The following is a 57,671-nucleotide window of genomic DNA, read 5'->3' on the forward strand; positions in this document are numbered from 1 at the left end:
GGCGCAGGGCTGGACCAGCACCGGGCCGGGGCCGATCACCGGCCGGCGACCGGTTCCGGTGCCAGGGCTGTGGCCGTCGTGCGGGCGGCTGCGCGGACCAGAGCCGGACCCCGGTAGATGAATCCGGTGTAGAGCTGCACCAGGGCGGCGCCGGCGTCGAACATCCGCGCCGCGTCGTCCGGGTCCAGCACCCCGCCGACCCCGATGATCGGCAGCCGGCCGCCGGTCTCGCGGTGCACGAAGGTGACCACGTCGCGGGCACGCCCGGTCAACGGCCGGCCGGACAGACCACCGGCCTGCGCGCCGCGCTCGGCGTCACCGACGGCGAGCCCCTCGCGGGACAGCGTCGTGTTGGTGGCGATCACCCCGGCCGCACCCCGCGCCAGGCAGACCTCCAGCAGCTCGGCGATCGCCGCCTCGGTCAGGTCCGGTGCGATCTTGACCAGTACCGGCTTCTCCCCCACCAGCGCGCCGAGCAGCGCGTCCAGGTGCGTGCGGTCCTGCAGGGACCGCAGACCCGGGGTGTTCGGCGAGGAGACGTTCACCGCGAAGTAGTCGCCGTGCGCGCGCAACGCCCGGTACGAGGCGAGGTAGTCCTCGACCGCCTCGTCGAGCGGGGTCACCTTGGACTTGCCCAGCGAGATGCCCAGCGGCACCCCGAGCGGGCGCGGCAGCGCCGCCAGCCGGGCGGCCAGCGCGGCGGCCCCGGCGTTGTTGAAGCCCATCCGGTTGACCACCGCCTCGCTGGCCGGCAGCCGGAACAGCCGGGGCCGGGGATTGCCCGGCTGGGCGTGCGCGGTGACCGTGCCGACCTCGACGAAGCCGAACCCGAGCGCCGGCCAGGCCGGCAGCGCCGCGCCGTCCTTGTCCATGCCGGCGGCCAGCCCGACCGGATTGGGGAACCGCACGCCGAACACCGTGCGCGGTGCCCGCACCGCGTAGCGGGCCCGCAGGGCGGCGAGCGCCACCGGACTGCGGGACAGCCCGGACAACCGCCGCAGCGTCCACTCGTGCGCGGCCTCGGCGTCCCCACCGCCGAGCCGGAACAACCAGGGCCGAACCGCCCGCTCGAACAGGGTCACTTCGCAGCCCGCAGGGTGGCGTGCAGGTCCTGCAGGGGGCGGACCTGCATGTCGCCGCGAATGCGCGCCTCGATGCCCATCACCGCCGCGGCGGCGCCGGGGACCGTGGTGATGCAGGGGATGTCCGCGGTGACGGCCGCGCTGCGGATCTCGTAGCCGTCGGAGCGGGCGCTGGCCCCCGAGCCCTGCGGCGTGTTGATCACCAGCGCCACGTCGCCGCCGAGGATCAGCGACACCGCGTCGTCCCCCTCACCGGCCTGGTAGTGCTTGCGGATCTGCTCGCAGGCGATGCCGTGCCGGCGCAGCACCTCGGCGGTGCCGGCGGTCGCCACGATCTCGAAGCCCAGATCGGCCAACCGCTTGATCGGGAAGATCATGCCGCGCTTGTCCCGGTTGGCCACCGAGACGAAGATCTTCCCGGTGGTCGGCAGCGACCCGTACGCGGCCGACTGGCTCTTGGCGAAGGCGTGCCCGAAGTTGGTGTCGATGCCCATCACCTCGCCCGTCGACTTCATCTCCGGGCCGAGCAGCGAGTCGATCCCCTTGCCGGCACGGGTCCGGAAGCGCTTGAACGGCAGCACCGCCTCCTTGACCGCGATCGGCGCGTCGGCGGGCATCGTGCCCCCGTCCCCGGTCGCGGGCAGCAGGCCCTCGGCGCGCAACTGGGCGATGCTCGCGCCGAGCGCGATCCGGGCCGCCGCCTTGGCCAGCGGCACCGCCGTGGCCTTGGAGACGAACGGCACCGTCCGCGACGCCCGCGGGTTGGCCTCCAGGACGTAGAGCACGTCGTCCTTGAGGGCGTACTGCACGTTGAGCAGACCCCGGACGCCGACGCCACGGGCGATGGCCTCGGTGTAGCGGCGGACCTCGGCCAGGTGCGAGCCCGCGAGGGTGATCGGCGGCAGCGCGCAGGACGAGTCGCCGGAGTGGATGCCGGCCTCCTCGATGTGCTCCATCACGCCGCCGATGTAGACCTCGCCGTCGGCGTCGCAGAGCGCGTCCACGTCGATCTCGATGGCGTCGTCCAGGAAGCGGTCCACCAGCACCGGGTGATCCGGCGAGATGTCGGTCGCCCGGCCGATGTAGTCACGCAGCGTCGGGTCGTCGTAGACGATCTCCATGCCCCGCCCGCCCAGCACGTACGACGGCCGGACCAGCACCGGGTAGCCGATCTCGTCGGCGATCGTCTTGGCCTCGTCGTAGGAGGTGGCCATGCCGTGCGCCGGAGCGCGCAGTCCGGCCCGGGCCAGCACCGCGCCGAAGGCGCCCCGCTCCTCGGCGAGGTGGATCGACTCCGGGGAGGTGCCGACGATCGGCACGCCGGCGTTCTTGAGCCGCTGCGCCAACCCCAGCGGGGTCTGCCCGCCGAGCTGCACGACCACCCCGACCACGCCCGGCCCGCCGGCCGCCCGGCCGGACGACTCCTCCGCGTGCCAGACCTCCAGCACGTCCTCGAAGGTCAGCGGCTCGAAGTAGAGCCGGTCGGCGGTGTCGTAGTCGGTGGAGACGGTCTCCGGGTTGCAGTTGACCATGACGGTCTCGTAGCCGGCCGCCCGCAGCGCCTGCACCGCGTGCACGCACGAGTAGTCGAACTCGATGCCCTGCCCGATCCGGTTCGGCCCGGAGCCCAGGATCAACACCTTCGGCCGGTCCGACGGCACGACCTCGGTCTCCAGGTCGTACGACGAGTAGTGGTACGGCGTGGCCGCCTCGAACTCGGCCGCGCAGGTGTCCACCGTCTTGTAGACCGGGCGCACGTCGAGGCGGTGTCGCAGGGTGCGTACCCCGTCCTCGGCGGCCAGTTCCGGACGCAGCGCGGCGAGCTGCCGGTCGGACAGACCGGCCCGCTTGGCCACGCGCAGCAGCTCGGCGTCGAGCACCGGGGCGGCCACGATCTCCGCGCGCAGCTCGATCAGCGCGACGATCTGGTCGAGGAACCAGGGGTCGATCCCACCGGACGCCTCGGCGACCTCGGCGATCGACGCGCCGAGTCGCAGGGCCCGCTCGACGGTGTAGAGCCGGCCGTCGTGCGGGATCCGCAGCGCGGCGAGGGTGTCGGCCAGGGTGACGCCCTGCGGGTCCGGCTGCGTCCAGAAGCCGGCCTCCTTGGTTTCCATCGACCGCATCGCCTTGTTCAGCGCCTCGGTGAAGTTACGCCCGAGGCTCATCGCCTCGCCCACCGACTTCATCGTGGTGGTCAGCTCCGGGTCCGCGCCGGGGAACTTCTCGAACGCGAAGCGCGGGATCTTCACCACCACGTAGTCCAGGGTCGGCTCGAACGCCGCCGGGGTCTTCAACGTGATGTCGTTGGGGATCTCGTCGAGGGTGTAGCCGATGGCCAGCTTCGCGGCGATCTTCGCGATCGGGAAGCCGGTCGCCTTGGAGGCCAGCGCCGAGGAGCGCGACACCCGGGGGTTCATCTCGATCACGACGATCCGGCCGTCGACCGGGTTGACCGCGAACTGGATGTTGCAGCCCCCGGTGTCCACGCCGACCTCGCGCAGCACCGCGATGCCCAGGTCCCGCAGGCGCTGGTACTCCCGGTCGGTGAGCGTCATGGCCGGGGCCACGGTGACGCTGTCGCCGGTGTGCACGCCCATCGGGTCGATGTTCTCGATCGAGCAGACCACCACGACGTTGTCGTGCCGGTCGCGCATCAGCTCGAGCTCGTACTCCTTCCAGCCGAGCACGCTCTCCTCGATGAGCACCTCGTGCACCGGGCTGGCGGACAGGCCGTCGCCGGCGATGCGGGCCAGGTCCTCCGGGGTGTGCGCCATGCCGGAGCCCAGGCCGCCCATGGTGAACGACGGCCGGATCACCACCGGCAGGCCCAGCTCGGCGACGGTGGCCTCGACCTCGTCCATGGTGTGGCAGACCCGGGAGCGCGGCACCAGGCCGGTCGGGTCCTCGACGCCCAGCCGGACGCCGGCCTTCGCCACGATCTCCTTGAACAGCTGCCGGTCCTCGCCGCGGTTGATCGCGTCGATGTTCGCGCCGATCAACTCGACGCCGTACTTCTCCAGGACGCCGGCCTCGTGCAGGGCGACCGCCGTGTTCAGCGCGGTCTGCCCGCCGAGGGTCGGCAGGATCGCGTCCGGACGCTCCTTGGCGATGACCAGCTCGACGAACTCCGGGGTGATCGGCTCGACGTACGTGGCGTCGGCGAACTCCGGGTCGGTCATGATCGTCGCCGGGTTGGAGTTGACCAGGCTGACCCGGATCCCCTCGCTGCGCAGCACCCGGCACGCCTGGGTGCCGGAGTAGTCGAACTCGCAGGCCTGCCCGATGACGATCGGCCCGGAGCCGATCACCAGGATGTGCTTGAGATCAGTGCGCTTGGGCATTACTTTCCGCCTTCGATCAGTTCCGCGAAGCGGTCGAACAGGTAGTCCGCGTCGTGCGGGCCGGCCGCTGCCTCCGGGTGGTACTGGACGGTGAAGGCGGGCACGTCCTTCGCCCGCAGCCCCTCGACCACGTTGTCATTGAGGCAGACGTGCGACACCTGAACACCGCCGAACTCGGTCTCGATCACCTGGTCGGGCACCACCGCGCCGTCGCCCGCACCCGGCACCTGAACGGCGAAGCCGTGGTTGTGGCTGGTCACCTCGACCTTGCCGGTGACCCGGTCGAGCACCGGCTGGTTGATGCCCCGGTGGCCGTAGCCCAGCTTGTACGTGCCGAAGCCGAGCGCACGGCCGAGGATCTGGCTGCCGAAGCAGATGCCGAACAGCGGCACCTCCCGCCGCAGCGCCTCCCGCGCCAACGCCACCGGCGCGTCGGCGGTGGCCGGGTCACCCGGACCGGGCGACAGGAAGATCGCGTCGGCCCCGGTGGCGAGCATCTGGTCGATGGTCGACCCGGCGGGCAGCACGTGGGTGGTCACCCCACGCGTGGCCAGCCGGCGCGGCACGTTGCGCTTGATGCCCAGGTCGAGCGCCGCCACGGTGAACCGGTGCTCGCCGAGGGCCTCGACGACGTACGGCCGGGAAGTGGTCACCTCGGCGGACAGGTCCGCGCCGACCATCTGCGGCGCCTGCCGGACCCGGGCCAGCAGGCTCTGCGGATCGTTGTCCACGCTGGAGATACCGACCCGCATGGCGCCCCGCTCCCGCAGGTGCCGGGTCAGTGCCCGGGTGTCCACCCCGCTGATGCCCACCACACCCTCGGTGGCGAGGCGGTCCTCGAGACCGCCGGTGGCCCGCCAGTTCGAGCCGATCCGGGCCGGGTCGCGCACGACATAGCCGGCCACCCAGATCCGGCCGGACTCGTCGTCCTCGCCGTTGACGCCGGTGTTGCCGATGTGCGGCGCGGTCTGCACCACCACCTGCCGGTGGTAGGACGGGTCGGTCAGCGTCTCCTGATAACCGGTCATGCCGGTGTTGAACACCGCCTCGCCGAAGGTCTCCCCGACACTGCCGTACGCCTCACCGGGGAAGGTGCGCCCGTCCTCGAGGACGAGAATCGCGGGCCTGCGCTTGACCATTACTTGACAGCCTTTCCGTCCAGAACCGTCGGCTCGCCGCGCAGGAAGGTCGCCACGATGCGACCTGGCAGCGTCATGCGGGCGTACGGGGTGTTGCGACTGCGGCTGGCCAGCTCCGCCGGCTCGATGGTGCGGCGGGCGGCCGGGTCGATCAGGGTCAGGTTGGCCGGCACACCGGGCGCCGGGTCGATGCCGTGCCCGGTCAACCCGGCGATCCGGGCGGGAGTCCGTGACATCCGCTCGGCGATCAGGTCCCACTCGGGGCCGAGCACGTCGAGCGCGATGGAGAGGGCCGTCTCCAGGCCGAGCATGCCCGGCCGGGCGTACGCCCACTCGCACTCCTTGTCCTCCACGGCGTGCGGGGCGTGGTCGGTGGCGATCACGTCGAGCACCCCGTCGGCGAGCGCGGCACGCAGCGCGGCGATGTCCGCGGCCGTCCGCAACGGCGGGTTGACCTTGAAGACCGGGTCGTAGGTCTCCGCCCGCTCGTCGGTGAGCAGCAGGTGGTGCGGGGTGACCTCGGCGGTCACGCGTACCCCGCGGGCCTTCGCCTGGCGCAGCACCTCGACGCTGCCGGCGGTGGAGACGTGGCAGACGTGCAGGCGGCTGCCCACGTGCTCGGCGAGCAGCACGTCCCGGGCGATGATCGCCTCCTCGGCGACCGCCGGCCAGCCGATCAGCCCGAGGCGGGTGGAGACCTCGCCCTCGTGCATCTGGGCACCCTCGGTGAGGCGGGGCTCCTCGGCGTGCTGGGCGATGATCCCGTCGAACGCCTTGACGTACTCCAGGGCGCGGCGCATCAGCTTCGGGTCGGCGACGCAGTGCCCGTCGTCGGAGAAGATCCGCACCCGGGCCGCCGAGTCGGCCATCGCGCCCAGTTCCGCCAGCCGCTCGCCGGCCAGCCCGACGGTGACCGCGCCGATCGGCTGCACGTCCACCAGGGCGGCCTCGCGGCCGAGTCGCCAGACCTGCTCGACCACGCCGGCGGTGTCCGCGACCGGCGAGGTGTTCGCCATCGCGCAGACCGCGGTGTAGCCGCCCAACGCCGCCGCGCGCGAGCCGGACTCGACGGTCTCGGCGTCCTCCCGACCGGGCTCGCGCAGGTGGGTGTGCAGGTCGACGAGACCGGGCAGGGCGACCAGGCCGGTGCCGTCGATGGCGGTGGCGTCCGGCGCGGTCAGGCCGGGGCCGACCTCGGCGACGACGCCGTCGCGGATCAGCAGGTCGGTCGGCGCGGCGCCGACGACGCTCACGTTGGTGATCAGGTACGCGGTCACCGGTTGTTCCCTCCGAGCAGCAGGTAAAGAACAGCCATCCGCACGGAGACACCGTTGGTGACCTGTTCGACGATGGTGGATCGGGGTGAGTCGGCCACCTCGGGGGTGATCTCCATCCCCCGGTTCATCGGGCCGGGGTGCATGACGATGGCGTGCTCGGGCAGGCGGCGCATCCGCGGGCCGTCCAGCCCGTAACGGCGGGCGTACTCGCGCGCGGAGGGGAAGTAGGAGTCGTTCATCCGCTCCCGCTGCACCCGCAGCATCATCACCACGTCCACGTTCGGCAGCACCGAGTCGAGGTCGTAGGAGACGTCCGTGCCGGGGGCGAGCGCCGCGGCGATGTCGACCGGGATGAGGGTGGGCGGGCCGACCAGGGTGACCTTGGCGCCGAGGGTGGACAGCAGCAGCACGTTGGAGCGGGCCACCCGGGAGTGCAGCACGTCCCCGACCACCGCGACCGACAGGCCGGCGAGCCGGCCCAGCCGGGACCGCATGGTGTACGCGTCGAGCAGCGCCTGGGTGGGGTGCTCGTGGGTGCCGTCGCCGGCGTTGACCACCGACCCGTCGACCCAGTTGGCCAGGCGGTGCGGCGCGCCGGAGGCGGGGTGCCGGACGACCACCGCGTCGGCGCCCATGGCCTGCAGGGTCAGCGCGGTGTCCTTCAGGCTCTCGCCCTTGGTGACGCTGGACCCCTTCGCGGAAAAGTTGATCACATCGGCGCTGAGGCGCTTGGCCGCCGCCTCGAAGGAGATCCGGGTGCGGGTGGAGTCCTCGTAGAAGAGGTTCACCACCGTCCGGCCGCGCAGCGCGGGCAGTTTCTTGATCTCGCGGCCGGCGACCGTGGCCATCTCGGCGGCGGTGTCCAGGATCTCGGTGGCGGTGTCGGCGTCCAGGTCCCCGCCGGAGAGCAGATGCTTGATCATGGAAGCAGCGCCTGCCTTTCGTTCGCGACTGCGGGGCTCCGCTTCGCTGCACTCCTCGCGCTCACCGTGTCCCCCCGTACAGCTTGACCTCGTCGGCGCCGTCGGTCTCCGCGAGCGTCACCTTCACGCTCTCCGCGAGCGAGGTCGGGATGTTCTTGCCGACGTAGTCGGCGCGGATCGGCAACTCCCGGTGCCCCCGGTCGACCAGAACGGCGAGTTGCACGGACGCCGGGCGGCCCACGTCGTTGAGCGCGTCGAGCGCGGCCCGCACGGTGCGGCCGGAGAAGAGCACGTCGTCGACGAGGATGACCCGCTTGCCGTCGATGCCGCCGGTGGGCACCTGGGTCGGGCCGATCGCGCGGGTGGCGTGCCGGCGGAGGTCGTCGCGGTAGAGCGTGATGTCGAGCACACCGACCGGTACGGCGATGTCCTCGAAGGTGCTGATCCGGGAGGCGAGCCGCCGCGCGAGGGGGGCGCCCCGGGTGGGGATGCCCAGCAGCACCGTGTCGGCGGCACCCTGGGTCTTCTCCAGGATCTGGTGGGCGATGCGGTCGACCACGCGTTGCACGTCGGCGCTGGCGAGGATCACCTTCACCGAGGGTTGTCGCGGTGGTGACGAGCGGGCAGCCGGTGGGTATGCCACGGCGGACCTCCTTCCCCGCCTCACCGGACGGGTCGTTAAAGGATGTCGGGCACCTCCGGCCGGACCGCGCAGCGACCTGACCGGGGCTTCACGCCACGTTACCAGTGGTCACCGGGCCGATGGACGGCGGCCGCTGACCACCGGATCAGGCCGACGAAATGGGGATAACTCCCCCGGTGCTCCCCAACGGTAAGGTCACGACCACTTGACCAGGTGTCACAATCCCCGTACCGTCACGCTCCGTAGCGATCGACGGGAGAACCCCGAGCAGCACTGGGAGTGTCCGAATGCCCTCTGAATACGCCAAGTCTCTGGGCGCCCGCCTGCGCTCCATCCGCCAACAGCAGGGTCTCTCCCTGCAGGGTGTGGAGGAGAAGTCGAACGGGCGGTGGAAGGCCGTGGTGGTCGGCTCGTACGAGCGTGGCGACCGGGCCGTGACGGTGTCCCGTCTGGCCGAGCTGGCCGAGTTCTATCGTGTCCCCGTCTCGGAGCTGCTGCCCGACGGCAGTGGTGTCCGGCACGAGCCCACCAGCAAGATCGTCCTGGACCTGGAGCGGCTCTACGACGAGGCCTCCGAGGACCTGGCCTACGTCGCCCGCTACGCCCGCGCGATCCAGCAGCAGCGCGGTGACTACAACGGGCGGGTGCTCTCCATCCGTGCCGACGACCTGCGGGCGCTCGCGATCGTCTACGACGCCTCGCCGTCGGGTCTGATCGAGCGGCTCACCGAGCACGGTGTGCTGGTGGCCGACCCCCGGGCGTTCTTCGCCTCCTGAGCTGTCGCTTCACCCGAAAGGGCCCGTGCCGTCCGGCACGGGCCCTTTCCGTGGTGCGGGTGCGAGACCTCAGCGGGTGGCGTACTCGGCGATCCGGCCGAGCACCCCGTTGAGGAAGCGCGGCGAGTCGTCGGTCGACATCTGCCGGGCCAGCTCAACGGCCTCGCTGATCGCCACCGCGTCGTCGATCTCGTCGACGTAGAGCAACTCGTAGACGGCGATCCGGGCCAGGTTGCGGTCGACGACCGGCATCCGCTCCAGGGTCCACCCCTCGGCGTAGCTGGCGATCAGCTCGTCGATCCGGTTGAGGTGCTCGGCGACCCCCTCGACCAGGCCCACGGCGTAGCCGAGGTGCTCCGGTCGGGGCTGCTCGATCCGCTGCACATAGCCGGCCAGCACCTCCACCGGAGGCTTGTCCCGCAGATCGGCCTCGTAGAGGACATCCAGCGCCCGCTTACGCGCCTTGCGGCGCGCCGGCATCTGCTGCTTGGAACCCTCGGCCATCAGGCGCGGCCGAGGTAACGGCCGTCGCGGGTGTCGACCTTGATCTTCTCGCCGGTGGTGATGAACAGCGGAACCGGCACGGTGGCGCCGGTCTCCACGGTCGCCGGCTTGGTGCCGCCGGTCGAGCGGTCGCCCTGCAGGCCCGGCTCGGTGTAGGTGACCTCCAGCACGACGCTGGTGGGCAGCTCGATGTAGAGCGGCACACCCTCGTGCTGGGCGACGGTCGCCTCCGCCTCGGGCAGCAGGTAGTTGGCGGCCTCGCCGACGGTGCCACCGGGCACGGTGATCTGGTCGAAGGTCTCCAGATCCATGAAGACGAAGTCCTCGCCGTCGGCGTACAGGTACTGCATCGTGCGCTTGTCCACGGTCGCGGTCTCGACCTTGGTGCCCGCGTTGAAGGTCTTGTCGACCACCTTCCCGGACAGCACGTTCTTCAGCGTGGTGCGCACGAACGCACCACCCTTACCGGGCTTGACGTGCTGGAACTCGACGACGGCCCAGAGCTCGCCGTCCAGGTTGAGTACCAGGCCGTTTTTGAGGTCGTTGGTGGAGGCCATTTCCTGCCTTGATCATCAATTGGCGGACAGACCCTACGAGTCTACTAGCTGCGTCGAATCGGCCCGTCCCCGCTCGGGGCGACCCCTCAGCGGGCGGCCAGGTGGTGCAGGGCGAGACGATAACCGTCAATGCCGAGACCGCAGATCACCCCGGTCGCCACCGCGGAGACCACCGAGTGGTGCCGGAACTCCTCGCGGGCGTGGATGTTGGAGAGGTGCACCTCCACCAGCGGCCCCCGCAGCATGGCGCAGGCGTCGCGCACCGCGTACGAATAGTGCGACCAGGCGGCCGGGTTGAGCACCACGGCGGCCTCCTCGTCGGCGGCGGCGTGCAGCCAGCCGAGCAGTTCGTGCTCGGCGTCGGTCTGCCGGACCGTCACGTCCAGCCCCAACTCCCGGCCGGTGGCCTCGCAGAGCGTCACGAGATCGGCGTAGCTGGTCGAGCCGTACACCGCCGGCTCCCGGGTGCCGAGGCGGCCCAGGTTCGGCCCGTTGAGAACGTAGACCTTCACCGGTCGGCCACCTCGCGGTAGGCGGCCTCGAGCAACGCGTCGTCCGGGCCCTCCAGCATCGCCGGATGGGCCAGCCCGTCCAGCACCACGAACCGCAGCCGGCTGCCCCGAGCCTTCTTGTCCACCCGCATCACGGCCAGCAGCCGCTCCCAGGCGTCGGCCGGGTAGCTCACCGGCAGGCCGAGCGCGGACAGGGTGCGACGGTGCCGGTCGGCGGTCGGCGCGTCCAGCCGGCCGGCGAGCCGGGCCAGCGCCGCGGCGTACACCAGACCGACGGAGACGGCGTGGCCGTGCCGCCAGCGGTAGCCCTCGACCTGCTCGATCGCGTGCGCCAGGGTGTGACCGTAGTTGAGGACCTCGCGCACGCCCGACTCGCGCAGGTCACCGGCGACCACGTCGGCCTTGACCCGGATCGCCCGCTCGATCAGCTCCCGGGCGACCGGCCCGCGCGGGTCGGTGGCGGCCGCCGGGTCGGCCTCGACGAGATCCAGGATCGTCGGGTCGGCGATGAAGCCGCACTTGACCACCTCGGCCAACCCGGCCGCCAGGTCGACCGCGGGCAGGCTGTCCAGCGTGGCCAGGTCGGCCAGCACACCGACCGGCGGGTGGAACGCGCCCACCAGGTTCTTGCCGGCAGCCGTGTTGATGCCGGTCTTGCCGCCCACCGCGGCGTCCACCATGCCCAGCAGCGAGGTGGCCACCGGCACCCACCGCACGCCGCGCAGCCAGCAGGCCGCGACGTAGCCGGCCAGGTCGGTCACCGCGCCGCCGCCCACGCCGACCACCGCGTCGGTACGGGTGAAGCCGGCCGCGCCGAGCCGATCCCAGCAGGCGGCGGCCACGTCGATCTGCTTGCCCGCCTCGGCGTCGGGCACCTCGATCGGCAGCGGCTCGACGCCGGCCGCGCGCAGTCGTTCGCCGAGCGCGTCGGCGAGAGCCTTGAGCGGAGGGGCGTGCAGCACCGCCGCCCGGGTCGCGCCGGGCAGCAGGCCGGGCAGCGCGTCCAACAGGTCGCGTCCGACCAGCACGTCGTACGGCCGTTCGCCGCCGACCGGGATCCGGGTCACCTCGTCCATCGCCGGCAGCCTAGTCGAGCGGACGCCGTGGTGCGGGTGGCTGCCCACCTGCTGGCCGGGCCGCCCACTCCGCCAACCGGCGGGCGTGTTCGGCCACCTCGGCGCGCAGTCCAGTGCCACCCGCTGCCGATGCCGGGCGGCCGCGGCCAGGGCGAGCAGGGTGCCCGACGCGGGGCGCGGCTCCGCCTCAGGTCGCCGCAGGGTGAAGCCGAGGTGCTCCTGCACGGCGGTCAGCCGGTCGGCGAGCGCAGCCGGCAGCACCCGGCGGATCTTCGCGAGCGCGGTCGCCGTGGCCGGTTGCTCGGTGGCCAGGCCGACGCGTTCGGCCACGACCAGGCCGAGCAGCACGGCCACCGCCTCGTCGTCGGTGAGCATCAGCGGCGGCAGCTTGAAGCCGGGGTGCAGGCGGTAGCCACCGTGCCGACCGCGGTCGGCGGTGACCGGGATGCCCAGCTCGACGAGGGTGGCCGCGTACCGGCGTACGGTCCGCTCGTCCACACCGAGCCGGTGGGCGAGGTCGGTGGCGGTGGCCCGGTGCCGACCGCCCTGGTGGCCAGCACCTTCCCGCTCAGTGTGGTGCGGCAGATGATCAGGGAGGAGCATCCGTTCTTCACCGGCCTGGCCGACGGCCACCTGCACGAGCTGCCCACCGGGCACTGGCCGATGCTCAGCGAGCCGAAGGCTCTGACCGATGTCCTCGACCTGATCGCCCGCGGCTGAGGAACACCCCGACTGCGCCGACCGTGCACTTCCGGTTGCCGCGATGCGGTGAACGCCCCCTTACGCCGGGGGCAGCACGTGCACGATCGGCGTGGCGGGCGGCGTCAGCGGGGCAACAGCGCGGCGATCTCGGCGACGATCGCCGCCGGAGGCCGGCCGTCGGTGGTCACCGTCTCGGTGGCCACCTCGGCGTAGAGCGGCCGGCGCTGGTCCAGCAGATGCTTGAGGGTGGCCCGCGGGTTGATCGCCAGCAGCGGCCGGCCGGCGCCGAGCCCGACCCGCTTCACGGCGTCGGGCAACTCGACCGACAGGTGCACCACCCGGTGTCCCACCAGGGCGGCGCGGGTCTCCTCGGCCAGCACGGCACCGCCGCCGAGGGCGAGCACACCGGTGCCGGCGGCGAGCGCCGCGGCCACGGCGGCCCGTTCCAGGGTACGGAAGTGCGCCTCACCCTCGTCGATGAAGATCTCCGGGATGGGCTTGCCGGCCATCCGCTCGATGTCGGCGTCGGTGTCGCGGAACTCCACACCGAGGGTGGACGCGAGCGCCTGCCCGACGGTGGTCTTGCCGCAGCCCGGCGCGCCGACCAGCACGACGACCGGTGCCATCAGCGGATGACCAGGGCGTCGACGTAGCCGGCGAGGTTGCGGCGGATCTCGGCGATCGAGTCGCCACCGAACTTCTCGGTGGCCGCCTCGGCGAGCACCAGCGCCACCATGGCCTCGGCGACGACCGCCGCGGCGGGCACCGCGCAGACGTCCGAGCGTTGGTTGATCGCGCTGGCCGGCTCGCCGGTGGTGACGTCCACGGTGGAGAGGGCCCGGTTCAGCGACGAGATCGGCTTCATCGCGGCGCGGACCCGCAGCGGCTCGCCGGTGGTGATGCCACCTTCGAGGCCGCCGGCCCGGTCGGTGACCCGCCGGACGCCGGTCGCCGACGGAATGATCTCGTCGTGCGCCTCGGAGCCCCGGGAGCGGGCCTGCTGCCACCCGTCACCGATCTCCACACCCTTGATCGCCTGGATGGACATCAGCGCGGCGGCCAGTCGGGCGTCGAGCTTGCGGTCCCACTGCACGTGGCTGCCCAGACCCGGCGGCACCCCGTACGCCAGCACCTCGACCACGCCGCCGAGCGTGTCGGCGGCCTTCTTCGCGGCGTCGACCTCGGCGACCATCAGGGCGCTGGCCTCCGGGTCGAGGCAGCGCAGCGGGTCGGCGTCGATGCGGGCGGCGTCGGACGGGGTCGGGCGCAGCCCGGGCTTCGCGGCCACCGGACCCAGCTCGACGACGTGCGAGACGATCTCGATGCCGAGGGCCTGCCGGATCAGCGCCTTGGCGACCGCGCCGACGGCGACCCGGGCGGCGGTCTCGCGGGCGCTGGCGCGTTCCAGGATCGGCCGGGCGTCGGTGTGGCCGTACTTCTGCATGCCGGCCAGATCGGCGTGGCCCGGCCGGGGGCGGGTCAGCGGGGCGTTGCGGGCCTGCCGGGCCAGCTCGTCGGGGTCGACGGGGTCGGCGGCCATCACCGTCTGCCACTTCGGCCACTCGGAGTTGCCCACCCGGATCGCGACCGGACTGCCCAGGGTGACGCCGTGCCGCAGGCCGCCCAGCACCTCGACCTCGTCCCGTTCGAACGACATCCGGGCGCCACGGCCGTAGCCGAGTCGGCGGCGGGCCAGGTCGTCGGCGATCTCGGTGGTGGTCACCTCGATACCGGCCGGCACCCCCTCCAGGAGCGCGACGAGGGCGGGACCGTGCGATTCACCTGCAGTCAACCAGCGCAACACAGCGGTCAGTCTGTCACGGCGGGTGGCCGTCCCACCGCGCCGCCCGGCACGTCCCGCCCTACGGACGCGACAAGCATTCTCAGCAATGTCGATCCGCTCTTGTTTCCATCGAGCCATACCCATAAGTTGTCTGACAACAAGTAATGACGACCACACGGGGAGTTCTGGTTGTCCTACGCTGCCTGCCGCCTGTGAGCACGCCCCTCACCGGCCTCTGCGACCTTTTCTGATCCCCGCTCCACCGTGCCGCCAGGTCCATCGACCTGGTGGCGAACCGCTGTGCCCATTTTTCCAAGGCTCGTCTCGGCTCATTGTTCGGCGCGCAATCGGCCCGCCGAATGACCATAGGGAGAGTATGTGAGATCTACCGCGGTACGTATGGGGGTGGCGTTGGCGGTTACCGCCGCGTCAGTGCTGGTGGCAGTGCCGGCGCGGGCGGTCCCGACCGCCGTGACGTCGGCTGGAACGGCAGCCGGGCCGGTGGTGTCGCCGCGCTCCGGCTCGAATGTGTGGCTGTTCACCGCGGGGGCCGCTGCGGCCTTCGCCGCCGCGGGGGCGGCACCGTCGGTGCCGAAGGGCACCGGCCCGGTCCGCAACGGCACCTTTCTCGACTTCTCCCTGACCGACCGGCTCCAGGCCAAGGTCAACGTCGGCTCCGGCAACCTGGTGCTGACCAGCACGGAGCTGACCCTGCCGGGCATCGCCGAGAACGTCACGCTGGGCGCGTCGTTCAACAGCCTCCTACTCGGCAGCGGCATCGCCAACGGTGCCCACGGCCCGGGTTGGCGGACCAGATCCGGCATCGACGTGCGACTCTTCCCCGCCGACGACGGTTCGGTGACCTACGCGGCGGCCGACGGTGTGGCCGGCACGTTCACCGCCTCGGGTTCCGCCTACACCTCCCCGGCTGAGTTCAAGGCCAAGCTGGCCCAGAACGGCACCGGGTGGATCCTCACCGAGAACGACAGCGGCAAGGAGCTGTTCTTCACCTCCGACGGTCTGCTGGACAAGACCGAGGACCGCAACGGCAATGTCGTGGACGTCGCCTACAGCAGCGGCAAGATGACCACCGTGACGTCCAACCGGGGCGTCGGGTCGGTGCGGTCGGCCGCGGTCACCTACACCGGTGACCGGCTGACCCGCTACCGGCACACCGGCAGCGACGGCAACTGGCGGGACGTGTCCTACGAGTACGACTCCGCCAACCGGCTGAAGACCATCCAGAGCGCCACCTGGCGCAAGGTGCAGTTCGAGTACAACTCGGCCGGCGACCTGACGAAGATCGTGATGGAGGACAACACCTTCGCCACCGTCACCTACGACGGCCAGCACCGGGTCACGTCGTTCACGCAGGTGACGGACAACGCCACCATGCAGGGCGCGACGACCCGCCTGGCGTACACCAGCTCGACGCTGACCGACGTCGCGGACCCGCGCCAGGATCTCTCCCAGCCGGTCACCTCGGTGCCGCACACCACCTACACGGTGAACTCCGAGAAGCGGATCACCAAGGTCACCGACCCGGCGGGCAACAGCCGCAGCAAGACGTACACGCCGTTCAGCGACGTCGCCACCAGCGTCTCGGCCGAGGGCGGCACCACCACGAACACGTACGGCGCGAACAGCGGCCAGTCCCAGACGAAGGCGGAGTCACCGACCGGCGCCAGCGGCTCGGCCGCCTACGCCAACACTCCGACGTCGACCAACCCGACCGCGACCTTCCAGCCGTCGTCGTCGATCAACGCGCAGGGCAACAGCTCGACGTACACCTACAACGGTGCCGGCAACCAGACGTCCAGCAAGGACGCCCTGGCCGCCGAGGCGAAGGTCGACTACAACAGCGACGGCACGGTCAAGTCGTCCACCGACCCGGGCAACGGCACCAACGCCACCACCTACTCGTACGACTCGAACAAGCAGCTCACCACGTTGACCCCGCCGACCGGCAACAGCCTGACGGCGAAGACCTTCACCTACGACACCTACGGCCGGCTGCGCACCGAGGTCGTCGGCGGCTGCACCACCACCTACGAGTACAGCCTCGACGACCGCTTGATGAAGACCAGCTACTCCGGCTGCACGGCCACCACCGCTGTCGTCAACGAGTACGGCGGCTCCGGCAACCTGCTCATCCGCACCGACGCCACCGGCACCACCACCTACGAGTACGACCAGCTCAACCGGCTGCACAAGCGCAACCCGCCGACCGGCCCGCAACAGATCTACCGGCACGACGTGGCAGGCAACCTGGACGAGCTGGTCGACGGCCGGGGCACCACGAAGTACTACTACAACACCCGCAACTGGCTCGTCCGCATGGACACCGCCGGGGGCACCCGCTACAACTTCAACTACGACAAGGACGGCAACCGCATCAACACGTGGTTCGCCGCCAACGCCACCAACAGCACCTGGGCGCTGAAGACCACCACCACGTACGACAAGTCCGACCGGCCGCTGCGCATCACCGCCACCCGCAACTCGGCGAGCCCGGCGACCGTCTTCGACGTGACCTACTGCCACGCGAAGTACGTCTCCGGCCAGGCGTGCTCCACCGCCAAGGCCGACGACACCGGGCTGCGTCAGTGGCAGAAGAACGAGAGCAACGGTCAGATCACCCAGTACACCTACGACAAGGGTGACCGGCTCACCAAGGCCGCCAACCACAACGGCAAGACCTACGACTACACCTACACGACCAACGGTAACCGGGACACGGTCAAGGTCGACGGCACCACGACGCAGACCCTGGCCTACAACAGCGCCAACCAGGTCACCACCACGAACAACACCTACGACAGCCGCGGCAACCAGACGAAGACCAGCGCCCCGGCCGTCAGCGGCATCGGCTACAACGCCGCCAAGCAGATGACCACGGCCACCACCAGCGGCACCACCACCTACGGCTACGCCGGCACCGATCAGGTGGAGCTGGCTCAGGCGGGCGGCATCAGCCTCAACTACGGCCGCGATGACCAGCTCGGCATGCCCTGGCTGCAGTCGTGGAAGAACGGCGCCAACGCCAATGTCTACGTGGAGCGTGACGGGCTCGGCACCCCGCTCGGCGTACGCATCGGCACCACCGATCACGCGTACGTCCTGGACGGGCTCGGCTCGGTCGTCGCGCTGGTGAAGGCGGACGGTTCCGCCTCGGCTAGCTACACCTACGACCCGTACGGCAACGCCCTCACCGCGTCCGAGACGGGCCTGGGGCAGACCAACATCATCCGATACGCCGGCGGCACCTACGACCCGGCGACGACGTTCACGAAGTTCGGGCAGCGCTGGTACAACCCGGACCAGGGCCGCTTCACCCAACAGGACAACCTGAGCTTCATCGGCGACCCGAAGCACGGCAACAGGTATGCGTACGCGAGTTGCAGTCCTACGAACTACGTTGACCCAACTGGGCAAGCCTCCTGGTGTGCGTGGGCGGGGCTCGCAATTGGAGTTGCTGGTGTGGCCGTAGGAGTGGCAGCAACAGCTGTGACGGGAGGAGCAGCCGCTCCTGCGCTGGTTGCGGCTGGCATCTTCCTCGGCGAGGCCGGCGTCGCATTAGGTATTGGTGACATGTCCGGTAATTGTTAGCAAGAGCAGAGGGGCTGCTGAATGGGTGACCCGGCCGACCGACTGGGTCACCCCTGCTCAACTCAGCTCGGGTCGACTCGGAGGGGCTGCGTGACTAGGAGAAATACGTCTAGGCTGATCATCGCCATATCCGGCGCACTGGTGGTGATCGGGGGGGTGATTGGGGTTCTGGGCAGCGGCCTTGCCCAGAAGGGCGGGATCGCGGCCCTGACGGCAGGAGGGGCGGGTGTCGTGATCGGCCTCATAGCCAACTCATTCAACGCCAATGATGAGTGATTCACCTCAGAGATACGGCGGCGCCTCTTCCGTCAAGACAGAATAGTTGCCCAGTCCTGCACTGGCCGGCATCGACTAGGAGGTGTGCCGGGCTCCCGCGGCACGCCTCCTACCTGTCCGCTCGGTCGTTTCGGATCGCGATGATCGACTTGGTCAGGCCCGCCAGGCGCTCGTTGCGGATGGTGGCGTCCGGAAACAGGTACTTGAGTTCGGCGCGACCGATCAGTTCGGTCGTGAGCACCTGCCTCATCGCCGCCTCGTACGACTTGCCGGGGTTGTAGGCGAGCGGCCACTTACGCGCCATCACCACCCGCGCCGACACCGGCAGGAACTGCATCCCGGGCGCCACCCAGTGCGGTTCGATCGGGAAGTACCGGTACGGCGTCTGCACCCAGTACGCACGCCCCAGCTCACGGACCGCGTCGGCCATCCGCTGGCGGCGCTCGTGCCCACCGACGTGTTCGAGGACGCTGTTGCTGAAGACGAGGTCGTACCTGCGGCTCAGGATGCTCTTGGGCAGCTCGCAGGCATCGGCGTGGTCGGCCTCGGCCCACTCGGGTAGGTCCGTGGGCAGCGGCTCCAAGTTGACCACGTGCACGTGGGCGGGCCGGACGGGGACGCGCGCCCAGCTTTCCACCCGACCGCCCAGGTCGAGAACGGTCATGTCGGCCAGGTCCGGGAAGGCGTCCGACAGCCAGGCCGCGCGCCGCGCACGCCGTTTCGCGCCGAGCGAGGTCGGCGAGTCGACGAGACGGAACCTGAGCGAGTGAAGTCCCATGAATGGTTGTCCTTTGGTCTGCTGATGCCTCGTTGAGGGTGCGGGGTGTCGTCCGGACCTGGTCAGATGCCCCGGCCGCGTTTGTGCAGGGTGCGCAGCACCGCGTCGGCCCGGACCACCCGTCCGGCCACGGCGAGGGCGAGGTAGGCACGCGGCTCGCGGGGGTTGCGCCGCAGCGTCCGCCGTGCCCAGCGCAGCGCACCCCGCCGGTCACCGGAGGCGGCCCGCGCGAACGCGATCTGCCCGGTCACCCGGGCCTCGCCGGCCGGCTGACCGGCGAACTCCGGGTAGCGCTCCAACAGCCACTGCAACGCCTCGGAGATGGTGTCCCACCGTTGCGCGAAGTACGACCGCTTGTGCCACCGCACCAGCACCGACGGGGTACGCAGGTTGAGCAGCGGGGCGCTGCGCGCGGCCCGCAGCAGGAACTCGTAGTCCTCGGCGTAGCTGCCGGGGATCTCCTCGTCGACCAGCCCGAAGCCGTCGCGCAGAGCGGTGGCGCGGATCAGGAACGTGGACGGATGCAGCTCGGTCATCCGGTCCCGCAGCAGGTCGTCGAGGGTGATCCGGTCCCGGTCCAGCACCCGGTCGACGGTGGTGCCGTCGTAACTGACCCGGATGCCGCAGCAGACGAACTCGGCCTTCTCGTCGGCGGCGAGCGCGGCCACCTGGGGGACCAGTTTGCCGGGCAGCCACTCGTCGTCGTCGTCACAGAAGGCGATCACTTCGCCGCCGGCGGCCAGGGTGCCGCTGTTGCGGGCACCGGCGAGCCCCGGCGTGCGCGCGTTACGGGTGACCCGGACCGTGCGGTCCGGGTCGGTCGACTCGGCGAGAGACTCGTCGGGCGTCGACTGGTCGTGGACCACCACCACCTCGATCGGGCCGGGGTAATCCTGCGCGAGGATCGCGCGCACGGCCGCGCGCAGCAGCTCCGGGCGGTCCCGGGTGGGCACCACGACGCTGACGCTCGGCTGCCGGGTCATCGGGGCTCCCCCGCAGCACGACGGCGACGGGCCCAGGACCGCCACCGCGGCGGGCGGCGCGCCGCTCGGGCCACCAGGTCCTCGACGATCGCACCGACCCTCGCCACCGCCGCCCGCTGCGCCCGATCCGCCTCCGGGTCGGCCGCCACCGCGTACCGGGAAGGGTCTTTCAGGCCGGCGTCCAGCGCGTCGTACAGCGCCGCCCGGGTCTCGCAGAGCGCCACCACGCCGGCCACGCCGAGCCGGCGGGCGAAGCGCTGCTGATGGTCGTCCACGTGCTCGCCGCACGCCGGGTCGCGAGGCACGACGACCGGCAGGTGGCCATGCCGTCGGGCCTCCAGGATGGTCGCCGGGCCGCCGTGACAGACCACCAGGTCGGCGTCGGACATCGCCTCCTGCAAGGCGGCGTGGCCGAGGAAGGGGACCGCGCCGGGCACCGCCGGCGCCCGGGTGTGTCCGTGTTGGAGGGTCAACTCCACCATGGCGGCGGTCTCCGCGTGCCACCGCGCCAGCCAGTCGACGAGCCGGTCGAAGGGATGCTTGTCGGTGCCGACCGCCACCAGCACCCGCACCTGGCTGGTCGGCGCGACGTCACGTCGTCGAGGTATCCGGGAGCGTTCGGTGTCGGTGGTCGCCTCCCCGGTCACAACAGCGTCCCGACGACCGTGGCCTCCGGGTACTGCCGCCGCTGTTCGTCCCACTGCACGAGCATCGCGGACAGGAACGGACGGCACAGCCGGGCGGTCAGCGTCGGAGTGTCGATCCGGTCGTACACCTCGATGTAGACGGTCGGGATCCGCCGCAGCCGGGCCAGCACCACGAACGGCACCGCCACCCCGGCACCCGTGGTGACCACCGCCTCGACCCGCCGCTCACGCAGCACCCGCCAGGCGATGACCGCGTTGCGCAGCAGGTTCGGCACGTTACGGGTGGTCGGATGGTGTGCCGGCACCAGATCCTCACCGGCGAGCAGCGACACCGCCTCCGGCGTGTCGAACGTGACCCAGCAGCGCCGTCGACTCTCGTACCAGGGCCGTAGGGCCAGTAGTTGGGCCAGGTGCCCGCCGCTGGATCCGACCAGCAGCAGCACCGGCGGATCGTCGGCCTCGATCTTCCTGTCCACGCGACTCCCCACAAGTCCGCTTGGAATTTCGGTCCACGCCACGCATGAGCAGATCACACGTTTCCCGGCCGTTGTATCGCGCGACCGGTTGATCGCCTGCCCACGCGCGAGGTGGTTCGGACCCGCCGGCCGCCCGAGCTCCATCGACGCTCATCACGACCTGCGTTTTCTTCATCACTCTGCGGCACCGCCCCCAGTGCCGCTCCCGGTAATTTCCCCGGATCAACCGCAATGTCGTTTTTCGATGACCTCCAACAGCGCGGGATGCAGCGCGGTGTTCCAGCCCGCGCCCGCGTCTGCCAGCCGCCAGGTGCGCAGCCACATCTCCACCAGGTAGCCGTCGGCCACCAACCGGCGCTGGGCCGGGCCCAGGCCAAGCCGGTCACCGTGCCGGTCAAGGTGGGCATCGACGGCACCGGCGGCCACCGCCGCCGGTTCGCCGCGCAGTACCAGAGCCCGCTGGAACGCGTCGTGCGCCAGGTCGAAGCCGACCGGCACGTCCGGGCCACTGTGCTCCCAGTCCCAGGCGAACAGCCGACCGCCGTACTCGCCGAGGTTCCACGGCACCCAGTCACCGTGCCAGTGGCCGAACTCCACGTCGGTAGCACCGTGCCGCCGGGTCAGCGCCTCGACCGCGGCGACGGCCCGGGTGCCGGCCGCCCCGGCGGCGGCGGCCCGCCGGGCCTGCGCGGTCATCCGCGCCAGGAAGGCGGAGCCGGCCAGCGGTCGCGGCGGCGCGCCCGGCCCACCGCGACGGGCGACGGCGAGCAGCGCGGCGACCCGGGGCGGATCGTCGACCGGCACCCCGCGTACCGCCGACGGCAGCGGCTCGATCACGGCGACCACCTGGTCGGCCCAGGCCAGCTCGGCCAGCAGCCCCGGTGGCACCGGGTGGTCGGCCGCACCGACGACGGCCGGCAGCGCCCGCAGCGCCGCCGCCTCCGCGGTGACCAGCGCGCGGGTGGCGTCGTTCCAGCCGATCTTCGCGTACCCGCGCGGGCGTCCGTCGCCGTCGAACAGTTGCAGGGTGGGCTTGTGGTTGGGATCCGGCGGCCGGACACCGAAGGCAGCCAGCAGCGGGGTGCCGCCGAGGGCGGCCGCGAGTCGCTCGGTCAGCAGCAGCTCGGCCACGGGCACCCCGACGGGCACCGAGACGGTCAGTGTCGGGAACGGGGCCAGGCCCACCGCGCCGAGGCGGGCCAGTCCGCCGACCGCGGCCCGCACCGCCCGCACCCTCGGCGGTCGCAGCGCGTTGTACGCCAGCAGCGTCGCCGCCCCGGCGCGGGGCGCGCCCAGCGGCACCAGGAAACGTGCGCGTGCCAGCGACGGCACGACGGCGTAGCGGGCCACCGTGCGGTGTCCGAGCGGTGTGCTGCCGCCCACGGCCAACACGACCCGACGGTCCGGGAAGACGGCACGGCTGACCCAGCCGAGCCCGTCCGACCGCGACCGGGGATCCGCCGGCGCGTCGACCTGCGCCGTCACGCCGCGCGGTCCGGCCAGTCGAGTTCCAGCCCGAGCCGCTCACGCAGCGCGTCGTTGTACGGCCGGTAGTACTCGGTCAGCTCGGCGCGGACGGCCGGCTCCAGCGGTGCCGAACGCCGGTCGTTGTAGACCTTGAAGTCCGGCAGGTCGTACGCCGGCAGCCCGAGGAAGTCCAGGGTGCGCCGGTAGGTGGCGCGGGCGTCACGGTAGAGGCCCTCGCTGGGCAGGAAGAGGATCTGGCCCCGGTCGAAACGCTCCAGCCACGGCTCCAGGTGCTCCAGGTAGCGCCCGCGGGCCCGATACGTGTACCAGTCGTACGGCTCGCTGAAGTATTCCGGCTCGGCGATCAGCCGCTCCCGCTCCCCCGCCGTACGCTCCGGCTCGGCGGCCAGCGCGTCGGCGAAGTCCAGCGGCTCGATGCCGTGGGTGCGGCGCTCCTTCCAGTGCGAGTAGGCGCGCTCCACCGGGTCGCGCAGCAGCACGATCAGCTTCACCGTCGGCATCAACCCGGCGACCCGCTGCGCGGCGAGCGGATGGAACATGTACAGCGGCGCGGCCTCACCGACCCGGACCGGCCCGCCGTGCCGCTTGGTGAGGGCCTCCCGCTGGCGCTCGGTCGGGAAGTGCGAGCGGTACCACGCCTCGCCGCGCCCCCAGTGCTCCTCGAAGTAGTGCGCCGACTTGGTGTTCCAGGCCGGAAAGAGTCGGGGCACCAACGGGTGCTGGATGAGGTAGTTCCACAGCGAGGTGGTGCCGCCGCGTTTGGTGCCGATGATGAGGAAGTCCGGTAACGCTCGGCGGTCGCTGGTCCGCACCGCGTAGTCGACCAGGGAATCCCGCAACCGGTTGGTCACCTGGGTCGGCACGAGCTGCTTCACCCGGTCCCGGATGGACGACACAGTGGTCTCACCTTTCCTTTCTCGACGTCGTGGCGGTCCGCGCGGCGATCGGCACCGCCGTCTGACTACGACGGAACTGCACCATGGTCACCCGGATGCGCCCTCGGATGACCGGCACCGTCAACAAGCCGACGCAGCCGCTGACCAGCACAATCAGTGCCACCACCAGGCCGGCGACCCCTCGACCGCCGGTCAGTACGCCGGCCAGCGCCGCGAGCCCCACCCCGACGGTGACCGCGGCCGCCGCCCGTGCCAGCGTCGCGTCGACCAGCGGCTGGCCGATCACCAGCCGGGCGCAGACGAAGGAGGTCAGGTTCTCGGTGGCGATGCCGGTGGCCCAGGCCAGCGCGGCGCCGGTCACCCCGTGCTGCGGGATCAGCCACAGTCCGAGGGAGACGGTGACCGCCAGCCCGGCCACCGTCGCGACCAGGTGCAGGCCGCTACGACCGCTCATCAGCAGGAGGGTCTGGACGTTGCCCACACCGGTGTTGATCAGCATGGCCAGGGCGAGCACGGTGATCGCGGTGGCACCCGCGGTGAACCCGGGCCCGAAGAGTTGCAGGAACGCCAGCCCGAACACCGCGAGCAGGAGGTAGACCGGCCACGACAACACCAGCGCCCAGGTGGTCATCTGCCGGTGCACCACAGCCGCGGCGGCCCGCTCACCGGAGCCGAGCAGCCGGGAGAGCTGGGGCGACACCGCCACCCGCAGACCCTGCATGGCCAGTTGCCCGGCCAGGATGTAGCGGCCGACCGCGCCGAACACGCCGGCGTCCGACTGCCCGGCGAGCACCGAGGTGAGCAGCACACCCACCCACACGGCGCTCGCGTCGATCGCGGCGGACGCGGCCCGGGGCAGCGCGAAACGCCAGAACGCCGACCAGTCGGCCCGCTCGGGCCGCAGCGCCGCGCCCCGACCGATGCCGAGCGGGCCCGCCACCAGCAGCAGGCAGACCACGATGGCCAGCGCCGCCGGAATCATCCAGCCGGTCAGGCCGACCAGCACGCCACCGCCGGCAACGGCCGCCGCGCCGACCAACAACGGCCGGGCGACCGGCACCAGGACGGACTGTACGCCGACGTAGGCCCGGATCGGACGGACGCAGCGCAGCACGGCGAGCAGGAGCGTCATCGCCACCACCAGCGGCACCGCGGCGAAGCTGGCCGCGATGAGGGCCGTACCGCCGGCGCCCGGCCCGTCCAGCAGGCGGGGTGCGAGCGCGTCCGCGGCGATCACGCCGGTCAGGCCGACGACGATCGCGGCCACCAGCGGCAGTAGAAGAGCCACCGGCAGCACCCGGGCGGCGTCGCCCCCCGCGCCGACACGACGCCGCGGAAGCGTCCAGATGAGCCCGGTCTCCGCTCCGAGGGTGCAGACGGCGGCGGTCACGGTGACCACGCCGATCGCGGCGAAGAACGCGCCCGCGCCAACCGTGCCGTAGCCGCGCGTGATGACCACGGCCAGCAGAAAGCCGAAGAGGCCGTTGGTCGCGGCGCCGGCCAGACCCGCGAGGCCGGTACGGGCGCTGCGCCGGGCCTCGACCGAGCCGTCGGCGGACGACTCGTCACGGCCGGAGCCGATGGCCGAACTGGTGCCGGCGGTCATCCCGCGACAGCCTTGCGGAGGCGACCGGTGTGCACCGGACGAGCGCGCCAGGGGTCCGCTTCCCGCTCGGCGGTCGCCATCGCGGCGGCGGCCCCGAAGTAGGCGATCGTGATGGTGGGATCGGCCATGCCGTAGAACGGGATCTGCACCAGACAGATCACCGGGACCACCGCCAGCCACTGCCCGGGCGCCGAGCGGGCGCGGGCGCTCTTCAGCGTGATGATCACGAACCAGGCGAGGAAGCAGAGCAACGCCGGTATGCCGTGGCTGAACAGCACCGTCCAGAGCTGCCCCTGGGTGCCGACCGGGACCTCCGCCGTGACCGTGTCCACGGTGACGGGCGCGCCGTAACCGAGCCACGGTGAGTCCCCGATGCGGCGGATCACCTCCGCGTAGAGGGAGTAACGGTCGGTGTTCGTGTCGGTCGACTCGACCCGATTGTTGATCAACTCGGCCACCGGGATCAGCAGGGTGGTGAGCCCGCCGATGAGCAACACTCCGACGACGGACGCGCCCACCCGGACGTTCCCGCGCACCGCGGCGCGCACGCCGAGCACGGCCAGGCCCACGCCGAGGCTCGCGAACATGGTGCGGTTCAGGGTGAGGAAGGCCGGCACCAGGGACAGCGGCAGCGACACGAGCAGTGCCCAACGGAGGATCCCGCGGCGGCGCAACATGGTGAACGCCACGATGCAGGGCAGTGTCATCGCGTACGCGCCGCCGTAGTTGTTGGTGTACGGGAACGGCGCCGCCGGCCGGTAGATCGGGTTGAGCGCCACCTTGCTGTACTCGGTCGCGCTGATGTGCACCAGGTCCTGCATGTACGGATGGCTCGACATGCCGCCGGGCAGCAGTACCTCCACCGGCGTGGTCAGCGCGAAGCGCGGTGCCAGCACACCCAACCAGCCCAGTGCCACCAGACCGAACCAGAACAGGCAGATCGGCACGAGCGCCGCCGCCACGTCGCCTCGCTCCCGGGCGTAGACGTACACGTACACGGCCACCACGAGTGCGGTGAGGTAATACCCCACCCGCAGGCCGAAGGGCAGCAGCGAAGCCGGCGCGGGTAGTTGGGTGGCGCTGAGTACCACCAGGGCCAGGAACAGCAACCAGGTGCCGGTGGCCGGTGGCAGCGGCACCCGTCCTCGGACGATCAGCAACGCCAACAGCGTCGCGCCGAACAGGGGCCAGAACAGATAGAACGCGCCGGCCAACCACCACAGCGGGACCAGACCGAACATCATCAGCACCGGGAGGCGGGGCAGCCGGGGCGGCGCCGACGGCCGCGGTGCGGCGACGACCGGCGGACCGATCCCGTCCGGCTCGCTGCTGGCCAGGGCGGTGGTGACGGACACCCGTCACCGCCGTCCGCTGCGGGTCAGCACGAAACCCAGCGGAGTGACGCCCGCCGCGCGCAGCCGCTCGGCGAGCCGGCGCAGATCGCCCTGGCGGGTCCGGTCCTGTTCGACGACCACCACGGCGGTGCCCTGGCGAGCCGCCGCGACACCACGCTCGTCGGCCTCGGAGGGCGGCGCGTTGAAGAGCACGATTCCGCTGTCGGCGCGTTGCCGCCACGTGCCGAACCGCACTCCACCGGCACCCACGGGCACCTCCTCGGTGCCGTCGTGGGCCGTGCCCGTGGCGCTCGTGGTCGAGTTGAGGTTCGTTCGGGGCAGGGTCAGAGTGGCGTCCGGGTCGGTCGACGGATGCCGGCCGGCCGGGTACGGGGACGGGCGACGGGCAGGGATCTGGTCGGTGAGCTCGGCGCCGATGAACGGATCGGTGGCCCGGGGCTTCGGGACGAGCGGACGGACCGGGTTGACCATCGCCGGCAGCCTCTCCCGATCAGCCAGGACGGTGGCGCGCAGGTTGTGGAGCCGACCGCTGTCGTCGGCCACGTAGACGTCCCGGCCGGTCGCGGCGAGTGCGACCGCCAGACCGGCGGTGACGGCGCTCTGGTTCTCGCGGGTGGTCAGCAACGCCACCCGGGCCGGCTCCTGGAGTCGCTCGGCGATCGCCATCGCCACGTACCGGATGTCGGCGTCCACCGCCCTGCCGCGGGTCCGGAACAGCCCGCCGCGCACGGTGCCGAGGAGCGGCAGCCCGGTGACGTCCCGTCCGTCGTGGACCGACCGGACCCGCCGGTCGGCGGACTCCCAGGCGTACGCCAGCACGACGCCGAGCAGCGCGCCGCCCAGCAGCCCGGCCACCACGTAGAGCAGCGCGTGCCGGTCGGAGGCGACCAGGACGCGTTCGGCGTTCTGCGTGATCCACCCCGGGTTGACGTCGACCGCCGCGATCTCGGTGCGGGAGGACTTCAGCTGGGTCAGCTGGTTGTTGGTGCCGGCGAGTTCGGCGATGGCGGCGTCCAGCGGGCCGTTGCGGACGCCGGAGATCCGCCGCTGCAACGCCTCGCGCTGCTTGTCCACCTCGGCAATGCTCTCGTCGTAGCGCTTCAGCATCTCCGCGCGCTGCTTCTCGTACATCGCGCGGCGCACGTCGAGGTAGGTCTGCGCGGCGAGGTTCACGTTGCGGACCGCCTCGTCGGCCGAGCGTCCGGTGTAGGAGAAGCGGAGGATCTGCCCGCCGGTGGGGACCTCCACCTCAAGGGCGTCCCGCACATCGCGCTGGTCTTCACCCTCGGCCGTGAGCCGCTGCACGACCTCGGTGCCGGTGGCGATGCCGCTCTCCACGTTCATGTTCACCGCGCGGTCGGCGGCGGCACCGCTGGGGGTGAACGCGTCGGTGACGACCGGGCGCACCGCCACCACCGCGTTCGCGGTGACCTCGCCCGGCTTGAGCAGGACGTACCCGAGTGCGGCGAGCAGACCCAGAGCGGCGACCGTCCCCACCAGCCTGGTCCGGTGCAGCGGGACACGGAGCAGGTCCGTGAGGGTGACTGCCCGGGCCGGTGGCCCCCCGGCACCGGACGGGTCGCCGGGCCAGGAACCGGGAGGTACATCAGCCATCAAAGATCCACCGTCTGTTGTGCTGTGCCCCTGGCGGAACACACCTGTGGCAGGCGCCGGGCATCTCCTGTGACGCCTCGGGCCGGCGACGTGGTCCGTCGCCGGCCCGACCCGATCTAGCGATTCTCCGTGACGAACCCGTCACTCGTCACTGCACGGAGAAGAAAATCCGCGGCGTGGACCAGGTCAACGCCTCGCTCGCCGGCGCGATCACCGTGCTGGCCGCACCATCGACGGCCAGGTCGGCCGTCGGGTCGAAGGGCACGGCGCGCAACGTGCCGTCGGTCCCGCCGTACACGATCCGGCCGTCCACCCAGGCCATCCCCCGCACCGCCGACCAGGTGACGGTCGCCGTCGGAAGGGTGAACTCGGTGGCGCCCAGATAGTTACCGTCGATCTCGAAATAGCGGTAGTAGAGCGCGTTGGCGCCGCTGCGGGTGTAGTAGAGCCGGCCGTTGAGGTAGAACGCGCCCGTCATGCCCGCGGCGTTGAACCAGTCGTTGAACCCCGACGACTCCCATGGGACGCCGATGGCACCGCCGTTGAACATCGACACGTCGAGGCGGCTGCCGGTGGGCGTGCCGGCCACCGTGTGCGCCCAGTAGATGCGGTCGCTCACCCGCCAGGTCGCCCCGGCGCCGGTGTAGTTGGGCTGGCTGACCGTGGTCGGGACACCGACGCTCGTGCCCGTGAACGCCACCTTGGCCATCTCACCCTCGCCCGTGCCGAGGTACAGGTTGCCGGTAGTCGCGGTCGGTGGGTTCTTCGGGGCGAAGGTGCGACCACCGGCGAGCGGGAACATGCCGAGGCGTCCGTGGTACTCGCTGCCCATGCCGTCGGAGTTGTGCCCGAAGTAGAGCCCGTCGCTGCCCCGCCAGAGCACCGGCACCTGCGAGCCCCAGTTGCTGGTGCCCGCTGGCATGGACGCACTGCCGCGGCGACCGGGGTTCCAGGCGACCGGGAGGCCCGTCGCCGGGGTGACGGCGGCGATGCCGAGCCGGTCGATCGCCCCGGCGCCGGCCGCGTCGCTGGCGTTGGGGTTGTTCAACCAGCGGAAGTGCCCACCCAGGTAGATGACGTTGTCGGCCACCTCCACCGAGGTGATGGTGTCGTTGCCGGTGTAGTCGACCCAGGTGCCGAGTTGGCCGCTGCCCCGGTGCGCGGTCTCGAACCGGATCAGCACGTCGCAGTACGCGGCCGGCCAACCGGCGCCGCCGTTGGTGCCGACGACGAACCAACTGCCGTCCGCGCTGAACTTCAGGTCCTGCACGTAGTGGACGAAGGTCGTCGGCGCCGCGCACGGCGGGGCGAACTTCTCGGTGCTCCAGTCCAGCACCGTCGGCGTGCCCGAGAGGTCGATCATCGCCATCTGGTTGCGGGACAGGCCGTTGACCAGGGTGAAGTTACCCCCGGCGACCATGGTCTGCCCGTCCGGGGTGACATCGATGGTCCAACCGTACGAGCCGGTTCCGTGCCGCCCGACGGTGGCGTTGATGGTGAAGGTGGGGTCGATCGCGCCGGTGGTCGCGTTGAGCCGGCCCAGCCCCGAGTGCGCGGTGCCGTTCAACCAGTTGAAGGCGCCGGCCACGTAGAGCCAGTTGCCGCGCAGCACCATGTCCCGGACCATGCCGCCGTCGGAGCGGCCCACCCAACCGCCGACGGTCGCCCCGGTCGTGGGGTCCAGCGCCACGAGGTTCAACCGGGCGACGCCGTTGACGTTCTTGAACCCGCCGCCGACGATCAGCGTGCCGTTCGGGCCGGCGATCAGGGAGTTGACCGGGCCGTCGAGCACCGGCAGGAACGTCGTCGAGATCGTTCCGCTGACCCGGTCGTACGCGAACAGGTAGCTCTGGGTGATCCACGGGGCGCTGGCGTTCTGCCTGATCTGGGTGAAGCTGCCCCCGACGTACACCTGCGAGCCGACCTGCGCGAAGGCACGGCTCTCGCCGTCGCGGCCGTGCGGGGTGTTGTCGGCGGGATTGGTCGACACCAGGGTCGCCGTCTCGGGCACCGGCACCACGGCGGCCGAGGTGACGGATGGAACGTTCAACACCGCGGCGACGGTCACCAGACCGATTGCGGCCGCACGGAACCGGAATCCGGCAGATCGCCAAGAGAGCGAAACTTTGGGCACGCTACGCCTCCAAATTGGACGACAACCCCGGTAGCGTGCCTCGTCTGTCGCGATCCGCGATATCCGCCGATTGGGCCGTCGCCGGGGCCACATGACGACGCCGAGCATTCCCGTGCGCATTTCCGTGTCGGATGTCGGACTCGCCGGTGGCACACCGAAGTCCCGCAGCATTCGCGCAGACGGTTCAGGTGGCGACACCGGCTTCAACGGGGACCGCGGGTTCGGACCGGGCGGGTGGACGCACCCGGCCCTCGGCCACAAGCACCGCGAGCGCCATCACACCGAACAACAGGGTGGCGAAAATCCAGCCACCGATCACGTCCGTGAGCCAGTGCTTTTCCGCATAGATCCGGGTGTAACCCTCTACCGAGATCAACAGGGCCACCACGGTAGCGAGCGCAATTCGACCGCGCCGCGGGATGTTCCAGGTCAGCCCCGCCAACACCGCGATGGTGCCGAAGGTGAGCATGACCCGGGCGCATCCACCCGAGGGATAGGTGCCGACGTCGGTGGGCGGGTGACCCCGGTCCACGGTCAGCGCCAGAATCTGTTGGGTGTACTGCTCGACGACGAACTGCAACGGCATCGCGACCAACGGGATCCACCACCGACGGCGTCGCCAGGCGATGGCGAACGCGACCGCCGCGACCACGGTGACCCACTTCAACGGGTACCGGTCCCCCAGTGCGGTGACGAACGAGTTGACATCGGCCCACACGTCGACACGGCGGGCGTGGACGTAGTCGAAGACCGGGTGATCGACGGACGGCTCCAGGCGCGACAGCGCCTCGCCGAGCGGCCAGCAGACCGCCACCACCGCCGCGCACCCGGCGAGCAGGACGACAAGAGCGGCACCGTAGCGGCCGACCGCGTCGGTGAGCCCGGCCACCGCGACGCGCAGCCGCCTAGCCGCTCCGCTCACCCGTACGGCCGGCGCCCATCGAGTGGCGACGACGGGGACCAGGATCGCCGGCACCAGTACCGACAACGCCCCCAGCGCGTAGATCAGGACCACCGTCGGGCACCGCCGCTCGCTCGACTGACGGCTGGCCCTGCCACGTCCATGGCGTACCGCCACGTGGTGTCCGCCGAGATCATTCGGTCCCCCTCACCGGGTCGCCGCGGCGGCCCCGCAAGGAGCCCAGCGGACAGTTTCCTGGACAGGATCGACCACGCCGGCTCCGCACGTGGCAATCGATGCAGGACACGCTAAGGGAATCCGGGCAACCTGCGATAGTCGTCGTCGCGCCTGTCGCAGGCTGCCCACCACGGGAGTGTCGTCATGACGACATTCGCCACCGCCGGGCCAATGGCCGAGCGCCGCTATTGCCCGTACGTCGCATTCACGACATCGGCGCAGGCCGTCGTCCGTACACCGGCACGGTTTCTCAACGGCTCACGCCGGTGGGTTGCCGCAGATGCGGATCCCGGCCGGCCTGCGCGAAGCCGGCCACCGCCGACGCGTCGTGGTTCATCGTCATGTCACAGGTCGCACTGCGACTGGTCATGCCCGGCGAATTGAAATAGATGGCGGCCTTGATCTTCGGATGCGCCTTCAGCGCCGCCGGGAACTCCTGGAACCAGCGCTGCTTGGCACCCGGGTCGGCGGCGTTGACGTTGGTGCCGAACTCGGCGAGCATCCTCGGCTTGCCGGCGCCGATACCGCTCGCGTCCAACCAGCGGTAGAAGTCACCCACGGTCGTGCTCGGACTCTTCCACACCGTGCTGCCGTTACAGACGTGGAAGTTGTACGGGTCGTAGGCCACCCAGTCGACGTAGCGGTCACCGGGGTAGAGGCCCGGGTAGCGGGCGTGGTGGCCGGACCAGCCCATCATCGTCCAGACCCAGACCGCGTTGGTCGCGCCGGCCTTGGCGAACCGCTCGTACACGTACCGCCAGGCCCGGACGAAGTCGGCGTCGCTGCCCTTGGCCGGCTCGTCCTCCGGCTCGTGGTCGAAGCCCATGAACACCGGAACCCCGGCGGCGCGGATCCGGCCGGCGACCGCGTCGATCGTGGCGTCCTGCCGGCCGCTGTAGACGTCGGCCCACGTCAGGGTCGTACCGGCGGAGAAGTTGCGGGACTCCCAGGCGAAGAACATCAACCGGCCCTCGCGCATCTGCTGCGACTCGTACGCGTCGGGGAAGGCCCCGTTGTTGCCGGCGTTGGAGAAGTCGTGGTAGCGGTGCACGATGTCGAACTTCCGCCCGACCTGCGCCTCCACGTCGGTGATCGCCGTGCCGTAGTCCCAGCCGCCGCCCGCCCCGGCGGGCGAGTACATGCCCCACCAGGCACCGCAGGAGGGCACCAGCTTGTCCGACACCGAGCCGCACTTGCCGGGCGGGATGGTGGAGGTCCCCGTCGGGCTCGCCGTACGGGTCGGCGTGAGCGTCGGTGACGGCTTCGGAGCGGCGGTGGTCGGCGGCGCGCTCGGCGACGGCGTCGGCCGGGTGCTCGGCGTCGACGGCGGCCGGGTGCTCGGCGTCGACGGCGGCCGGGCGGCGATGTCGTAGCTGATCACCAGGCTGGGCCGCAGGTCCGGGTTGCGGTTCTCCGCCGACGCCCAGTAGATCCGGGTGTCCAGACCGGCTTGGGCCAGCGACACCGTCCACGTGCCGTTGCCGGTGACCAGGGTGGACACGTCCCACTCGTTGACGCCCTTGGACACACCGGTCACCGTGTCCAGCGCGGCGCCGGCCGGCACCGGAGCCGGGCGCGTCTCGCGGGCACTCAGCGGCGAGGCGTGCGCCGACACCGTCGCGGCGAACTGCTGCCACGTGTGCACCCGCAGCGTCGCCCGGACGTTCACCGCCGCGGCCGGCACCGTGGTCACCGTGAACTCGATGACCGCCTCGCGGCCGCCACGCGGGTTGCCGTCGCAGCGCGTCGGGCAGGTCGCCAGGGTCGCCTTGGCGGCGTTGTCACCGTCCTGCGACACCGCCGTGGCGGTGGTGTCCGCCACCGCCCGGATCGACAGGTCGTCGCTGGCCAACAGGGGCATCATCGTGGCGACGATGCCGGCCACCACCGAGCCGCCGACCACGCCGATGGCGATCGCCTTGCGCCGGGGTCCGGAGCGGAACCGGGTGATGCGGTGCAGTCCGTGCCTGGTCAAGGAAACTCCCTGTGTCTGCTGCCGTAACGCTGAGCAGCGTATCCACGACCAGGGCATGTCGTACGGACGACAGTTTCCCGTAAGCGCGTCTTAACTGTCAGCTAAGAAAGCCGCTGGTCCAGGGCGGCTCGCATGGCCTCGACGGGGGCGCGCACGCCGGTGAACTGCTCGAACTGACCGACCGCCTGGGCCAACAACAGGTCCAGTCCGGACACCACCCGCAGGCCCGCGGCGAGAGCGGACTCGGCCAGCGGCGTCGGCCACGGATCGTAGAGCGCGTCGAAGAACACCGCCCCCGTCCGCCAGGTCGCCGTGCCGGCCAGCGGATCGGCGACCCCCTTCGGCACGGTGGAGACGACCACGTCCGCAGCGGCGAGGCACCGGTGCGCGTCGGCCCAGTCGGCCGAGGTCAGCGCCACACCCACGGTGGCCGCCACCGGCCGCAGCTCGTCGACCGCCTCCGGCCGACGGGCCACCACCGTCACCGAGGAGCAGGCCAGCTGCGCGGCGGCGGCCAGCGCGGCGCGTGCCGTGCCGCCCGCGCCGAGCACCGTCAGGGCGGCACCGGACACCACCCCGGCCTCGGTGAGCACGTGCACCATGCCGGCGACGTCGGTGTTGTCCGCATACCAGGAGCCGTCCGGACGACGTACCAACGTGTTGGCCGCGCCGACGGCGGCGGCGACCGGCGACGCGGCGTCGGCGACCGCGAGCGCCGCCTCCTTGCCCGGCATGGTCACCGACAGGCCTGCCCACTCCGGGCCCAGGCCGGCGACGAGATCCGGTAGCTCCGCCGCCGCGCACTCGATCCGGGTGTACGACCAGCCGGTCAACCCGGCGGCGGCGTAGCCGGCGGTGTGGATCACCGGGGAGAGCGAGTGCGCGATGGGCTTGCCCAGCACCGCGGCCCTACGGGTCGACACGATCACCGCCGGGCGCGTCCGAGTGCTCCGCCCTGGTCCGCATCATGTGTCCCGCCCTCCCGCACGTGTCGGGTCGACCCTACCCAGCACGCCCGCCGCCGCACCACCGAAACCGGGGCTGCGGCGATCGTCGATCGCTTGACGGCCATCGACGTGAGTGAAAGCATTCCTGCGACGGTACGGCCGATCGAAAAAGGGGAAACCTTGAACAAACGCATTCTCCGCGCCCTCATCGCGATTGCCGCAGCCTTCAGTATTTCGCTGATGGTCGCCGCGCCCGCACGAGCGGACAGCGCGGCGGGCAGCTGGTCCGACAACCACCAGTTGTGCACGTCCAGTTCCTGCGTGCGGGGCGGCAACATCGTGCGGCTCTGGCAGTCCATCATCTGGGCGGACGACCTGAGCGGCACCGTCGGCACCAGCTTCATCGACGGGGAGTTCGGCTCCAACACCGCCGCGAAGACCAGGACCTGGCAGGACGTGATGAACATCGGCATCGACGGTTCGGTCGGGCCGCAGACCTGGGGCAAGGCGTACGGTGCGGTCAACCGCAACACCGGCTACGACACGAGCACCCAGACCGGGTACTTCTACTACGGCTACAACCGCACGTTCGCGTTGCGCAAGCAGAACAGCAACGGGGTCTGGACTTTCCTGAATCCCCGCACCGGCACATGGACCGGCACAAGCCACTGACAATGACACCGTAAATGGTGTTTCAGGGCTGCCGAAAAGGGCTCCCTTCCCGGCCGGGAAGGGAGCCCTTTTGGTGGCCCGCGATGCGTCAGATAATGCCGGCCTCCCGGGCCTTGGCCTCGTTACGCTGGTGCTGTTCGTAATTATCGGCGAACGCGGAGTGGCCCTGCTTGTCGATCGCCACGAAATAGAGCCACTTGCCCACCGGTGGGTTCATCGCCCCTTCCAGGGCCGGCTTACCGGGGTTGTTGATCGGGGTGGGCACCAGACCCTTGAGCTTTCGGTTGTACGGGTTCTTCGGGTCGTCCAATTCGGACGCCGTCATCTGCTTCGACGACTTGGTCGGCTTGCCGATCGACTCCAGGTAGTAGTTGACCGTGACGTCCATCTCCAGGCAGTTGCAGTTGAACTCGCCGTACACCCGGTTGTAGGCCACCCGGGCGACCTTGCCCAGGTCGTCCTTGTTGCCGGCCTCGGCCTGGGCCAGCGAGGCCACGATCAACGCCTCGTACGGGCTGACGCCGCCCCGCTCCTTCTGCACCCGGTCGGCGAACTTCATCTCACCGGTCACCGAGAGGAAGTTGTCCACCATCAGCTTGAGGATGCTCTCCGCGGTGGCCTTCGGCGGGATCTCGTACGTGTCCGGGTAGAGGAACCCCTCGACGGACTTGGCGACCTTCTTGCCGTCCTCGCGGGTGAACCACCAGTCCGGCACGCCGAGCGCCTCGGGGTCCTTCGCCGCGGTCTCGAACTCCTTGACCGGGATCTTGGTCTTGTCGGAGAGCAGCTTGTAGACGTTCTTGCTGGTGCGCCCCTCGGGGATGGTCAGCCCGTTGACGATCTTGTTCTTCAGGTCGAGCATCGCGGTGACGGCGCTCGCGCCGCTCATCTGCCTGCGCAGCTTGTAGGTGCCCGGCTGGATGTTCTTGCTGCGCGAGTTGGCCTCGGCGGCCTCGATGAACGCCTTCCGGCTCTTCACCACATCGGCGGCGACCAGCGCGTCGGCCATGTCGGCCAGCAGCGCGCCGTTCTTGATCTCGACGGTGATCTCGCCGGAGCCGGCGCCGTCGTAGTCAGGCGTGACGAAGTAGTTCTGGATCCGGTCGAAGCCGTAGAAGGCCCCGCCGCCGATGCCGCCCAGCAGGAACAGGGCCAGCAGCAACGCCAGGAAGGTCTTACCCCGGCCGCCGCCGGACCCGCCCTTGCCGTTGCGCTTGCGCTTGCGGACGAATCCTCGCCGGTGCCTGCCCTTCTCACCTCGCTCCGGCTCGTCGAACCCCAGGTCCAGATCGTCGATCATTGCGTCCGCCTCCGCTGCGCGTCCAGCCAGCTCTGCAGGATCTCCACCGCGGCCGCCTGGTCGACAACCGCACGTTGACGTTTACCTCGGACGCCACGCTCGGCAAGCCTACGAGAAGCGACCACGGTCGACATCCTCTCGTCAGTGAGCGTTACCGGGACGGGCGCTATCACATCGACCAGTCGGTCAGCGTACGCCTTCACATGGACAGCCGCCGGACCGTGCTTGCCCGCGAGATTGACCGGAAGACCGACGACAACCTCGACCGCCTCATGCTCGGCCACCAGAGCGGCCACCTCGGCGACGTCACTCGGCACCGCGTCCGGTGCCGCCGAGAGATCGCGGGCAAGCGTGACCAGCGGGGTAGCCAGGATCCCGTCCGGATCCGAACGGGAGATACCCACCCGCACCTGACCGACATCCACGCCGATGCGCACACCCCGCGTCAGTTCAGCCACCGACGGTCACCACCGAGGCCCGACGAGCCAGGGCGGACCAAACGGCCCGCCCTGGCTGACAGTGATCGTTCATCACGCCTCGGTGATCGCCTTCTCTACGGTGAGCAGCAACCTGGGCGCCTCGGCCGCGGGCAGACCGCCACCCTGGGCAAGGTCGGGACTGCCACCGCCACGCCCGGAGAACGCCGCCTTCACCAGGTCCGAGGCGGCCAGGCCCCGACCCCGGGCAGCCTGGTTGACCGCCACCACCAGCGACGCCTTGCCGTTCGCCCGCGCCGCCACCGCGACCACCGCCGGCCGCGCCGGATCGATCTTGCCGCGGATCTCCTGGGCGAGGGTCCGCACATCGTTGCCGGCCGCGCCCTCCGGCGCCTCGGTGCCCACGTACGCCACCCCGCCAACGTCCTTGGCCTGCGCCGCGAGCGCCGACGCCCCACCCAGCACCAGCTGGGCGCGCAGCTTCTCCAGTTCCTTCTCCGCGTCGCGCAGCTGGGTGACCGTCTGCTCCACCCGGTCGGCGACCTGCTCGCTGGGCACCCGGTACAGCTCGGCCAACCGGGACACCAGCAGGTGCTCACGGGCCAGGAAGCTGAAGGCGTCCATGCCGACCAGCGCCTCGACCCGCCGCACACCGGAGCCGATCGACGACTCCGAGAGGATCTTCACGAGGCCGAGCTGGGCCGAGCGGGCCACGTGCGTACCACCGCACAGCTCCCGCGCGTAGTCACCCACCTCGACGACCCGCACCTCGTCGCCGTACTTCTCGCCGAACAGCGCCATCGCCCCGATCCGCCGCGCCTCCTCCAGCGAGGTGATGAAGGCGTGCACCTCCAGGTCGGCCAGGAGCACCTCGTTGACCTGCTGCTCCACGTCGCGCAGGACGCTCGGCGACACCCCGGTCGGGGTGTTGAAGTCGAACCGCAGCCGGCCGGGCGCATTCAGCGAACCCGCCTGGGTGGCCGACTCACCGAGGAAGTTGCGCATGGTCTGGTGCACCAGGTGGGTGGCGGTGTGCGACCGCGAGATCGCCCGCCGGCGAGTGGTGTCGATCTCCGCGTAGCCGGCCTCGCCCGCGCGCACCTCGCCGCGGATCACCCGGGCCCGGTGCACGATCAGGCCGGGCACCGGCTGCTGCACGTCGAGCACCTCGACCTGACCGCCACCAACGGTGATCATGCCCTGGTCGGGCTGCTGCCCACCGCCCTCGGCGTAGAACGGGGTCGTGTCGAGCACCAGCTCGATCGTCTCGCCCTCGGTCGCCGCCTGGCGGGGGCCATCCGCGCCGAGCAGCGCCCGCACCGTCGACTCGCGCGCCACCTCGCCGTACCCGGTGAACGTCACCGGACCACCCGAGTCGAGCACCGACCGGTACGCCGACACGTCGGTGTGCCCGGTCTTACGCGCCTGCGCGTCCGCCTTCGCCCGGGTCCGCTGGTCGGCCATCAGCCGGCGGAAGCCCTCGTCGTCGACCTTGAGCCCCTGCTCCGCGGCGATCTCCAGGGTCAGGTCGATCGGGAAGCCGTACGTGTCGTGCAACTGGAACGCCTTCGCGCCGGACAGCGCCGTGCCACCCGCGGTGCGGGTCTCGGCGATCGCCGTGTCCAGGATCGTGGTGCCGGCACGCAGGGTGGACAGGAACGCCTCCTCCTCCGCGTACGCGTACTGCGAGATGCGGTCGAAGTCGGTCGCCAGCTCCGGGTACGACGGCGCCATGCAGTCCCGGGCCACCGGTAGCAGCTCGGGCAGCGCCCGATCCTGCCAGCCGAGCAGCCGGACCGACCGGATCGCCCGGCGCATGATCCGGCGCAGCACGTAGCCGCGACCCTCGTTGCTCGGGGTCACACCGTCGCCGATCAGCATCAGCGCGGTCCGCACGTGGTCCGCGATCACGCGCAGCCGCACGTCGTCCGGGTGCGACTCGCTGGCCACGTGGCCGGAGTGCGCGCCGTAGCGCTTGCCGGTCAGCTCGGCCGCGCGGTCCAGGATCGGCCGGACCTCGTCGATCTCGTAGAGGTTGTCGACGCCCTGCAGGATCGAGGCCATCCGCTCCAGGCCCATGCCGGTGTCGATGTTCTTCGCCGGCAGGTCACCCAGGATCGGGTAGTCGTCCTTGGTCGTGCCCGGGCCCCGCTCGAACTGCATGAAGACGAGGTTCCAGAACTCCATGTAGCGGTCCTCGTCGACCGCCGGGCCGCCCTCGCGGCCGTACTCCGGGCCCCGGTCGTAGAACAGCTCGGAGCACGGGCCGCACGGCCCGGGGATGCCCATCGACCAGAAGTTGTCGGCCTTGCCCCGACGGACGATGCGGTCCGCCGGCACGCCGACCGACCGCCAGATCTCGTACGCCTCGTCGTCGTCGAGGTAGACCGTCGGCCAGATGCGCTCCGGGTCCAGACCGAACCCGCCGTCGGCCTGCGACTTGGTGACCAGGTCCCACGCGAGGGGGATCGCGCCGTCCTTGAAGTAGTCACCGAAGGAGAAGTTGCCGTTCATCTGGAAGAACGTGCCGTGCCGGCTGGTCTTGCCGACCTCGTCGATGTCCGGCGTGCGGATGCACTTCTGCACGCTGACCGCCCGCCGGTACGCCGGGGCCTGCTGACCCAGGAAATAGGGGACGAACTGCACCATACCGGCGTTGACGAACAGCAGGTTCGGGTCGCTGATGGCGGGCAGCGGAGCGGACGGCACCACGGTGTGCCCATTCGCCTCGAAGTGGGCGAGGTACCGCCGCTTGATCTCCGCCGTCTTCATCGCTGGTGTTCCTCCGGAAAGATGTCTCGATCGCCGATCCGCGGGGACTCCCGCAGCTCGGCGAACTGGTCGTCGAACGCCTCGCCCTGCGCGAACGCCTGGTGGATCTCCTGCTCGCGCTCGGCCATCCCGATGCGAACGTCCTCCACGAAGCTACGCAGCGACTCGACCAGCCCGCTAGCGGATTCCGACAACGTGCTGGCGACGCCGGCCGGGGTGTACGCCTGCGCGGTCCGGGTGGCCTTGCGGACCACCACCACGCCGACGGCCAGCCCGATGCCCAGCCAGAACAACCGCCTCATGTCTCGTTACCTTCCTGGTGCGCCGGCCGGTCAGCGGTTGCCGCGCCGGGCGGCCCGCCGCTGCTGCTTGATCGTGTCGCGCACCTCGCGCTCGGTCTCGGCGTGCCGGCGACCCGCGGCGGCCTTCCGCACGCCGTAGCCGAACGCGGCCACCTTCACCAGCGGGTTCGCGGCGGCGGCGGAGACCACGGTGGCCAGGTTGGCGACGTTCGCGGTGACGTTCTGCGCGTGGCTGGTCATCGTGTCGACCTTCGCCAGCTGGAGGTTCACACCGTCGAGCGAGGTCTGCACCTGCTCCAGCGCGACGTTGACGTTCTTCACCGTGGTGTTCACGTCGCCGAGCAGCGGCGCGGTCCGATCGTTGAGGTCGTTGATCATCCGCGTGGTGGCGTCCACCGTGTGCCGCAGCCGCAGGATGGGCAGCGTCAGGATGAGCACCAACACCGCGAACGCGCTCGCCGCGATCAGCGCCGCGATCGCCAAAATGTCGCCCACGCCTGTCCTCCTCAAGCAGAGTTCCCGCAGGACCCGACGTCCCCGGAACGCACAACGGTGCTACCCACAACAGACACGCCGGCCGTCGCCGGCCAGCGGCAGCGGGCGTGCCCGCCAGCCCCAGACCCTACCGTCCGTGATGGAAACCGGCTCAGGACGGTGAGGGTGTCAGGTCGCCCAGCGGGTCACCACTGACTGTCGGGAACGGATCCTCTCCGGTCAGTGACGGATCGGTGGTCGGCTGGGGCCTGGTCCGTTCGTCGTCGATCGCGTTGCGCACCTTCACCGACACCAACGAGCCGGCGCACTCCGCCGCAGCGGCCGACGCTTCGGGAGACGGCACGATCGCCGGTTCTCCGTCGACCGGCGGCGGGACGCAGGTCGGCTCGCGCACCCACAGGTCGAGGGTCAGCTCGTCACGGCGCCAGCACGTGTAACTGCCCTTCGTCTCCTGCTCCGGGCAGCGGGCCACCTTCCACGGCTGCCAACCGTCCTGGCGCAGCGCGTCCTCGTACACCTTCGTGGTCTCCGCCGGCGACTTCTCCGAGGTGACGGTGCGCTCGCGAAGCCGGCAGTCGAGCAGGCACCAGCGGCTGCCGCTGACGTCGTCGTCGGTCTTCGCGGCAGCCCAGGCCGGCACGTTGAGCTGGTCCAGGTTGTCGAAGACCGGGTCGCGGCTCAGCGTGCGAATGCCGAAGAAGAGCGGTACCGCACCGAGCAGCACGATGCTGACCAGCGCCAGCGCCACCGCCCGCAACCGCCGTCGCTCGCGCGACTGCCGACGCTGCTCGGACCGGGCGCCGGCGGCGGGGCCGTCGTCGTCGCGGATGTCCTCGGCGGCCTGTCGCAGTGCGGGTCCGGCGGCCGGCTCGGGCCCCGGGCGGTCCACCGGCCCGGTCGGGGCGGGCACCGCGGCGGCGGCCCGGGCCACGCCGACCGGCTCTCCGGGGCGGCCGGGCGGTGGGACGGGCGCGACTCCGGTCGGTTCCGGGCGGCCGGGCTCGCGGTGCGGCGGCAGGGCGCGTCCGGCGGCACGGTCCGCCGGCGCGGGTCGAACGGCCGCGGCACCGCCACGGGCCACCGCGGGGTCACCTCCGGGCGGGCCGGTCCGATCTCCGGTTCCGGGCGGGGTCGCAGCGCCGGGCGGGATCGCAGCGCCGGGCGGGCGGACGGCGGCGCGCGCCGGGCCGTCCGGGCGCGCGCGGCCCGGCCCGTCGACGCGCGGACCGGGCGGCCCGTCGACGCGCGGACCGGGCGGCCCGTCGACGCGCGGACCGGGCGGCCCGTCGACGCGCGGACCGGGCGGCCCGTCGACGCGCGGACCGGGCGGCCCGTCGACGCGCGGACGGGCCGGGCCGTCGACGCGCGGACGGGCCGGGCCGTCCGGACCGGCGCCCGGTGGGACGGCAGCCCGCGCCGCGCCGTCGGGCCGCGCCGCGCCGCGGGCGGCGGGATCGGCGCCCGGGCCGGGTCGCGGAGGGCCGTCGGGGCCACGGTGGCCAGCGCCCGACACCGGCGCGTCACCGGGCGCCGGTCGGGCCCGGCCGGAACGGGCACCGCCCCGAGGCGGTGCGCCCGCAGCGGCGGGACCGCCGCTGGGCGCGGGTCGGCCACCACCGGCGGGACCGGTGTACGCGTCGTCGCGGTCACCCTCGCGGATGGGCCGCCCCGGGCCGGCCGGCCCGTCGGGGCCAGGCTCCGTCGGAGGGCGGCGGCGTCGGACGGTCGGGTCCGGAGCACCCCGTCGGGCGGTGGGTCGTTCGCCGGTGGTCGACGGGTAGGCCAGACCGCCGCTCGGTTGCTCCCCGGTGGGATCCGGCGCGTCGGGCCGCGCCGCCCGGCGGCCGGCGGGGGCGTCCGCGCCCGGGTCGGCCGGCGGTCGGACGGCTCGACGGCCGGGCCGCTCGGCTGCCGGGTCGGGCACGGCGAGCCGGCCAGACGTAAGGTCGGTGGGATCGCCCGTCGGTGGCATCGGGCGGCGGCCGGTGGGCTGCCCGCCGGGTGGCACGGCGGGAGTCCCGCCTCGCCGGTTGACCACCGGCAGGCCGGGGTCGGTGTGCGGCAGGCGTCCGGCCTGCCGCAGCCAGTCGGCCGGGCGCTCCGGGCGGTCCGCCCGGGGCTCACCACCGACCTGCGGACGCCGCTCCTGCTCGTCGGGGACGGCCCGGCGGCGCCCGGCGCGGTCGGCCGGGCCGACGGTGGGCGTGGCGCCGGTGTTGCCGCCGCGCGCGTCGGGCACCGGGGGTGCGTTGCCCGAACGGGGCACCACCGGCTCGGTGGGCTCGGCGGCACGGCGCCGGCCGGCGGCGGCCGGACGAGCCCGGGTGGCGGGGCCGGGACCTGCCGGCTCCGGCGCTCCGGGATCAACCGGGCCGGGGCGCCGTCGGGCGGTCCGGGGGTCGGCGTCGATGGCCGGGTCGGGTCGCAGGCCGTCGGAGACCGTCGGCACGGCACCGGCCGGTGGGGCGTCGAAGCGGGCCGGGCCGCGGGACGCGGGCGGCCCACCGGCGCGCGCCGGGTCGGTTGCCGGGCCGGCCACCCGCCCGCCGGCGGCCCGACCGCCGGCGGACACCGGACGGCTGGGCTCGGTCACTTCCGGGCCGGTCACACGACCGGCGGCGGCCCGACCTGCGGGCACCGAACGGCCCGGCTCGGTGGGCTCCGGGCCGGTCACACGACCGGCGGCGGCCCGACCTGCGGGCACCGAACGGCCCGGCTCGGTCGCTTCCGGGCCGGGACGGCCCGGTGGCACGGCATCCGGTCGGCGCAGCGGTGGCATGGCATCCGTCCGGCCGGCCGGAGCGGGGGCATCGAGGCGGCGGCCGGCCGCTGCGGGGGTGTCCGGGCGGCGTCCGGGCGGCATCGGCGCGCCGGCGGGCGGGCCGGGCGGAACCGCAGCGGGTCGACCTACGCCCGCCGGCCCACCGGACGTCGGGCGGGCGCCGGGCGGGCCGGCCGGCTCACCGGCGGCCGGACGGGCAGCGGGGGGTGGGGCGGCGGCGCGGGCACCAGCCACCGGCGGCGCGCCCCGGCGCACCTGCTTGCCCGGGGCGGGCGCTGCGGGGGTGGGCGGTCGGTCATCCGGCCTGCGGGGCGGTGGCGGGGCCTCGCCCGGCCAGGGTCCGTCCACCGGGCGCCGACCGGTGGCGCCGTCCGGCTCAATCCTGCGTACGCCGGGCGGGGTGGGCGGCGTCGGTGCGTCCGGCGGGGGCGCCGAGGCGCCACCGCGCGGGGTGGCGGCCTCCGCGGCGACACCCTCGGGACCGAGCTCCGTGCGCTGCTGCTTGGCCGAGCGCAGGTCGTCGATCCAGCCGAACTCCTCGCCCGACACCGGCTCCTCCGGCTCGGCCTCGGCTCGGCCTCGACCCCAGCGGCGGCCCTTGGGGCGGGTATCGCGCCGCTCGTCCGGGCTCTCGTCCGGGCGGTCCGCACCACGCGATTTCACTATTGACCCTCTCCTGCGGCGTTCGTGCCGCTGTCCTGCATCGTGCCGGGACCACCCGTGCCCGTCGTCGGGCGACCGTTCTCGGCAGCAGGCGCCGGCGCGGTCTGCTCCGTTACGCGCTGGTCGGCCGCCGGAGCGTCCGTACGGGTGGCCGGGGCGGGCAGCCCGCGCACGATGCGGCGCAGCAGCGGCAGCCGGGTGGCCACCGACCGCTCCGCCCCGTGCGGGCTCGGCCGGTAGTAGTCGGTGCCCACGAGATCGTCGGGAACGTACTGCTGGGTGACCACGCCACGCTGGTCGTCGTGCGGGTAGCGGTAGCCGGTCCCGTGGCCCAGCCCGCGGGCACCGGCGTAGTGCGCGTCGCGCAGGCCGCGCGGCACCGAGCCACCCCGGCCGGCCCGTACGTCGGCGATGGCGGCGCCGATGGCGGTGGTGGCCGAGTTCGACTTCGGTGCGGTGGCCAGGTGGATCACCGCCTGGGCGAGGTTGAGCTGCGCCTCGGGCAGACCCACGTACTCGACCGCGTGTGCGGCGGCGGTGGCCACGCTCAACGCGCCGGGGTCGGCCATGCCCACGTCCTCGCTGGCGAAGATCACCAGTCGGCGGGCGATGAACCGGGCGTCCTCCCCGGCGACCAGCATCCGGGCCAGCCAGTGCACCGCGGCGTCCACGTCCGAGCCACGCATGCTCTTGATGAACGCGCTGACCACGTCGTAGTGGGCGTCGCCGTCGCGGTCGTAGCGCACCGCCGCCACGTCGACGGCCTGTTCGGCGGTGGCGAGGTCGATCCGCCCGGTGCCGAGCGCCGTGGCGGAGGCGGCCGCCGCCTCCAGCGCCGTCAGCGCCTTGCGGACGTCGCCGGCGGCGAGCCGGACCAGGTGGTCCTCGGCGTCGGTGGCCAGGGTGAGGGTGCCGCCGAGGCCGCGCTCGTCGGCGACCGCGCGGCGCAGCAGACCCCGCACCGCCTCGTCGTTCAGCGGTTGCAGGGTGAGCAGCACGCACCGCGACAGCAGCGGGGAGATGACCGAGAAGTACGGGTTCTCCGTGGTGGCCGCCAGCAACGTGACCGTGCGGTCCTCGACGGCGGCGAGCAGCGAATCCTGCTGCGTCTTGCTGAAGCGGTGCACCTCGTCGATGAACAGCACGGTCTGCGGGCCGCCCGAGCGGCGTTGGCGGCGGGCCGTCTCGATGACCGCCCGGACGTCCTTGACACCGGCAGAGAGCGCCGACATGGCGACGAACCGGCGGTCGGTGGCCGCGGCGACCAGGTGCGCGATGGTGGTCTTGCCGCTGCCCGGGGGTCCCCAGAGGATGACCGACATCGGCGCGCCGCCGGAGACCAGTTGCCGCAGCGGTGCCCCGGGGGCGAGCAGGTGGTCCTGACCGACCAACTCGTCGAGGGTCGCCGGACGCATCCGGACGGGCAGGGGCGAATCATCCGCTACCGGAGTGAACCCGTCGACACCGGCGGGACCGTCGGGCGCGTTACGCGGCCCGGCGGGGGCACCGAGGGAGAAGAGGGCGTCGGACTCCATCACGAAGACAGTACCGGGCCGGGCCCACGACGCCGGAATCGCGCCGCGGGCCCGCCACCGGTGATCGGTTCCGGTCAGCCACGGCCGGGGCGACGGCCCCGGTACCAGCGGCCGCCGCCACCGCCGCGCGGGCCGCTGCCCACGCCGGCCAGGTAGAGCGAGAGCAGGAGCAGGCCGATGAGCACGAGCGTGTTCCAGTTGAACAGGTCCGGTGCGCCGAAGTCGGTGTTGAGCAGGTCGAGCAGCAGGGCAAAGCCAAAGACGATGGCCGCGAGAATGGCGAGCATGTCGGTCCTCCGGTGGGGGTTCCCAGTAGGTCGGCGCGTGATGTACCCAATCGGTCGACTCGCCAATCTCCACCGTGGATCAGGGTGCCCGCGCGGTTTCTCCGGGCCGGCTTCTAGGCTGTCCGTCATGATCATCGACGACCAGGTGCTCCACGATCGGGCCGACATCCTGGCCACCGCCGGCCACCACCCGTTCGCCCGGCACGCGCTCTGGCGCGACGCGCCGGCGCGCGGCTACCGACGCGACGGCGCGGTGCTCTGGTTGGTGCCGCCCGAGCGCGGGTCCGGCGCCGACGCGATCGGCCCCGCCGGGTCGGTGCTCGACCTCGTCGCCGCGCTGACCGCCGAGGGGGTGCTGGGGCGCGACTCCCGGCTGCACCTGCCCCGACTCGACTCCGCCCAGGTGGCCGACCGGCTGGCCGTGGCCGAGCACGTCGACTGGGACTTCCACTGGACCGTCGCGGCCCCGCCGCACCAGCCCGACGAGCAGCGGGTCGTCCGGCTCACCGAGGCCGACCACCCGGCGCTCGACGCGCTGATCGACGAGGCGTTCCCGAGCACCACGTCCCGGCCGGGCGACTCCCGGGTGGTCGACTGGTACGGCATCCGGGCCGGCGGTCGGCTGGTGGCGTGCGGCGCGGACCGCAGCCGGGGTGAGATCGGTTTTCTCGCCGGCCTGACCGTGGCTCCCGACCAGCGGGGACGCGGCCTGGGTGCCGCGCTGACCGCCGGCATGACCCGGGCGCTGCTGGCGCGGTTCGACACGGTCGGGCTCGGCGTCTACCCGGACAACGTCGGGGCGGTACGGCTCTACCGACGGCTCGGTTTCACCGACACCCACCACCTCACCTCGATCCGCCTCGCCTGAATGGTCAACGCTGCTCTGCCGGCACGGGAACCGCGGGCGGGTCGGCGGGCTCCGCGGTGACCCGGCGACCGGCGCGCCAGGCGGGCAGGTACAGCGGGGCGGCGACGGCCAGCACCACCGCGCCGACCACCATGGCCGTGGCCACGCTGGTCGCGGCGGCGAGCGCGGTCAGCACCACACTGCCGAGCGCGGCGGCCGGCTGCGCCATCATCGAGTTCAGCGACAGCACGCTGGTCCGGTACGGGCCGTCCACCTGACGGTGCAGCAGGCCACTGTGCAGCGGGTTCGACGCGCCGTGCACGGCGTAGCAGGCCAGGTACGCCACCAGCACTCCCACCGGCCCGGCGAACAGGCCCATCCCGACGACCGTCGCGCCCTGCAGGATGCGCAGCAGGGCCGCTCCCGGCGCGGCACCGGGCCAGCGCAGCAGCAGCGGGGTCAGCGCCGCGCCGGCGGCCGAGACGATCCAGGCGGCCGAGTTGGCCGGTCCGAGCAGCGCGGCGGCGCGTTCCGGGTCGCCGACCACCTCGGCGAGACGGACCGGCAGCAGCGACTCGAAGGTCACCATGCCGAAGCCCCAGAACAGCTCCACCGCCACCAGGGCCAGCAGCACCCGGGAGCGGCGCAGCAGGCCGACGGCCTGGCCGATCATCCGGGGCGCCTGCGCCACCGAGGTCCGCAGCGCCGCGATCCCGGTGGCCGGCCGTTCCTCGACCAGGAGGACGAGCAGCGCGACCAGCGCGGCCGCCTGTGCGACGATCGCGACAAGCACCGGCACGGTGAGCGCGCTGGCCGGCCCGATCGGGCCGAGCGCCACCAGGCCACCGCTGAGCAGCGCGCCGGCGCCGATGGCCCCGCCGATGACGGTGCCGGCGTACCCGAGGCCGTTCTCGTACTCGGCCTGCGGGTCGGCGGCCAGGGTCGCGTCGACGTACCAGGACTCCAGCGGGCCGCTGTCCAGCGCCCGGTAGACCCCCTGCACGGCATAGACCAGGAAGAACAGCCAGAACGAGTCGGCCACCGCGAACAGCGACAGCGAGACGAGGTTGAGCGTCCCGGCCGCGATCAGCAGGGGGCGTCGGCCGAGGGCGTCGGCGAGGCCGCCGGTCGGCAACTCCAGGGCCAGCACCAGCAGCCCCTGCGCGGTGAAGGCCAGGCCGATCTGCGGCAGCGACAGGCCGCGCTCCTGCATCAGCAGGATCATCACCGGGATCATCAACCCCGTGGGCAGCCAGCGCAGGCCGTACAGCGTGAGATAACGACGTCGGACCTGGCGGACGGTCAGGGCGCTCACCGTGCCTCCTCTGCTCGCGACTGCGGGACTCGCAGAACCGGCTCACTCCTCGCGCTCACTGGTACTCCTCCCGTAGCGGGTAGGCGGCCATGAAGACCTGCACCGGGCGGGCCTCCGGATCGGCGGAGTCGACCGGATCGGCCTCGCGGTGGTAGCGCTCCAGCACCCGCCACAACTCGGTCTTCAGCTCCTCCAACCGGGCCGGCGGGATGGTCAGAAAGATGTCACTCATGCCGAAGGCGTCCCGCCAGGCGGGGGACCATTCGTGCTGGGTGGCGAACCAGCGGTCGGCGGTGTCGACGAGAAGCCGCACCTGGTCGCCCTGGATCCACTCGATCGCGGCCCGGGCGTCCGGGTCGTCGTCGAAGTCGGTCGGTTCCCAGTTGGTGACGTCGTGCGCGGCCTGCCACCAGCGCTGGCGGCCACTGCCCCGCTCGGGGTCCTCGACGACGAGCCCGACCTCGGCGAGTTGGCGCAGGTGGTAGCTGGTCGCGCCGGTGTTGGTGCCGAGCATCTCGGCGAGCGTGGTGGCGGTGGCCGGGCCTTTCACCCGCAACGCCCCGACCAGTCGCATCCGCAGCGGGTGGGCCAGCACCCGCACCTGTCGCTTGTCGATCCGTACCTCGCGTGGCTCCGGTCGCGAAGCCACTCCGTCATCGGCCATGACATGCACACTATCTCTGCACACTTTCTATGCACAAGAGTCCTGCATAGAAAGTGTGCAGAGTCAGCCGACGAGGACCTCGCGCACTCCCCGCAGCCGGGTGCGCAGCAGGCCGGCGGCGCGCGTGGAGTCCAGCCGCACGTCCAGAGGCCGCACCAGGCCGGTCTCCGCGCTCGTGGTGGTCGTCAACCCGGCCGCGTCCAGGCCGTACCGCTCGGCGACCAGCAGGCCCAGCTCCGCCCGGCTGACCGCGTCGGGGCCGGCCACGTTGAGCAGACCGGCATACGACGAGGCGACCAGCTCCAGCACGGCGTCGGCCAGGTCGGTGACGTCGATCGGGCAGCGCAGCTCGTCGGTGAACAGGGTGGCCCGGCCGGCGAGCGCGTCCCGACAGAGCTGGATCTGCTTACTGCCCTCCCCCACGATCAGGGAGGTGCGTACCAGGGCCGCACCGGGATCGACCGCCCGGACGGCGGTCTCGGCCGCGGCCTTCGCGGCGCCGTACGCGTGCACCGGCGTGGGCGGCTCGTCATCGGCGTACGGCACCGGACGGCCGGCGTGCAGCGCGTCGCTGGACACGTGCACCAACCGGGCACCCGCCTCGGCGGCGGCGACCGCCACGTACGCGGCCCCGTCGGCGGTGACCGCCCAGTCCCCGTACCGGTAGGGGGTCCCGACCACGGCGTCCGGCCGCACCTCGGCGACCAGCGCGCGCACCGCGGCCCGGTCGGTCACGTCCAACCGCCGCGCGGAAACGCCCGGCACGGCGACCGCCCTGGAGTGGAAGGTCCCGACAACCGACCAGCCGGCGCTGACGCCCCGCCGGCAGACCTCCCGCCCGAGAAGCCCGCTACCCCCGACCACAAGAACGCGCATCCCCGCCCACTCCCCCGTCGCCGCCGCCGTTGATCATGAGGTTAACGAGCGACACGCCGCAGCGTGGGCCCGTCCACCTCATGATCAACGGCGCGAGCGGGGGGTTAGACCGGCTCTGCCACCGGGGCTGCGGGGCCGGCCGTTCCCGTGTGGGTCGTCGCGGCGGGCTTGGGCTTGGCGTCGATACCGGCCTCGGTGCGCTGCTGGGCCGTGATCGGCGTCGGGGCGCCGGTCAGCGGGTCGAACCCACCCCGGGTCTTCGGGAACGCGATGACCTCGCGGATGGAGTCGGCGCCGGCGAGCAGCATGCAGACCCGGTCCCAGCCGAAGGCGATGCCGCCGTGCGGCGGGGCGCCGTACTTGAACGCCTCCAGCAGGAAGCCGAACTTGTCCTGCGCCTCCTCCGGGGTGATGCCGAGCAGGTCGAAGACCCGCTTCTGCACGTCACCGCGGTGGATACGGATCGAACCGCCGCCGATCTCGTTGCCGTTGCAGACGATGTCGTACGCGTACGCGAGGGCCCGGTCCGGCGCCTCCTCGAACCGGTCGACCCACTCGGCGTTCGGGGAGGTGAACGGGTGGTGCACGGCCGTCCAGCCGCCCTCGTCCGTGCGCTCGAACATCGGCGCGTCGACCACCCAGCAGAACGCCCAGGCGCTCTCGTCGATCAGGCCGGCCCGCTTGGCGATCTCGATGCGGGCGGCGCCCAGCAGCTCCTGCGCCTCCCGGGTGGTGGCGCTCGCGGCGAAGAAGACCGCGTCACCGGGCTTGGCGCCGACCGCGTCGGCGAGCCCGCCCAGGTGCTCGGCGGACAGGTTCTTCGCCACCGGACCGCGCGCCTCGCCGGTCTCGGCGTCCAGCACCACGTACGCCAGGCCCCGCGCGCCGCGTGCCTTCGCCCAGTCCTGCCAGCCGTCCAGCTCCTTGCGGCTCTGCGCCGCGCCGCCCGGCATGACCACCGCGCCGACGTAGCCGCCCGCGTCGATCGCGCCGGCGAAGACCCGGAACTCGGTGCCGCGCAGGTAGTCGGTCAGCTCGGTCAGCTCGACGCCGTAGCGCAGGTCCGGCTTGTCCGAGCCGTACCGGGCCATCGCGTCGTGCCAGGTGATCCGCGGGATCGGGCGGGTGATCTCGTGCCCGGCCAGGTCCTTCCAGAGCGCCGAGACGATCGCCTCGCCGAGGTCGATCACGTCGTCCTCGGTGACGAAGGACATCTCGATGTCGAGCTGGGTGAACTCCGGCTGCCGGTCGGCGCGGAAGTCCTCGTCGCGGTAGCAGCGGGCGATCTGGTAATACCGCTCCATGCCGCCGACCATCAGCAGCTGCTTGAACAGCTGCGGCGACTGCGGCAGCGCGTACCAGCTGCCGGGCTGCAGGCGCACCGGCACCAGGAAGTCGCGGGCGCCCTCGGGCGTCGACCGGGTCAGCGTCGGCGTCTCGATCTCCAGGAAGTCCCGCTCGTGCAGCACACCCCGGGCGAGCTGGCTGGCCCGCGAGCGCAGCCGCAGCGCGTTCGCCGGGCCACTGCGCCGCAGGTCCAGGTAGCGGTACTTGAGCCGGATGTCGTCGCCGGCCTCGACCTGGTCGTCCACCGGCAACGGCAGCGGGGCCGCCTCGGAGAGCACCTCCAGCTCGGCGACGGTCACCTCGACCTCACCGGTGGGCAGCTCCGGGTTCTCGTTGCCCTCCGGCCGGCGGGTCACCTCACCGACGACCTTCACGCAGAACTCGTTGCGCAGCGCGTGCGCGTCCTCCTCGCGGAACACCACCTGGACCACACCGGAGCCGTCGCGCAGGTCGACGAAGATGACGCCGCCGTGGTCACGCCGGCGGGCGACCCACCCGGCGAGCGTCACCGTCGAGCCGGCGTCCGTCGCGCGCAAGCTGCCGGCGTCATGGGTACGGATCACGACGTACGTCTCCTCATCTGCGGTGCGGTCTGCCTCCGCATTCTGTCAGGAGTGCCGGAAACGATCCGCGCCACCCCGTCGACCCGGCCGACCGGGCCGGACGGTTCGACGGGTGGCGCGGTCGGCCGGTGGGCATCAGTCCTCGGGAATGTTCCAGGCCGTGACCCGGATGACGGTCGTCCGGTCGTTGTTGATGGTGACGACCTCCAGCAGCACCATCCGCCACCTGTCCCGCTGTTCACGCGCCGCGGCGTAGTTGGTCCTGATGCAGAGCCAGGAGCCCTTCCGAAGTGGCACCTCGGCCTCGGCGGCGACCGGAGCGGAGCGGATCGCGTTGTTGCACTCGGCGGGCTTCATTCCCGCCGTCGCTGCTTCACTGCCCTCCACGCCGTTGGCCATCCTGATGAAGGGAGCACCCGGACAGCCCGCGTTGAGGGCCAGGTCCGAGGTGTTCGCTCCCACGTTGGCCCGTGGTTCGTCGAGGTCCACCTCCATCTCCTTGAAGCAGTCCGTGGGCTTCAAGGTCAGGCTCTGGTTCTCGTACTTGGGCTCGTACACGGTCTGCTCGCTGAGTTCCGGTGGTGTCCCCGGCGAGCGCGGCGGTTCCTCCGTCGCGGTGGGCGTCTGCGGGGGGTCGGCCGCTCCGGGCGTACTGGACGGAAGAGTGCCGGGCCCGGTGCTGGTCGAGCCGGCCGGTTGCCGGGCGGAGGCGATGTCGCGGGCGGTCTGCGCCTGGTCCAGCGCCCGCCACGAGAGGGCGGCGGAGCCGAGCGCCACCAGCAGCGCCAGGGCTGCCACGGCGATCACCACGAGGCCGAGCGGGCTGCGGCTCGCGGCGGGCGGGGCCGGTGGACGGGGAGGGTCACCAGCGCCCGCGAAGGGTGGCGGCACCTCGCCGCCGTGCGGTGGTGGCGGACGAATCGGAGCGGGTTCGGGCTTTTCTGGCCGCGGATCGGGTTGGCTCACCGCAAAACCCCCTGCATCGGCAGAAGTCAACGTCGGATGAGGAGTGAATTCGTTCTTCGGTCCGGAATCGGCACGCTATCAGGAACTCGCCAGCACTCGCGGCAGAGTATTCTTCGCCGACGCGATGTGATCGGAGGGTAATTGGCGGACATGCAGGATTCCACCGAATCACCGACGTCAACGCCGGGATCCGGCCACCGCGGCGCGCGGGCGATTCTGATCCTGACGGGGATCGCGGTGGTCATAGCGGCCACGGCCCTGGCACGGGACTACTTCGGCTGGGGGTCCGGGGGCGGGACGCCGGCGGCCACGGTGACGACGAGCGCCGGCCCGGCCCGGTCTCCTCTCACCAATCCCGAGCCGGGCACGCCACCGGCCAATGGCGGATCCTCGCCGGTCCGACTGGACACCCTGGCCGTCGAGGCCGGTGCGGCGAATCTCGGAAAACTTCCCCGTCAACTGGCCGGTCAGCCCGAGTACGACCGTCCGATCGTCATCGGCTGCCCGACGAATTCCGGTGCCGACAAGCAGCGCGACGTCACATTCCGAGTGCAACGCCGATACCTTGATCTGACGTCCACCGTACGGCCGTTCTTTTCCTCGCCGGACGACCGCGACGGCGTCGTCTTCGTCTCCGCGCAGGTGGCGATCCGCCAGAAGGACGGGACGGTGACCCGGGTGACGCGGGGGCAGCAGTTCGAGGCACGCATGGACAGCCCACAGGACCTCGTGGCGGACATCGAGGGGGCGGACGAGTTGACGCTGCGAGTCCAGTGCCAGTATCCGGGCGGCTCGGTCATCCTCACCGCCGCCACGGTCAGCGCGGGCTGATCGCAGGGCAAGGCGCGCGGCCCGGCCGGTCGGGGCGAATCCGATTCAGCCGGCTGTCTCGCCGGTTAACGTGGCGAAATGCGCGCCGTACCGAACTGGGCCGTCGCCACGGCGGCGGCCGCACCCGTGCTGCTGGTGGCCGGTTCGACGGTTGCGCAGGCGCGGCAGCCCGCCGGGTACGACCCGATCCGGGACACCATCAGCGAGCTGGCCGGGCAGGACGCCACCGACGCCTGGATCATGGTCGGGGCCCTGGTGCTGCTCGGCTGCTGCTATCTCTCGGTAGCCGCCGTACTGCACGCGGCCGGGCTGCCCAGCCGGTTCCTGCTCGCGGTCGGTGGCGTGGCCACCATCGCGCTGGTCGCCTTTCCCCGCCCGCCGGTTGGTGGTTCGCTCAGCCACGGCATCGCGGCGACGGTGGCCGTTCTCGCCCTGGCGTTGTGGCCGGCCGGCTCGGCGCTGCGGCTGCCACGCGGTCCGGACGCCGCACACCCGAGGCTCGCGCGGCCGCCGTGGGCGTTCCGCCGGTCCGTGGGGTTGAGCGCCACGGTGCTGCTGCTGGCCCTCTTCGGCTGGTGCGCCTTCGAGGTGACCAGCGGATCCCGCACGGGGTTGGCCGAGCGGGTGACGGCGGTGGCGGTGTCACTCTGGCCGCTGCTCGCGGTCCTGTCCGCCCGGCGGGCGCACCTGGCGTGGGCCACCGGTGGCGCCACCTCCGTCGGTCCCGCTCTGCCGGGTGTCGTACCCCCGGATCCCCTGCGACCAGCGCAGGGGCCGGATCGCCTCGCGTGAGGCGGGCCGCACGCGCGACGCGGGCCGCCGGAGTGTTCCGGCGGCCCGCGTGCGGTGCGTCGATCAGAAGACGCTGACGCCGTAGACGCTCAGCGCCTCGGTGACCGGCTGGAAGTACGTCGTGCCACCGGTGCGGCAGTTGCCGCTACCACCGGAGGTCATGCCGAGTGCGGTGCTGCCGGCGAACAGCGAGCCGCCGCTGTCGCCCGGCTCGGCGCAGACGTTGGTGCGGATGAGGCCGGAGACCGAGCCCTCGGCGTAGTTGACCGTGGCGTTGGTCGCGTTGACCGAGCCACTGCGCAGGCCGGTGGTGCTGCCGGAGCGCTGCACGGACTGGCCGACCGAGGCGTTGCCGGCGCCGGTGATGTCCCGGTAGCTGCCGTTGTAGAGGTAGACGTTGCCGGCGGCGTTGGCCGAGTTGCTGTGCCGCACGATGCCGTAGTCGTTGCCCGGGAAGCTGGTGCCGGCACGGGTGCCGAGCAGCGAGGTCTGGGCGGAGTTCGAGTACCAGCTCGACGAGATGTTGGTGCAGTGCCCGGCGGTCACGAAGTAGTAGGTGCTGCCGCTGCGCACGTTGAAGCCGAGCGAGCAGCGCCCGCCGCCGCCGGCGTAGATGGCCTGGCCACCGGAGATGCGGGTGCTCAGCACGCCGGCCTCGGCCTCGACCCGGACCGCGCCGTTGGCCCGCGCGGCGGCGGCCTTGACCCGCTCCAGCTTGGCGCCGGTGACGGTGCTGTCGACGGAGACGACGACCTGGTTGGTGACCGGGTCGCTCCACCAGGCGGTGCCCGGAATCTTGGCGGAACGCTCCAGCTCGGCGGTCGCCCGGTTGAGCTCGGCGGCGCCGCGGGTGACGTACCGGACGGTGGCGCCGGCGTTGCTGGCCTTACGGGCGGCGGCCGCGTCGGTCACGGTGACGACGGACTTGCCGCTGGCGTCGATGTACGAGCCGGCGGACCGGTCGCCGAGCTGAGCGGAGAGGGCGGCGGCGGCGTCGGGCGACGCGTCGGGGGCGGCCTGGGCGGGTGCGCCGATGAGCGTGCCGACGACCAGACTTCCGGTCACGGCGACGGTGGCCGCAACGCGGAACGTGGACCTCGTGGGTCGCATGTAACAAACCTCCTGGGCGGGGGAGACGGGTCTGGCCGGGGGTGGCTGACCCGAGGGCAACCCGGCCGATCTGGGGAAACCGGCCGAATGAACTGAAGTATTCACATGCTTAAGATCATTGACAAGACTTGGATTCGCCCGGATTCACCGATCTTCACCGGTCACATCGCCGCAACACCGTTGACACGCCTGCCGACACCAGCCGTCACACCGAACCGTCGCCATATCCGTTTCGGACACGCACGGCCGTCGATGTCTGCGGTGAGGGTCGCGCGGACGCGCGGACGCGCGGGTGACCGACTCAGGGGGTACGACGGTGCGCGCCGGGGCCCGGACGGGGCAGCACGTCGCGGGGCTCGGCGACCTCATGACCGTCGGCGCAGCGCAGCTCGACGCGTACCTCCGCGCCACAGTCACGGTGCCCCACGCTCAACGGAGAGCCCTCCGGGTCGGCGAGGTACCGGTCACCCCACCCGAGCACGGCGACCAGCACCGGCCACAGGTCCAGGCCCTTCTCGGTCAGCCGGTACTCGTGGCGCAGCCGACTACCCGGCTCCCGGTAGGGCTCGCGACGTAGCACACCCTGCTCGACGAGAGCGGCCAGCCGGTTGGTCAGCACCTGACGGGGGATGCCGGTACGCACCCGCATGTCGTCGAAGCGCCGTACGCCGTTGAACACCTCGCGGAGCACCACCAGCGTCCACCGCTCGCCGAGGATCGCCATCGCTCGCGCGATGGTGCAGTTGTCCACCGACCAGTCCAGTGCCGCGGGTCTCATCCGACCAGGCTAAGTCTCATTGACAGACTCAGCAACGGGCTGCCACGCTGCGTCCATGACACAGACGCAGGAGCCGGCGCGCAGCCGTACCTTCACCTGGTCGGACCCGGCGGCCAACGCGGCCCAGGTCGGCCGGCGCAGTGGCATCGACATGCTCCGTGCGATGATCGCCGGCGAGCTGGCCGCGCCACCGGTGATGCACCTGATCGACATGGCGCGGATGGAGGCCGACGAGGGGCGGGTCGCCGTCGAGCTGGTCCCGCAGGAGTTCCACTACAACCCGCTCGGCACCGTCCACGGTGGCGTCATCTCGACGCTGCTGGACACCGCCGCCGGCTGCGCCGTGCACACCACGCTGCCCGCCGGCGTCGGCTACACGTCGCTGGACCTGAACGTGAAGTTCCTCCGCCCGGTCACCGTGGACAGCGGCGTCCTGCGCTGCGAGGGCACCGTGCTGCAGAGCGGCCGCCGCACCGCCCTGGCCGAAGCCCGCCTGACCGACGCGACCAACCGCCTGATAGCCCACGCCACAAGCACCTGCCTCCTGTTTCCCCTACCCTAACCCCGACCCACGGGGTTGATCATGAGGTTGACGGGCGATTCGATGATCGAACGACCCGTCAACCTCATGATCAACGAGGACAGGGGTGGGGTGGGGTGGGGGCAGCGGTGGTTAGCGGAGGGCTAGGCGGGCTGCTCTCGCGTCGCGCTTCTCCTCGAAGCGGCGGGCTGCGCTCTCCAGGCTCTCCAGCTGGGTGGCCAGCTGTTCGCGGGCGAGTTCGCCGTCGGCGTTCAGGCCGGTCACGTTGAACACGTCCCACTGGCGCAGCACCGGCTGGAGCACCTCGTCGCGGTGCTGGCGCAGGTCGTAGATGCCGGCCAGGGCGATCGCCACCGACTTGCGGGCGAAGCCGTCGATGCCGTTGCCCGGCATCTGGAAGTCGGCCACCACGTCGGCGACGGCTCGCATGGCCTGGCTCGGGGCCAGCTCGAAGGCGGCGGCGAGCAGATTGCGGTAGAAGACCATGTGCAGGTTCTCGTCGGCGGCGACGCGGGCCAGCAGCGCCTCGCAGACCGGGTCGCCGGTGGCCTTGCCGGTGTTGCGGTGCGAGATCCGGGTGGCCAGCTCCTGGAACGAGACGTACGCCAGCGAGTGCAGCACCTCGTCGTCGTGCACGTTGACGTAGCCGGCGGACATGTGCGTCATCCGGGCGCGCTCCAGCGCCACCGGGTCGACCGCCCGGCTGACCGTCAGGTAGTCGCGGATCGCGACACCGTGCCGGCCCTCCTCCGCGGTCCACCGGTGCACCCACGTGCCCCAGGCGCCGTCGCGGCCGAACAGGGTCGCGATCTCGTGGTGGTACGAGGGCAGGTTGTCCTCGGTGAGCAGGTTGACGATCAGCGCGGTACGGGCGACGTCGGGGATGGTGGAGTCGGTCGGCGACCACGCCTCGCCGCCGAGCGGCCCGTCGAAGGTGCGGCCCTCGCTCCACGGCACGTACTCGTGCGGGAACCACTCCTTGGCCAGCGAGAGGTGGCGGTCCAGGTTGCGGGCGACCACCGGCTCCAACTCGACGAGCAGGGCGGTCTGGCTCAGCGTGGTGCTCATGGTCACGAGAAACTCCCTACGGTGGCGTAACTTACGCAACCGTAGGTCCCCGCAGCCGTACGCGCCAGTAGTGACGCTCAGCTGACCGTCGGCGTGAGGTCCTCCCGAGGCGGCATCCACTCCCCCGCAGCGGCCGTGACCTGCTCTCCGGACCGGATGTCCTTCACCTCGTCGGCCGCGCCGTCGGCACCCGGGAACCACACGTACGGGATGCCCCGTCGCTCCGCGTAGCGGATCTGCTTGCCGAACTTCGCCGCGCTGGGCGACACCTCGGTCGGCACTCCGCGACGTCGCAGCGCCTCGGCCACCCGGTTGCTGGCGCCACGGTGCTCCTCGTCGGTCACCGCGACCAGCACGGCGGTGGGCACCGAACGGGAGACCGACAACTCGCCCGCGCCGAAGAGCAGGCCGAGCAGCCGGGTCACGCCGATCGAGATCCCCACTCCGGGGTACGAGGTGGTGCCGGCGCTGGCCAGGTTGTCGTACCG

At 71.8% G+C, this 57,671-nt stretch carries 51 protein-coding genes (1 of these 51 only partly in view); 9 read left to right on the forward strand and 42 right to left on the reverse strand.

Annotated elements, in window-relative coordinates; translation table 11 throughout:
* Nucleotides 1-35 precede the first annotated feature (35 nt).
* The 6 genes from O7620_RS12295 to pyrR all read right to left on the reverse strand — a co-directional run bounded on the left by O7620_RS12295 (nt 36) and on the right by pyrR (nt 8,408).
* Nucleotides 36-1,082: a quinone-dependent dihydroorotate dehydrogenase gene (locus O7620_RS12295; RefSeq protein WP_278123125.1), complete on the reverse strand. Its 1,047-nt coding sequence runs from the start codon at nt 1,080-1,082 to the stop codon at nt 36-38.
* Entirely contained in the window at nt 1,079-4,426 is a 3,348-nt protein-coding gene (carB, locus tag O7620_RS12300) for a carbamoyl-phosphate synthase large subunit (RefSeq protein WP_278123126.1), read from the reverse strand. The genes O7620_RS12295 and carB overlap by 4 nt, the downstream gene beginning before the upstream one ends.
* Complete coding sequence (gene carA / locus O7620_RS12305) at nt 4,426-5,565, reverse strand: glutamine-hydrolyzing carbamoyl-phosphate synthase small subunit (RefSeq protein WP_278123127.1); 1,140 nt, start codon at nt 5,563-5,565, stop codon at nt 4,426-4,428. The genes carB and carA overlap by 1 nt, the downstream gene beginning before the upstream one ends.
* Nucleotides 5,565-6,842, reverse strand: a complete 1,278-nt coding sequence (locus O7620_RS12310; RefSeq protein ID WP_278123128.1) for a dihydroorotase — start codon at nt 6,840-6,842, stop codon at nt 5,565-5,567. Before O7620_RS12310 ends, carA begins: the two co-directional genes overlap by 1 nt.
* Nucleotides 6,839-7,765, reverse strand: a complete 927-nt coding sequence (locus tag O7620_RS12315; protein ID WP_278123129.1) for an aspartate carbamoyltransferase catalytic subunit — start codon at nt 7,763-7,765, stop codon at nt 6,839-6,841. Before O7620_RS12315 ends, O7620_RS12310 begins: the two co-directional genes overlap by 4 nt.
* Nucleotides 7,766-7,826: 61 nt before the next feature.
* Nucleotides 7,827-8,408 carry a bifunctional pyr operon transcriptional regulator/uracil phosphoribosyltransferase PyrR gene (gene pyrR / locus O7620_RS12320; RefSeq protein WP_151487789.1) on the reverse strand — a complete coding sequence of 194 codons (582 nt, stop codon included), beginning with the start codon at nt 8,406-8,408 and terminating at the stop codon, nt 7,827-7,829.
* 287 nt (nt 8,409-8,695) lie between these two features.
* Here pyrR and O7620_RS12325 point away from each other — a divergent pair, with 287 nt between their 5' ends.
* Nucleotides 8,696-9,184 (forward strand): transcriptional regulator, encoded by a 489-nt coding sequence (locus tag O7620_RS12325; RefSeq protein ID WP_007458348.1) that lies wholly within the window; start codon nt 8,696-8,698, stop codon nt 9,182-9,184.
* 69 nt (nt 9,185-9,253) lie between these two features.
* Here the strand turns inward: O7620_RS12325 and nusB are convergent, their stop codons facing one another.
* The 4 genes from nusB to aroB form a co-directional block, all read right to left on the reverse strand.
* The gene (nusB, locus tag O7620_RS12330) at nt 9,254-9,664 is read right to left on the reverse strand and encodes a transcription antitermination factor NusB (protein WP_184188983.1); all 411 of its coding nucleotides are present in this window, start codon (nt 9,662-9,664) and stop codon (nt 9,254-9,256) included.
* A 23-nt stretch (nt 9,665-9,687) separates the two neighbouring features.
* The gene (gene efp / locus O7620_RS12335; RefSeq protein WP_007458344.1) at nt 9,688-10,245 is read right to left on the reverse strand and encodes an elongation factor P; all 558 of its coding nucleotides are present in this window, start codon (nt 10,243-10,245) and stop codon (nt 9,688-9,690) included.
* Nucleotides 10,246-10,331: 86 nt separating this feature from the next.
* Nucleotides 10,332-10,757, reverse strand: coding sequence for a type II 3-dehydroquinate dehydratase (gene aroQ, locus O7620_RS12340; RefSeq protein WP_151487790.1), 426 nt, complete (start codon nt 10,755-10,757; stop codon nt 10,332-10,334).
* Nucleotides 10,754-11,833: a 3-dehydroquinate synthase gene (aroB, locus tag O7620_RS12345; RefSeq protein WP_278126973.1), complete on the reverse strand. Its 1,080-nt coding sequence runs from the start codon at nt 11,831-11,833 to the stop codon at nt 10,754-10,756. The genes aroQ and aroB overlap by 4 nt, the downstream gene beginning before the upstream one ends.
* A gap of 507 nt (nt 11,834-12,340) precedes the next feature.
* Between aroB and O7620_RS12350 the strand changes: the two genes are divergently transcribed.
* Nucleotides 12,341-12,553 carry a hypothetical protein gene (locus tag O7620_RS12350; RefSeq protein ID WP_278123130.1) on the forward strand — a complete coding sequence of 71 codons (213 nt, stop codon included), beginning with the start codon at nt 12,341-12,343 and terminating at the stop codon, nt 12,551-12,553.
* A 104-nt stretch (nt 12,554-12,657) separates the two neighbouring features.
* Here the strand turns inward: O7620_RS12350 and O7620_RS12355 are convergent, their stop codons facing one another.
* Nucleotides 12,658-13,161: a shikimate kinase gene (locus O7620_RS12355; RefSeq protein ID WP_151487794.1), complete on the reverse strand. Its 504-nt coding sequence runs from the start codon at nt 13,159-13,161 to the stop codon at nt 12,658-12,660.
* Nucleotides 13,161-14,339, reverse strand: coding sequence for a chorismate synthase (gene aroC, locus O7620_RS12360; RefSeq protein WP_151487795.1), 1,179 nt, complete (start codon nt 14,337-14,339; stop codon nt 13,161-13,163). The genes O7620_RS12355 and aroC overlap by 1 nt, the downstream gene beginning before the upstream one ends.
* A 357-nt stretch (nt 14,340-14,696) precedes the next feature.
* Here aroC and O7620_RS12365 point away from each other — a divergent pair, with 357 nt between their 5' ends.
* Complete coding sequence (locus tag O7620_RS12365; RefSeq protein WP_278123131.1) at nt 14,697-17,927, forward strand: RHS repeat-associated core domain-containing protein; 3,231 nt, start codon at nt 14,697-14,699, stop codon at nt 17,925-17,927.
* Between the two features lie 90 nt (nt 17,928-18,017).
* Nucleotides 18,018-18,203, forward strand: a complete 186-nt coding sequence (locus O7620_RS12370; protein ID WP_278123132.1) for a hypothetical protein — start codon at nt 18,018-18,020, stop codon at nt 18,201-18,203.
* A gap of 109 nt (nt 18,204-18,312) precedes the next feature.
* Here the strand turns inward: O7620_RS12370 and O7620_RS12375 are convergent, their stop codons facing one another.
* The 13 genes from O7620_RS12375 to O7620_RS12435 all read right to left on the reverse strand — a co-directional run bounded on the left by O7620_RS12375 (nt 18,313) and on the right by O7620_RS12435 (nt 34,219).
* Nucleotides 18,313-18,981 carry a class I SAM-dependent methyltransferase gene (locus tag O7620_RS12375; protein WP_278123133.1) on the reverse strand — a complete coding sequence of 223 codons (669 nt, stop codon included), beginning with the start codon at nt 18,979-18,981 and terminating at the stop codon, nt 18,313-18,315.
* Between the two features lie 62 nt (nt 18,982-19,043).
* A complete protein-coding gene (locus O7620_RS12380; protein ID WP_278123134.1) occupies nt 19,044-19,964 on the reverse strand; it encodes a glycosyltransferase family 2 protein in 921 nt (306 codons plus the stop codon).
* Nucleotides 19,961-20,611 (reverse strand): glycosyltransferase, encoded by a 651-nt coding sequence (locus O7620_RS12385; protein WP_278123135.1) that lies wholly within the window; start codon nt 20,609-20,611, stop codon nt 19,961-19,963. The genes O7620_RS12380 and O7620_RS12385 overlap by 4 nt, the downstream gene beginning before the upstream one ends.
* On the reverse strand, nt 20,608-21,087 hold the full coding sequence (locus tag O7620_RS12390; RefSeq protein ID WP_278123136.1) for a UDP-N-acetylglucosamine--LPS N-acetylglucosamine transferase: 480 nt from the start codon (nt 21,085-21,087) through the stop codon (nt 20,608-20,610). The genes O7620_RS12385 and O7620_RS12390 overlap by 4 nt, the downstream gene beginning before the upstream one ends.
* A gap of 222 nt (nt 21,088-21,309) precedes the next feature.
* Nucleotides 21,310-22,572: a hypothetical protein gene (locus tag O7620_RS12395; protein ID WP_278123137.1), complete on the reverse strand. Its 1,263-nt coding sequence runs from the start codon at nt 22,570-22,572 to the stop codon at nt 21,310-21,312.
* Nucleotides 22,569-23,471 carry a sulfotransferase domain-containing protein gene (locus O7620_RS12400; RefSeq protein ID WP_151487800.1) on the reverse strand — a complete coding sequence of 301 codons (903 nt, stop codon included), beginning with the start codon at nt 23,469-23,471 and terminating at the stop codon, nt 22,569-22,571. The genes O7620_RS12395 and O7620_RS12400 overlap by 4 nt, the downstream gene beginning before the upstream one ends.
* Before the next feature lie 7 nt (nt 23,472-23,478).
* The gene (locus O7620_RS12405) at nt 23,479-25,077 is read right to left on the reverse strand and encodes a lipopolysaccharide biosynthesis protein (RefSeq protein ID WP_278123138.1); all 1,599 of its coding nucleotides are present in this window, start codon (nt 25,075-25,077) and stop codon (nt 23,479-23,481) included.
* Nucleotides 25,074-26,414: an O-antigen ligase family protein gene (locus O7620_RS12410; protein ID WP_278126975.1), complete on the reverse strand. Its 1,341-nt coding sequence runs from the start codon at nt 26,412-26,414 to the stop codon at nt 25,074-25,076. The genes O7620_RS12405 and O7620_RS12410 overlap by 4 nt, the downstream gene beginning before the upstream one ends.
* Before the next feature lie 21 nt (nt 26,415-26,435).
* The gene (locus O7620_RS12415; RefSeq protein WP_278123139.1) at nt 26,436-28,046 is read right to left on the reverse strand and encodes a lipopolysaccharide biosynthesis protein; all 1,611 of its coding nucleotides are present in this window, start codon (nt 28,044-28,046) and stop codon (nt 26,436-26,438) included.
* Between the two features lie 148 nt (nt 28,047-28,194).
* Entirely contained in the window at nt 28,195-30,123 is a 1,929-nt protein-coding gene (locus O7620_RS12420) for a hypothetical protein (RefSeq protein WP_278126976.1), read from the reverse strand.
* Nucleotides 30,124-30,364: 241 nt separating this feature from the next.
* A complete protein-coding gene (locus O7620_RS12425; RefSeq protein ID WP_278123140.1) occupies nt 30,365-31,195 on the reverse strand; it encodes a phosphatase PAP2 family protein in 831 nt (276 codons plus the stop codon).
* Between the two features lie 373 nt (nt 31,196-31,568).
* Entirely contained in the window at nt 31,569-33,293 is a 1,725-nt protein-coding gene (locus O7620_RS12430; RefSeq protein ID WP_278123141.1) for a glycosyl hydrolase, read from the reverse strand.
* 101 nt (nt 33,294-33,394) lie between these two features.
* Nucleotides 33,395-34,219 carry a shikimate dehydrogenase gene (locus tag O7620_RS12435; protein WP_151487820.1) on the reverse strand — a complete coding sequence of 275 codons (825 nt, stop codon included), beginning with the start codon at nt 34,217-34,219 and terminating at the stop codon, nt 33,395-33,397.
* 135 nt (nt 34,220-34,354) lie between these two features.
* Between O7620_RS12435 and O7620_RS12440 the strand changes: the two genes are divergently transcribed.
* Nucleotides 34,355-34,912, forward strand: a complete 558-nt coding sequence (locus O7620_RS12440) for a peptidoglycan-binding domain-containing protein (protein ID WP_278123142.1) — start codon at nt 34,355-34,357, stop codon at nt 34,910-34,912.
* 88 nt (nt 34,913-35,000) lie between these two features.
* On the opposite strand, the gene mltG is transcribed toward O7620_RS12440, so the two are convergent.
* From mltG to O7620_RS12480, 8 genes are all read right to left on the reverse strand, one after another.
* Nucleotides 35,001-36,212, reverse strand: a complete 1,212-nt coding sequence (mltG, locus tag O7620_RS12445; protein WP_151487805.1) for an endolytic transglycosylase MltG — start codon at nt 36,210-36,212, stop codon at nt 35,001-35,003.
* Nucleotides 36,209-36,670, reverse strand: a complete 462-nt coding sequence (gene ruvX / locus O7620_RS12450; protein WP_278123143.1) for a Holliday junction resolvase RuvX — start codon at nt 36,668-36,670, stop codon at nt 36,209-36,211. Before ruvX ends, mltG begins: the two co-directional genes overlap by 4 nt.
* Before the next feature lie 72 nt (nt 36,671-36,742).
* A complete protein-coding gene (alaS, locus tag O7620_RS12455) occupies nt 36,743-39,421 on the reverse strand; it encodes an alanine--tRNA ligase (RefSeq protein ID WP_151487807.1) in 2,679 nt (892 codons plus the stop codon).
* Entirely contained in the window at nt 39,418-39,723 is a 306-nt protein-coding gene (locus tag O7620_RS12460) for a hypothetical protein (protein ID WP_278123144.1), read from the reverse strand. The genes alaS and O7620_RS12460 overlap by 4 nt, the downstream gene beginning before the upstream one ends.
* Before the next feature lie 30 nt (nt 39,724-39,753).
* Nucleotides 39,754-40,218: a DUF948 domain-containing protein gene (locus O7620_RS12465; protein ID WP_192580099.1), complete on the reverse strand. Its 465-nt coding sequence runs from the start codon at nt 40,216-40,218 to the stop codon at nt 39,754-39,756.
* 151 nt (nt 40,219-40,369) lie between these two features.
* Nucleotides 40,370-41,047 (reverse strand): hypothetical protein, encoded by a 678-nt coding sequence (locus O7620_RS12470; RefSeq protein WP_278126979.1) that lies wholly within the window; start codon nt 41,045-41,047, stop codon nt 40,370-40,372.
* A gap of 2,615 nt (nt 41,048-43,662) precedes the next feature.
* Entirely contained in the window at nt 43,663-45,198 is a 1,536-nt protein-coding gene (locus tag O7620_RS12475) for a replication-associated recombination protein A (RefSeq protein WP_347403763.1), read from the reverse strand.
* 74 nt (nt 45,199-45,272) lie between these two features.
* A complete protein-coding gene (locus tag O7620_RS12480) occupies nt 45,273-45,485 on the reverse strand; it encodes a hypothetical protein (protein WP_007458297.1) in 213 nt (70 codons plus the stop codon).
* Between the two features lie 127 nt (nt 45,486-45,612).
* Between O7620_RS12480 and O7620_RS12485 the strand changes: the two genes are divergently transcribed.
* Nucleotides 45,613-46,353 carry a GNAT family N-acetyltransferase gene (locus O7620_RS12485; RefSeq protein WP_278123145.1) on the forward strand — a complete coding sequence of 247 codons (741 nt, stop codon included), beginning with the start codon at nt 45,613-45,615 and terminating at the stop codon, nt 46,351-46,353.
* 4 nt (nt 46,354-46,357) lie between these two features.
* On the opposite strand, the gene O7620_RS12490 is transcribed toward O7620_RS12485, so the two are convergent.
* The 5 genes from O7620_RS12490 to O7620_RS12510 form a co-directional block, all read right to left on the reverse strand.
* Nucleotides 46,358-47,647 (reverse strand): MFS transporter, encoded by a 1,290-nt coding sequence (locus O7620_RS12490; protein WP_278123146.1) that lies wholly within the window; start codon nt 47,645-47,647, stop codon nt 46,358-46,360.
* 55 nt (nt 47,648-47,702) lie between these two features.
* Nucleotides 47,703-48,311 carry a helix-turn-helix domain-containing protein gene (locus O7620_RS12495; RefSeq protein ID WP_151493074.1) on the reverse strand — a complete coding sequence of 203 codons (609 nt, stop codon included), beginning with the start codon at nt 48,309-48,311 and terminating at the stop codon, nt 47,703-47,705.
* A 63-nt stretch (nt 48,312-48,374) separates the two neighbouring features.
* Nucleotides 48,375-49,187: a sugar nucleotide-binding protein gene (locus O7620_RS12500; protein ID WP_278123147.1), complete on the reverse strand. Its 813-nt coding sequence runs from the start codon at nt 49,185-49,187 to the stop codon at nt 48,375-48,377.
* A 104-nt stretch (nt 49,188-49,291) separates the two neighbouring features.
* Nucleotides 49,292-51,097 carry an aspartate--tRNA ligase gene (aspS, locus tag O7620_RS12505; RefSeq protein ID WP_278123148.1) on the reverse strand — a complete coding sequence of 602 codons (1,806 nt, stop codon included), beginning with the start codon at nt 51,095-51,097 and terminating at the stop codon, nt 49,292-49,294.
* A gap of 135 nt (nt 51,098-51,232) precedes the next feature.
* Entirely contained in the window at nt 51,233-51,895 is a 663-nt protein-coding gene (locus tag O7620_RS12510; protein WP_278123149.1) for a hypothetical protein, read from the reverse strand.
* A gap of 405 nt (nt 51,896-52,300) precedes the next feature.
* Between O7620_RS12510 and O7620_RS12515 the strand changes: the two genes are divergently transcribed.
* Both O7620_RS12515 and O7620_RS12520 read left to right on the forward strand, forming a co-directional pair.
* Nucleotides 52,301-52,894, forward strand: a complete 594-nt coding sequence (locus tag O7620_RS12515) for a hypothetical protein (protein ID WP_278123150.1) — start codon at nt 52,301-52,303, stop codon at nt 52,892-52,894.
* 78 nt (nt 52,895-52,972) lie between these two features.
* Nucleotides 52,973-53,686 carry a DUF998 domain-containing protein gene (locus O7620_RS12520; RefSeq protein ID WP_151493094.1) on the forward strand — a complete coding sequence of 238 codons (714 nt, stop codon included), beginning with the start codon at nt 52,973-52,975 and terminating at the stop codon, nt 53,684-53,686.
* Nucleotides 53,687-53,749: 63 nt separating this feature from the next.
* Here the strand turns inward: O7620_RS12520 and O7620_RS12525 are convergent, their stop codons facing one another.
* Both O7620_RS12525 and O7620_RS12530 read right to left on the reverse strand, forming a co-directional pair.
* Entirely contained in the window at nt 53,750-54,796 is a 1,047-nt protein-coding gene (locus O7620_RS12525) for a S1 family peptidase (protein WP_278123151.1), read from the reverse strand.
* Between the two features lie 301 nt (nt 54,797-55,097).
* Complete coding sequence (locus tag O7620_RS12530) at nt 55,098-55,574, reverse strand: helix-turn-helix domain-containing protein (protein ID WP_278123152.1); 477 nt, start codon at nt 55,572-55,574, stop codon at nt 55,098-55,100.
* Between the two features lie 55 nt (nt 55,575-55,629).
* Between O7620_RS12530 and O7620_RS12535 the strand changes: the two genes are divergently transcribed.
* A complete protein-coding gene (locus O7620_RS12535; protein WP_278123153.1) occupies nt 55,630-56,136 on the forward strand; it encodes a PaaI family thioesterase in 507 nt (168 codons plus the stop codon).
* Nucleotides 56,137-56,247: 111 nt separating this feature from the next.
* On the opposite strand, the gene O7620_RS12540 is transcribed toward O7620_RS12535, so the two are convergent.
* Both O7620_RS12540 and hisS read right to left on the reverse strand, forming a co-directional pair.
* Nucleotides 56,248-57,183, reverse strand: a complete 936-nt coding sequence (locus O7620_RS12540; RefSeq protein ID WP_278126981.1) for an acyl-ACP desaturase — start codon at nt 57,181-57,183, stop codon at nt 56,248-56,250.
* 77 nt (nt 57,184-57,260) lie between these two features.
* Nucleotides 57,261-57,671, reverse strand: the 3' end of a protein-coding gene (hisS, locus tag O7620_RS12545) for a histidine--tRNA ligase (RefSeq protein WP_278123154.1). It continues 915 nt past the right edge of the window; only the last 411 of its 1,326 coding nucleotides appear in the window; the start codon falls outside the window, past its right edge; its stop codon occupies nt 57,261-57,263.

This window comes from Micromonospora sp. WMMD710 (assembly GCF_029626045.1).
Classification (GTDB): domain Bacteria; phylum Actinomycetota; class Actinomycetes; order Mycobacteriales; family Micromonosporaceae; genus Micromonospora.

What these genes read in the sequence shown, in the direction of transcription:
- carB (WP_278123126.1), bottom strand. Translation starts at nt 4,426, where the DNA reads ATGCCCAAGCGCACTGATCTCAAGCACATCCTGGTGATCGGCTCCGGG.
- O7620_RS12530 (WP_278123152.1), bottom strand. Translation starts at nt 55,574, where the DNA reads ATGAGACCCGCGGCACTGGACTGGTCGGTGGACAACTGCACCATCGCG.
- aroB (WP_278126973.1), bottom strand. Translation starts at nt 11,833, where the DNA reads ATGGACGAGGTGACCCGGATCCCGGTCGGCGGCGAACGGCCGTACGAC.
- carA (WP_278123127.1), bottom strand. Translation starts at nt 5,565, where the DNA reads ATGGTCAAGCGCAGGCCCGCGATTCTCGTCCTCGAGGACGGGCGCACC.
- O7620_RS12500 (WP_278123147.1), bottom strand. Translation starts at nt 49,187, where the DNA reads ATGCGCGTTCTTGTGGTCGGGGGTAGCGGGCTTCTCGGGCGGGAGGTC.
- alaS (WP_151487807.1), bottom strand. Translation starts at nt 39,421, where the DNA reads ATGAAGACGGCGGAGATCAAGCGGCGGTACCTCGCCCACTTCGAGGCG.
- nusB (WP_184188983.1), bottom strand. Translation starts at nt 9,664, where the DNA reads ATGCCGGCGCGCCGCAAGGCGCGTAAGCGGGCGCTGGATGTCCTCTAC.
- O7620_RS12380 (WP_278123134.1), bottom strand. Translation starts at nt 19,964, where the DNA reads ATGACCCGGCAGCCGAGCGTCAGCGTCGTGGTGCCCACCCGGGACCGC.
- O7620_RS12315 (WP_278123129.1), bottom strand. Translation starts at nt 7,765, where the DNA reads ATGATCAAGCATCTGCTCTCCGGCGGGGACCTGGACGCCGACACCGCC.
- O7620_RS12480 (WP_007458297.1), bottom strand. Translation starts at nt 45,485, where the DNA reads ATGCTCGCCATTCTCGCGGCCATCGTCTTTGGCTTTGCCCTGCTGCTC.
- efp (WP_007458344.1), bottom strand. Translation starts at nt 10,245, where the DNA reads ATGGCCTCCACCAACGACCTCAAAAACGGCCTGGTACTCAACCTGGAC.
- O7620_RS12520 (WP_151493094.1), top strand. Translation starts at nt 52,973, where the DNA reads ATGCGCGCCGTACCGAACTGGGCCGTCGCCACGGCGGCGGCCGCACCC.
- O7620_RS12485 (WP_278123145.1), top strand. Translation starts at nt 45,613, where the DNA reads ATGATCATCGACGACCAGGTGCTCCACGATCGGGCCGACATCCTGGCC.
- O7620_RS12355 (WP_151487794.1), bottom strand. Translation starts at nt 13,161, where the DNA reads ATGGCACCGGTCGTCGTGCTGGTCGGCGCGCCGGGCTGCGGCAAGACC.
- O7620_RS12460 (WP_278123144.1), bottom strand. Translation starts at nt 39,723, where the DNA reads ATGAGGCGGTTGTTCTGGCTGGGCATCGGGCTGGCCGTCGGCGTGGTG.
- O7620_RS12475 (WP_347403763.1), bottom strand. Translation starts at nt 45,198, where the DNA reads ATGGAGTCCGACGCCCTCTTCTCCCTCGGTGCCCCCGCCGGGCCGCGT.
- mltG (WP_151487805.1), bottom strand. Translation starts at nt 36,212, where the DNA reads ATGATCGACGATCTGGACCTGGGGTTCGACGAGCCGGAGCGAGGTGAG.
- O7620_RS12495 (WP_151493074.1), bottom strand. Translation starts at nt 48,311, where the DNA reads ATGGCCGATGACGGAGTGGCTTCGCGACCGGAGCCACGCGAGGTACGG.
- O7620_RS12405 (WP_278123138.1), bottom strand. Translation starts at nt 25,077, where the DNA reads ATGACCGCCGGCACCAGTTCGGCCATCGGCTCCGGCCGTGACGAGTCG.
- O7620_RS12525 (WP_278123151.1), bottom strand. Translation starts at nt 54,796, where the DNA reads ATGCGACCCACGAGGTCCACGTTCCGCGTTGCGGCCACCGTCGCCGTG.
- O7620_RS12415 (WP_278123139.1), bottom strand. Translation starts at nt 28,046, where the DNA reads ATGGCTGATGTACCTCCCGGTTCCTGGCCCGGCGACCCGTCCGGTGCC.
- O7620_RS12540 (WP_278126981.1), bottom strand. Translation starts at nt 57,183, where the DNA reads ATGAGCACCACGCTGAGCCAGACCGCCCTGCTCGTCGAGTTGGAGCCG.
- O7620_RS12375 (WP_278123133.1), bottom strand. Translation starts at nt 18,981, where the DNA reads ATGGGACTTCACTCGCTCAGGTTCCGTCTCGTCGACTCGCCGACCTCG.
- O7620_RS12325 (WP_007458348.1), top strand. Translation starts at nt 8,696, where the DNA reads ATGCCCTCTGAATACGCCAAGTCTCTGGGCGCCCGCCTGCGCTCCATC.
- O7620_RS12535 (WP_278123153.1), top strand. Translation starts at nt 55,630, where the DNA reads ATGACACAGACGCAGGAGCCGGCGCGCAGCCGTACCTTCACCTGGTCG.